Below are 57264 nucleotides of genomic sequence, written 5' to 3'. Positions count from 1 at the left end.
CGCGAGGTCCGCGACCGTGTGCAGCCCGAGCTCCTGCAGGTTGCGTTCCATCCGGCTGCCGATGCCCCACAGTTCGCGGACTGATCGGTGGTCCATCACCTCGCGCCAGTTCTCGGCGGTCAGGCGGTAGACACCCGGAGCCTCAGCGCCGGCACCCTCAAACGCGGTGGCGTGCGAGCGGGGCTGTTTGGCGAAGGTGGTTGCGAGTTTGGCCCTGGTCTTGTTGTCGCCGATCCCGATCGAGCAGGTCAGCCCGGTGCGTTCCGCCACCGCCGCGCGCAGGTCGGCCGCGAGACCCTCGGGATCGTCGGTTGTAGCGCCGACGATGCACTCGTCCCAGCCCCACACCTCGACGACGACCGGGAACGTCCGCAGCGTGTCCATCACCTCGGCCGACGCCGCCTCGTAGGCGGCCGGATCCGACGGCAGAAAGACCGCGTCCGGACACTTCTTGTACGCCGCCCGAATCGGCATCCCCGAGTGCACCCCGAACTCACGCGCCTCGTACGACGCCGTCGCCACCACCTGCCGCGGTTTCGTCGGATCACCCGACCCGCCGACCACGACCGGCAGCCCGCGCAGTTCGGGCCGGCGGCGGATCTCGACGGCCGCGATGAACTGGTCCATGTCCACATGCAGGATCCACCAGCCCATCGCGGCCCTCCCTTCAACGACCCAACGACTCAGCTCGACGCACTCGCGTACGTCCGCAGCCCACGCTGCCACAACAACCGGATCAGCAACACTGCAATCACCGACAGCCCGATCCCGAGCACCGCCGGTCCCCAACCGAGCGAGCCCGCCAGCGCCTGCACCGGGTACGTCGTCGCGAACGCCACCGGGAACACGAACGTCAGGAAGCTCCGCACCGCCACCGGGAAGAACGTCAGCGGATACCGCCCAGCCTCGACGACGTTCAGATAGATGATGCCGACCGGCCCCACAGACTGCAGCCAGAACGCCAGATATACGAGCGCCGACCACACCACCGTGAGCAGCACCAACCCACACACCGCGAGTACGACGGCCTGCAGCACCTGACCCACATTCGGCGTGAGCCCCGACTGCACCAGCCCGAATGCCAGCACAACGATGCCGCTGGCAACATTGCTCAACTCCGCAACGTTGATCCACCGAAACGTCAAGTAGAACTGGCTCGACACCGGTCGCAGCAGTACGGCGTCCAGCTCACCCTCGGTCAGGTACGTCGTCATCCGGTTCAGGTTCGGCGCGATGAATGTCGCCATCAACCCCGTGATCACCTGATACATGCCAACCAGCGCGATCACTTCCGAGCGCGTCCAGCCGTGCACCTCCGAGGTGAACCCGAACAGCAGCAGCGTCGGCACGATCCCGAGCCCCAGTTGCACCAGCCCGACCAGCAACGTGGTCAGGAAGTGCGCCCGATAATGCGTCTCCCGTACGACGGCCTGTGCGAAGAACCGCCGCCACAACCGTAGGTGCCTCATCATGCGCCCACCGCCGAGTACGCGCGGATCCCGGCCGCCCAGACGACACGGGCGAGCAGGCCGACAGCGACGACGTACCCGAGCTGAACGCCGAGCGCGGTCAGCAGTTCTGACCCGGACAGGTTCCCCGCGACGATCTCGACCGGGAACGACACCGTGTACCGATACGGCTGGTAGTCGACGAACGTGCGCGACCACTCCGGCATCAGCGCCAGCGGTACAACGGATCCTGACAGCACCGAGCCGATGATCACCCGTGCTTGGACCAGCGCGCTCACATCGTCCATCCAGAACGCGAAAGCCGCGATCAGGATGTCGATCGTGAACAGCAGGATCGCGCCGAGCACCAGGGTGACGAAGAACAGCGCCCACCGGCCGGCACCCGACGGCACATGCATCGAGTCGCGGAAGATCCACCAGACCAGGCCGATCATCGGGACCAGCGCGAACAGCTTCAGGAACTTCTCCGACAGGTTGTTCGCGACGAACCCGACCAGCAGCGACGCCGGCCGGATCATCCAGCTGGACAGCTTGCCGAGCCGGATGTCGTTCGCGAGGAAACCGGCCATCCACGACGACGTGGCCATCGTGGCGAAGCCGAGCAGCACGAAGTACGTCGTGAGGTACCGCTGATCCACGGGGAGTTGGGCGCCACTCGCGAGCGCGGTCCGCCAGATCAGCAGCGAGATGAGCGGCGTACAGATGTTGGCCAGCATGAAGATGACCCACGCACCGCGGTAGACGGACTGCTGCGCGATCTCGGCCGCGACCATCCGCCGCAGTACTCGCAGGTTGCGGACGAACCCCTTCATGACGCCTCCCCGCGGCGCTCGAAGAGGTCGCGCATGATGTCCTCGACATCGGCGTCCGCGACGTCCAGGTCGACCAGCGGGCCGAGCCGGGTGAGCTGCTCCAGTACGTCGCCCGTCCGCTCCCGATCGGCCTCCAGACGGAGAGTCAGGCCGGACACCTCAACTCCGCTGACCCCGGTGAGCCCACGGCCGTCCACAGGCGTCGCGTACGTCGCTCGCACCAGCTTGCGCGGTTGCGCGGTCCGGACGAGTTCGTCGAGAGCGCCGTCGAACTGCAGGCGGCCGTGGTCGATGATCATCACCCGCGAGCAGAGCGCCTCGATGTCGTCCATGTCGTGGCTGGTGATCAGGATCGTCGTACCGCGGAGCCGGTTGACGTCGGCCAGGAAGCTCCGGACCCGGGCCTTGGCGACCACGTCGAGCCCGATCGTCGGCTCGTCCAGGAACAGGATCTCCGGACCGTGGACGAGGGCCGCCATCAGCTCCAGCTTCATCCGCTCACCGAGTGAGGTCTTGCGGACCTGGACGTTCAGCAGGTCCTGCACCTCGAGCAGTTCGGCGAGCTCGGCGACGTTGCGCTCGAACACCGGCGTGGACAGGCCGTACATCTCCTTGTGCAGGAGCAGGCTCTCCATCGCCGGCACGTCCCACCAGAGCATCGTCTTCTGCCCCATCACCAGCGCGATCCGGCGCAGGTAATCGGGCTTGCGGGCCGACGGCGTGTGGCCGAGCACCTCCAGCTCGCCGGACGTCTTGTACAGCAGCCCGGACAGCATCTTCAGGGTCGTGGTCTTGCCCGCGCCGTTCGGGCCGAGCAGCCCGACGACCTCACCGGGCTCGATCGCGAACGAGACCCGGTCGACAGCGAGCCGGGTCTCGTACTTGCGCTTCACCAGGCTCTTCAAGGCTCCGCCGAGACCGGCGCGCTGCTGGTGGAAGGTGTACGTCTTGGTCAGATCATGCGCAGAAAGGGCATGGGTGTGCGTCACAGTTGGGGCACCGCTTTCGAAAGAGCTGGACAGGACCGGGCAGCAACCCAAGGCCCATCACGGCACCGCGATCCAGCAGGATGGCGGGAAAATCAACCGTGCGCGCAGCTATCTCGAAACGGGGTAGTCACCTCTCCGACGCTAAGCCGCAGCGGAGCGTGATGTCCAGTGGATTTCAGTCGAAGAGGTTCTCCAGGAAGGACTTCTGCTTCTTCTTGTGCGAGTAACTGCGGTCGTCGTACCGCCGCTGGTCCTCGTACCGACGGTCGTCCGAACGGCGGTCGTCGTAGCGCCGATCGTCGTCGTACCGCTTCTTCTCGTCGTACCGCTTCTCTTCGTAGCGCTTTTCCTCGTGCCGCTGCTGCTGCGGAGCGTTGAAGCGCGCCTCGGCATCCACCAGCCGCTCCAGCTCACCCCGGTCGAGGAAGATCCCGCGGCACTCGCCGCACTGGTCGACCGTGATCCCACTACGTTCGTAGGTCCGCATCCCACCGCGGCATTTCGGGCAAATCAGGCTCTCCATCCAGAAACCCTAAGTGACGAAAAGCCCGGAATGCCGCGTTTTCAGCCAACTCTCAGCAACTTCTGCTCACTTGAAGCGGGCGAGGAAGTTCTTGACGATCGGGCCGGCTGCCTTGCCACCGGACTCGCCGCCTTCGACGATGACCGCGAAGGCGACGTCGCCGCGGTAGCCGACCATCCAGCCGTTGGTGCCGACCTTGCCGTTCGTCACGACCTCCGCCGTACCGGTCTTGGCGCCGACTGTGCCGCTCTGGGCGAGGATGTGCGCCGTACCGCCGGTGACCGTGGTGCGCATGAAGGTGCGGAGTGCGGCGACGGTTGCCGGGGGCAACGGAGAGGCCGCGGTACCGGCGGCGTCCTTGCCGGGGACCAGGACCGGCTTCATCGCGGTGCCGTGGGAGACGGTGGCGCCGACCAACGCGATCGACAGCGGGCTCGCGGTGACAGTGCCCTGACCGATCATCGAGGCGGCCTCCTCGACATCGTCCTTCGGGGCCGGAACCTTACCGCCGTACGCCGGGATGGAGAGCTGGAGGTCGCGGCCGATACCGAACATCGCGGCCGCCTTGGTCATCCCGTCCTTCTGCAGCCGTGCGTGCTGCGAGATGAACGCGGTGTTGCAGGACTGGTTGAATGCCTTCTGCATGGTGCCGGCGCCGTACGCCGCGAGGGCGTCGTAGTTCTTGAACGTCTTGCCGAACACGTTGATCGTGTCCGTGCACGGGAGCGAGCTGTTCGTGGTGAGGCCGTTGCTCAGCAGCGCGGCCGAGGTGACGGTCTTGAACGTCGAGCCCGGGGCGTAGCGGCCCTGGAACGCGCGGTTGTAGCTCGTCACGTCCGGACCGTTCGCCGCGGCCAGGATCTGGCCGGTCGAGGCCTGGACGGCGACCAGCGAGGCGTGCAGCTTCTGGCTGGCCAGCGCGGCCTCGGCGGCCTGCTGCATCTTGGTGTCGATCGTGGTCTTCACCGGCTTCCCGGGGGTGCCCTTCTGGGTGAAGACCTCCTTGATCGTCAGCTTGGTCTTGCCGTCGCGCAGGCTGACCACGCCGCCGGGCGTGCCGGCGAGCTGCTGCTGGAACGCGTACTGCAGGCCGTTGACGCCAACCTGGTCCTGCGCCGACGCGGTCGGGCCCGCGTTCTTCAGGCTGTCCTCGTTGGCCAGCTTCATCGAGCCGAGCAGCGAGCGGGCGAACGTCGGGTTCACCGCCAGCGACTGGGTCCCGCCCATGGTCAGCACGCCGGGCAGCTTGCCCATCGTCGGCCGCAGCTTCTCCCACTGCTCTGCGCGGATCGTGATCGCGTCGACGAACTGACCGGCCGGGGCCGCCTTCGCCCGCTTGGCCAGCTTCGCGCCGTCGACATCGAGGTTCTTGGTGAACGCCGCGTACGTCGCCGCGGTCGCCACGTTGCCGGAGGCGACACCGACGATCACGACCGGCTTGTTCGAGGTCAGCGCGGCGCCGTGCCGGTCCTGGATCGAGGCCCGCGGCGGGAGAGTGCGGACGCGCTTGAGGTAGTTCGTCCCGTCGCCGAGCCCCGGGTAGATCGTGTCGCCGGCCGCCTTGACCTTCCAGACATCGCCGACCTTGACCGCGGTCGCCGTACTGGTCCACTTCATCGCGCCGATCCCGCGCAGCTGCGCCTCGACGGCGAGCTCCTGGGTGCAGGTCGCGTCGTCGGAACACTTCGCGTCACCCTGCGGTACGACGGTCACCGTGCTGGCCGCGAGCGCCGAGTCGACATCGTCCAGCCGCTTGCCGAACGCGGTCGGGTTGTCGGTCAACGCAGCCGCGTCGGTCGGCTTCCCGTCCGGCGCCCAGGCCTTCACCCAGGCGTCCGCGAACTGCTTGACGACCTGCGCGGAGGCCTGCTTCTCGTTGTTCGGATCGGCCTTCCCCCCGTCGCCCGACTTGCTGTCGGAACAACCAGCGGTGATCAGCAGACTACTCAGGCAGACGACAGCAGTGGTTCGCTTCACGGTTCCAACTCTCGCACGACGATTGGCAAACACACGGGCGAAACTACTCAACCCACCCAAGTACGACGCTGGTGGCGGCCCGTTGGTTGGTTCCGGAAGCGCGTATCCTGCACGATTGTGACCCGCCTAGCCCTGCACAGCCGGCTCCTTCCCGGTACCGAAGAGGCCTACGAGCTCGAGCACGCCCGCGTCTGGCCGGAACTCATCACCGTGATGAACGCCGCCGGAATCTCCGACTGGTCGATCTGGCGCAGCGGCCGCGACCTGTTCCATCTCGTGGTCTGCGACGACTACGAGGCCGCCGTCGCCGAACTCCGCCAGAACCCCACGGACCAGCGCTGGCAGCAACACATGTCCCAGTTCGTAGAAGGCTTCGCCGAAGGCGGCAAACCCCTCCCCCACGTCTGGACCATGACCCAACAAACCGACTAACGACACCGCCTCCGGCGGCGACAGCACTTCTGGCGCCTCCGGCGCAGTCGGCCGTCGTTCGGCCCCCACCACATGCGGCAAGTGATTCACGGGGTTGTGGGGATGGGGGGCGTCGCCGGAGTGCCTGTCGGTGGGGCTGGGGTTCGCGGGTGCGGGTGCGGGTGTGCGGAGACGGTCGGGGAGCCTCCTGTGCGCTCGCCGGGCTGACGAGGCGCGCCTCCGACACACCGGTTGCCACGAGCAGAAGAACCGCTAGTACATCTCCCACACGAGTACTTCGGCGCCGGCGGGACCCGCGGTGAGGCGGCGGCCGCCTGAGTCGGTTAGGCGGGCTGTGTCCGCTGTGGCGAGGTCGACGTTTTCGAGGGTTGCTGTTCCGTCGGCTATGAACACGTGGAGGTGTGGGGCTTCCGGCAGTTGGACGTGTTGTGCGGGTGCCAGGCGGGCTACCGAGAGGCCGGCGGATTGTTGGTGTAGGGGGATCGCTGTGCTGGTGGCGTGGTGGGGGAGGCCGGAGACGACTGGGGTTAGTTCGCCGGTGGTTAGGTCGATGGGCGACTGGGCGTAGGACGGGGGGAGGTCTAGCTGGTCGGGGCGGACCCACATCTGGACGTAGTGGACTGAGTCGGGGCCGTCGTTCCATTCGGAGTGTTGGATGCCGGAGCCGGCGGTCATTCGTTGGACCAGGCCTGGGTGGACGACGCCGTGGCGGCCGAGGGAATCTCGGTGGGCCAGGGCTCCTCGTAGTACCCAGGTGACGATCTCGAGGTCCTGGTGGGGGTGGGTGTCGAAGCCGGTGCCGGGCGCGACGATGTCGTCGTTGTGGGCTACCAGGAAGCCGAAGCCGATGTTGGCCGGGTCGTAGAAGGGGCCGAAGGAGAACGAATGTCGTGACTCCAGCCAGTCGGACGAGGTCACGAAGCGATCGTTTGCCCGGCGGATGTCCATGGGTACTAGTAATACCCGGTTCGGCCGTCGGCGAGTTCGCGCATTGCGTCCAGGTGGCCGACGTGGCGGGCGGTCTCTTCGACCATGTGGATGACGATCCAGCGCAGGCTCGGCTGGAACTCCGGGTCCTGCGCGATGTCGTCGAGGCTGTGGGCGGCGACGATCTCGTTCGAGCGGGCCCATTGGGCGTCGTACTGGTCGAGGAGCTCAGAGAGCGGTACGCCGGGGACCAGCATCTCGGCGTTTTCGACATCTTTGCGGAACGCCGGGTTCTGGTCGCGAGGAACGTTCAGATAGATCACCTCGAACCACAGGTGTTCGACCCAGCGCATGTGTGAGACGAGGCCGGCCGGGGTCATCAACGGCGACTCGGGCAGTAGTGCGCGGTGCTCGTCCGAAGGGCGTAGGCCTTCGAGTTTGTGGCGGACCAGGACGCGCTGCAGGTCGAGCCAGCCGATCAGCTGGGTTCGTTCGTCGGCCACGATCGGCGGGCGGGCCTCGTAGAGATTCATGGCAGGAACCCAACCACAGAACCCGACCACACCAACGGACTCCGGCCGCTCGGTGGGCGGCCGGAGTCCTGACGTGGGGTGTGTCAGCCGGTCGGCTTGCCGTCGTCGGAGCCGAGGGTGGCGGTGACGTCCTGGGATTTGCCGGCCCGGGTGATGGTGACCTTGACCTGATCGCCGGGGCGGTGCGAGCGAACTGCGGCGACCAACGCGTCCCCTGACGCGATCGCCTTACCGTCCACAGCGGTCACCACATCGCCCGCTTGCAGACCGGCTTTGTTCCCCGCACCGCCCGGCGTGACCTCGCGGAGGGTTGCTCCGTTCACGAGCCCGTCGGAAGACTGCGCGTCGCCGACCGACACTCCGAGCCGCGCATGCGTGGCCTTGCCCTTGGCCACCAGCTCGTCGATGATCGGCTTGGCCTGGTCGATCGGGATTGCGAACCCCAGGCCGATGTTCCCGCCGGCGGATTGTCCCGATCCGCCCGCGGTTTTGATCGCGCTGTTGATACCGACCACCTGGCCCGCGAGGTCGATCAGAGCGCCGCCGGAGTTGCCCGGATTGATGGCGGCGTCCGTCTGGATGGCTGGGAAGACCGTGGTACTGCTCTGCTCCTCGTCGCCCGAGGTGACCGGGCGGTTGAGCGCCGAGACGATCCCACTCGTCACGGTGGACTGGAGGCCGAACGGCGAACCGATCGCGACCACGCCCTGGCCGACGGCGAGTTTGCCGCTGGAGCCGAGAGTCGCGGGCGTCAGATCGGTGGCGTCGGCGTGGATCACGGCGAGGTCGGTCAGGGGGTCGAGACCCTTGACCGTGGCCGGGACCGTGCGGCCGTCGTTCAGGATCACGGTGAGCTTGGCGCCCTGCCCGGCGGCGCCGGCCACCACGTGGTTGTTGGTGACGATCAGGCCGTCCTTGCTGATCACGATGCCCGAACCGGTCGCCGCGCCCTGCTGGGTGGCGACCGCGATCTTCACCACGCTGCCGAGCACCTTGGCCGCCGCGTTCTGCACCGAGCCGTCCGGTGCCGAGGCCGGTGCGGCCTGGTTACCGTTCAGCGGTGCGGTCACCGAGGGGCTTGCGTTGGTGTCGTTCGTGGCCGAATACACCGCGGCGGCGCCCACGCCACCGGCCGCCCCGACCAGTAGCGCGGTCGCGGCCACGATTGCCAGGCCCATCCGCTTCGGCTTGCCCGGTGTGGGAGCCACCGGCTGCTGCTGCGGACCGAAGGGCCAGTTCGGGCCGGGAGACGCCCCCTGATGCGTCCCCGGCGCGGCGAACTGCGGGTAAGCACTCCCACCTGAGGGGTGCTGCCCCGGCTGACCCAGCTGCTGCTGTCCACCCTGCGGAGCGAAATGCTGTTGCTGATGTTGCCCAAGGCTCGAATACCCAGGCATCGGCAACTGCTGCATACGCTCCGGCGGGTTGGAGCCGAAGGGGGCGGGCCCACTCTGCGGCTCGGGCGGCTGGTTGTCGGTCATGACGAGTACTTTGGCTGCCGGACCTGAGAACCCCCTGAAGATCCCGTCAGAGCTCCCGAAGAACTCTGTGAAGATCCTCTGAAGGCACCCAGCAAACTCCCAGCTTCAGCGCGTCTGGGTGGCGGCGTGGGGGAGCCAGAGGGTGAATTGGGCGCCGGCGCCTGGGGCGTTGCGGGCGTAGATCATGCCGCCGTGTTGTTCGGCAGCGTGTTTGACGATGGCCAGGCCTAGGCCGGAGCCTGGGCGGCTGCGGGCTTCGCTTGAGCGGTAGAAACGCTCGAATACATGCGGTAGGTCCGCGTCTGCGATTCCTGGGCCGGAGTCTGTGACAGTCAGTACGCCGTCCTGCAGGCGCACGGTGACCAGGCCGACGATGCGGCCGTCGGTGGGTGCGTCCTCGGGGACGGAGTACTTCGCGGCGTTGTCCAGCAGGTTGGTGACCGCTCGACCTAGTAGCCGCTCGTCGCCCCACACCGGGAACGGCTCGATGCTGACATCCCACTCCAGGTTCGGAGCACGTCGCCGTACCTTGATGAGGGCGTCTTCGACGACGTTGGACAGCTCGATGAGCTCGGCGTTGCGGATCTGCGGGGTGTCGCGGGCGAGCTCGGTCAGGTCGCCGATCAGGTTGGTCAGCTCGTCCATCTGAGCCCGTACGTCGTCCAGCAGTTGCTGGCGGTCTTCCGGGCGCAGCCCGCCGCGCTTGTCGGCCTGAGCGAGCAGATCGAGGTTCGTCCGGATGCTCGTCAGCGGGGTCCGCAGTTCGTGTCCAGCATCACCGATCAGCCGGCGTTGGCGATCCTGAGAGCGCGCCAACGCGGCCAGCATGGAGTTGAACGACACCGCCAGCCGGGAGATCTCGTCCGACCCGTCGACGGGGATTGGCCGCAGCTCCGCCGTCCGCGCAACGTGCTCCGCCGCACCCGACAACCGCGCCAGCGGCCGGAGGCCGGAGACGGCGATCGCGTTGCCTGCGATGGCTGCGCCGATGACGCCGAGCAGCCCGACCGCCCACAACACGATGCCCATGTTGTGCAGCGTGTGGTCGATCGGCTTCAGCGACTGCGCTACCACCAGCGCAGCGGGCTCCCAGACCCCCGGCCCGTCGGGTTCACACTCGTCCCGGATGGTCTCCTGCGGGCAGAACTGCGCTGGTACGGCGACGACGCGGTAATGCTGGCCCGTCGCCGCGTCCCCGACAGTCCGCTGCGTGATCTGGTTCTGGCTCTGAGCCACCTCGAGCTCCGGCTCCTCCATCGGAGGAAGCGGGCTCTTCGTGCTGCCGATCCGCTGGCCGTCGGCGGTGTAGACCCCGAGCAGTGTGTCGCTGAGACCGAGCGCCTCGGGTGGGATCCCCTCCAAGGCGACCTGCTGGGTGAGGACGCGCCGCTTGGCGACCTGGCTGGCGCGATCGGTAAGGCTGTCGTCGAGGTTCTGGTACATCTGCTGCCGGACCGTCAGGTACGCAGCGACACTCACGAAAGCGACCGCCAGACCCACCGCGACCGCGGCGAGTAGCGTCACTCGCGAGTGCAGGCTCAGCTTGTGCAGCTTCTCCTGCCACCAGCTCTGGGTGTTCGCGACCATCCGCCGCCCGTTGCCGTTGGCAACAGGTCGTGGCTGGGCTTCCGGCCGTGGTTGGGGTTGCGGTGCGCGGCGGGCGTACGAGGGGAAGTTGTCGGGACCGCTCACGGTGGCGTGTCCCGCAGTACGTAGCCGATGCCGCGGACGGTGTGGATCAGTCGCGGCAGATCGTTGACCTCGGTCTTGCGGCGCAGGTAGCCGATGTAGACCTCGAGCGAGTTCGCGGTGGTCGGGAAGTCGTAGCCCCAGACCGCGTCCAGGATGACGGCGCGTTCGAGCACCCGGCGCGGGTTTCGGATCAGCAGCTCGAGCAGCGAGAACTCGGTGCGCGTCAACTGGATCGGTACGTCGCCACGGTGCACCTCGTGCGCGTCCACATCGACCACGAGGTCGGCGTACTGCAGGACCTCCCCGCGCGGGCCGCCCTCGCCAGGGGTGCTGCTGCGGCGCAGCAGGGCGCGCAGGCGGGCCAGGAGCTCCTCGAGCGCGAAGGGCTTGGTGAGGTAGTCGTCGCCGCCGGCGTCCAGGCCGTCCACCCGGTCTGCAACCGCGTCCCGCGCGGTCAGCACCAGGATCGGCACGTTGTTGCCGGCGGCCCGCAGCGCCTTGGTGGTCTCCAGACCGTCCAGCCGCGGCATCATCACGTCCATCACCACGACGTCGGGATCGACATTCCCGATCACGGCCAGCGCCTCGGCGCCGTCGGCGGCGGTGACGACCTCGAAGTCGTTGAACTCCAGCGAACGGCGCAGCGAGTCCCGGACCGCCCGGTCGTCGTCCACCACCAGTACCCGCATATCGCTCCCCGCTCGAGGTCAAGTGGGCGGTCCAGCGCAGACCACCGCGGATCCGAGCGTAGGCGGTCCGCTTGAGAAACGCCTGAGAACCCGCTGATCACTCGCTCAAGAGTAGGTTTGGGCGGGTGGATGTCCTCGAGTTCAGCCCCGAGCCCAACGACTACACCTGGACCTTCGGCGGTGCCGCGCCGCTGCATCGGGTCAAACCCGGTACGGCGTTGCGGTTGTGGACCGAGGATGCGTTCTGCGGGCGCCTGCGGAGTACTGCGGATCTGGCTAGCGCGAGTCTGACCATGCCGTTCGTGAATCCGCAGACCGGACCGTTCTACGTCGAAGGCGCCGAGCCGGGCGACACCCTGGTACTCCACTTCGTCGAGCTGACCCCGGCCCGCAGTTGGGGCGCCTCCGCGACCATCCCGTTCTTCGGTGGGCTGACCAGTACCGACCGGACCGCGACGCTGCAGGACCCGCTGCCGGAGCGCACCTGGATCTACGAGGTGGACACCGCTCGACAGACGGTCGGGTTCCAGGCGCAGGGCAGCGAGCTGGAGCTGGCGCTGCCGATCAACACGATGCTCGGCACGGTCGGCGTCGCCCCGGCCGCTGGCGAGGTCCGGTCATCGCTGGTCCCGGATGTGTTCGGCGGCAACATGGACACCCCCGAGATGAAGGCTGGCGCGACCTGCTTTCTCCGGGTCAACGTCGAGGGCGCGCTGTTTTCGGTCGGTGACGGCCATTACCGCCAGGGCGAGGGCGAGTCCTGCGGTACGGCGGTCGAGGGCGCGATGAACGTCGTACTGATCGTGGAACTCCTCAAGACGCCCGGACCGGCCTGGCCGCGGATCGAGAATGACGACTACCTGGCCGTGGTCGGATCCAGCCGCCCGCTCGAGGATGCGTGGCGGGCTGGTCAGGTCGACATGGTCGGCTGGCTCAGCGAGCTGCACGGGCTCGACAAACTCGACGCGTACCAGTTGCTGAGCCAGATCAGCGAGGTCCCGTTGGCCAATGTGGTGGACGCCAACTACAGCGTGGTCACCAAGGTCCCGAAGCGGCTTCTTCCGCAAGTCGATGCCTACAGCAACATTCACGCTCACCTGCGTGAGCTCGCCGCAACTCTCTAGCCGAAGGCCGGTACGACGTCTGCTGCGAATCGCTCGAGTGGTTCGTGGTCGTACGCGACGCCGGGGATGTAGACGACGACGTACTGGATCCCGGCCTCCTGCAGTTGCTCGAGCTGAGCCCGGATCTGCGCTGGGGAAGCGATCGTGGCCGGTCCGGCGGAGCCGCCGCCTCCGCCGTTCGCCAGGAACTCGTCGACGGTGTAGCGACCGCGGGCCTTCGCGCTCGCGGTGACCGGATCGGCTCCAGCGGCGAGCGGGAACAGGTTCAGGCTGGTCGACTTCACGATCTCGTCGTAGTCGCGGCCGACGGTTTCGCAATGCGCTCGCAGGATGGAGAGTTTGCGTTTGATGATGTCGACCTGGCCGGTGCCGAAGTTGCAGGCGTGGCCGTACTGCGCGACCAGGCGGAGCGTGACCTGCTCGCCACCGCCGCCGATCCACAGCGGTGGTTTGCGGCGCGGTTCGACGATCGGCTTGTCGACCGAGTGGTACTTGCCCTGGAAGACGACGTCATTCTCGGTCCACAGCCTGTGGATGAGTTCGACGGATTCGGCGAACGAACCCATCCGGTCCTTGAGCGAGGTCCACGGGTAGCCGTAGGCCTTCCACTCGTGTTCCGACCAGCCTGCGCCGAGGCCGGCGTACAGGCGTCCGTGGCTGGCGACGTCCACGGTGGAGGCGATCTTGGCGTACAGGGCGGGGTTGCGGTAACCGTTGCAGCCGACCATTTGGCCGATGTTCACCCGGGTGGTGTCGCGAGCGAGGGCGGCGGTGGCTGTCCAGGCCTCGAAGACTGTCTCGCGGGCTGGTTCGGGGACGGTGTGGAGGTGGTCGAACAGCCAGATCGAGTCCCAGGGGCCGGCGTCGGCGGCTCGGGCGACGGCGGTCATCGCCTCCCACTGCTCGACCGGGTCATCGAAATCGACCAGATCCATCCGCCAGCCTTGGGGAACGAATACTCCGAACTTCATCGGCCACTCCTTCGGGAGATTGCTACTCCGGTGAGGCAGAGGGCGCCGCCGGCCAGGGTGAGGAGGGCCGGGGTCTCGCCGAGGAAGAGCCAGCCGAGCGCGATGGCGACGACGGGGACGGCGTAGACGGTGACGCCCATCTTTCCGGCGGTGGTACGGCGGAGTGCGAACGCCCAGGTGGTGAAGCCGAGGGCGGTGGGGAAGGCGGCGAGGTAGACGGCCCACCAGATCGCGCCTGCGCTCGCGGTGCGGAGTTCGTCGATCAGGGTGGGGGCGAACGGGAGGCACGCGACTGCGCCGACAGTGCAGGCGAGCCAGGTCACTTCGGCGGCGGGGAGCCTGCTCAGCAACGGCTTCTGGGTGACGACACCGACGGCGTACGCGATGGCGGCGACGATGCACAGGACCACGCCCCAGGTTTCCGCGTGGCCGGTCGAGGTCGACGTACCGATCACGATGATGCCGGCGAACGCGACCAGGCCGCCGATGACGAGTCGGCGCGGGAACCCTTCGCCGAGGGTGAGGCCGGCGAGTACGGCGATCAGGAGCGGCGCGATGTGGACGAGCATGGCCGCGGTACCGGCGTCGAGACGGCGCTCGGCTTCGTTGAGGGCGATGTTGTAGACGCCGAACCAGAGCAGACCGCAGGCGAGGAGTTGCGGCCAATCACGCTTGGCCGGCCAGCGGCGTACCGAGGGCTCTTGGCGGGGGCGCGCGAAGAGCATGACGCCGAGCAGGAGACTGCCGAGGCCGAGGCGGGCCAGTGACAAGGCGCCGGCGGAGAACTCGGTGCCGAGGTGGCGGATCGCGACGAACGACGAGGCCCAGAGGACCACGGTGATGGCTGCTGCGGTGGTTGCTTGCTTACTCACCCGATTACCCTAGGAAGGTCGCTCGTGGTTTCCCATGGCGATCTGAAACCTGGAAGGTGCTGATGGTTGCCGGAACGAATGTCGAAGGCGGGCAATACCTTCAAACCGAAAAGCCGGTGCTGGATGAGCTGAATCTGCGGCTGCTGCGGGAGCTCTCGGCGGATCCTCGGTTGCGGACGACCGAGCTGGCGCGGCGGCTCGGGGTCTCGGCGCCGACGGTGCGCGAGCGGGTCACCCGGCTGGAGGAGTCGGGGGTGATCCGCGGGTATCGGCTCGAGGTGGATCCCGGTGCGTTCGGTCTGCCGGTGGCGGCGTGGGTGCGGCTGGCGCCCGGACCGGGGCAGATCCCGAAGATCATCGACCTGGCCGCGCGGACGCCGGAGGTGGTCGAGTGCCATCGGATCTCGGGTGAGGACTGCTTCCTGATGCGGGTTCAGGTGGCCGCGATCGCGGGGCTCGAGGATGTGCTGGACAAGTTCCTGGTGCATGGGCGGACGACGAGCTCGTTCGTCGTGTCCACGCCGGTGCCGCCGCGGTCGGTGCCACTCGGCTGACTTTCGTCGGCGCGCCGGATGCTTTGGAACGACGTACCGGTCCGGTCGCGCTCGGTAGCGTCCTTTCATGAGACGCGTTGCACCGGCGATCGGGTTGTTCCTGCTGGCGCCGTTCGTCGGGGAGTTCCTGCTCGGGAACCTGCGGCTGGATGAGCTGGGGATCGGTCTGATCCTTGCCCCGATGTACGGCGCTGGTGCGCTGCTGATCCGCGAGGTCGCGCGCCGTACCGGGCGTGGCTGGCCGACCATGGTGCTGCTGGCGATCGCCTACGCGATGATGGAGGAAGGCCCGATCGACCAGCTCCTCTGGAACGACTCGTACGCCGGGCACGACCTTCTGCACGGTGATTCGTACATTCCTGCGTTGGGCATGAGCGTCGAGTTGACGGTCGCGATCATCGCGCTGCACACGGTGTGGAGCATCTGCGTGCCGATCGCGTTGGTCGAAACCATCACCAGCCGCCGTACGACGCCGTGGCTCCACACACCGGGTTTCGTCGTCGTGGCGCTCGTGTACGTGGTTGGCGCCGTACTGGTCTTCCTGGGCAACTACTCCGAAGAACACTTCCTAGCCAGCCCGTGGCAGATAGGTGGTGTCGCCCTGGTGATCGCCGCCCTGGTCGTCGCAGCCTTCCGCCCAGGCCCAGCGGGTCCGGCTGCGCCGGCCAACAGGATGGGAGAGAGCGAGTCGCGAGCGGGTGCGGGTGGGGTGGTGGGGGAGGAGTTGGCTGAGCGCACAGGGCTGGCGGGGCCGGCTGGCTCCACGGGACGTGCGCCTGCGCCTTGGGTGGTGGGGGCCTTTGGGCTGGTGGCTACTAGTGCTTATTGGGGGCCGTCGACGTTGGTGACTGCTGGCTGGTACGAGTGGGTGAACGTGGTGACCTTTTGTGTGGTTGCAGGGGTGGGGGTTTTGGTGGTTCGGCGGTGGGCTGGGTTGGTGGGGTGGGGGCAGGGGCAGGTGTTCGGGTTGGCGGCGGGGGCGACGCTTACTTATGTGTGGACGGCGTTTCCCACGGTGCCGGAGAGTGGGGGATCGGCGGTGGGGGATCTGGTGGGGAACGTGGTGTTCGGGGGGATTGCGTTGGTGGTTCTGGGGGTGGGTGTCCGGAAGGTGGGCACCGACCACCGCTGAAGGTGGTCTGCATCACTACGCTGTTGGTGACTTCAGCGACCTTCGGAAGGACCCTGACCCATGGCTGCCGACAAGTCTGTCCGCAGAGTTGCCCTGCTCACGGCCGGTGGCCTTGCGCCGTGCCTGTCGTCCGCCGTCGGCGGGCTGATCGAGCGCTACACGGAAGTGGCGCCCGACGTGGAGATCATCGGGTACCTGAACGGGTACCACGGCCTGCTCAGCGGGCGGCATGTCGTCGTCACGCCTGAGGTGCGGGAGAAGGCGGGGTTGCTGCACAAGTTCGGTGGTAGCCCGATCGGGAACAGCCGGGTGAAGCTGACCAACACCGCGGACCTGGTGAAGCGTGGGTTGATCGCCGAAGGCCAGAACGCGCTGCAGGTGGCTGCGGAACGCCTGGTGGCGGACGGTGTCGACGTACTGCACACCATCGGTGGTGACGACACCAACACGACCGCTGCGGACCTGGCGGCGTACCTGCAGGAGCACGACTACGACCTGACCGTGGTCGGGCTGCCGAAGACGATCGACAACGACGTGATCCCGATCCGGCAGAGCCTGGGTGCGTGGACCGCGGCCGAGCAGGGCGCGCTGTTCGCCCGGAACATCGTCGCCGAGCACAGCTCGAACCCGCGGATGCTGATCGTCCACGAGGTCATGGGCCGCAACTGTGGCTGGCTGACCGCGGCGACCGCGAAGGCCTACCGCGACTGGCTCGACCAGCAGGAGTGGAACCCGGGCATCGGTCTCGACGAGTCGAGCTGGGACGTGCACGCGGTATACGTGCCGGAGGCAACGATCGACCTGGACGCCGAGGCCGAGCGCCTGCGCAAGGTGATGGACGAGAACGACTGCGTGACGATCTTCCTGTCCGAAGGCGCCGGCGTCCCGTCGATCGTGGCCGAGATGGAGGCCCGCGGCGAGGAGGTCGGCCGCGACCCCTTCGGTCACGTCAAGCTGGACACGATCAACCCCGGCGCCTGGTTCGCCAAGCAGTTCGCCGAGCGCATCGGCGCCGAGAAGACGATGGTCCAGAAGAGCGGCTACTTCAGCCGCTCAGCCGCCGCCAACGACGCCGACCTCGCCCTGATCAAGCAGTGCACCGACTACGCAGTCGACGCCGCCCTCCGCGGCGAGAGCGGCGTAGTAGGCCACGATGAGGATCGCAACGACGAACTCCGCGCCATCGAGTTCCCCCGCATCGCCGGCGGCAAAGAATTCGACGCGGACGTCGAGTGGTTCACCACCCTGAAATCCACCATCGGCCAGTCCTAACCGCCCCGCCGCCACCCCTCCGCCATCTGATGGGTTGACCCACGCCGTTGTGGGTTCTGCACCCGCATGAGAGTGCAGAACCCACAATCTGCTGGGGGAACCCATGAGGTGCCGGTCGATGGGGCGCGGGCATCTGCCTTCAGTTGCTGCGGGCGTGGTCCGCGGCGAGCTGGAGGAACGCTGCCGGTGGTCAGGGGCGGAGGTAGGTGATCCAGTGGTCGGCTGCGGTTTCGATCTGGGTCAGGACTTCGTCGAAGCCGGCGTCGCTGCCGTAGTACGGGTCCGGTACGTCGGTGTCCGCGAAGAGGGAGATCGGTACGTCGACGCTCCCGCGCGCCTGGCGGGTGAGGGCGTCGAGGTGGCCGGTGTCCATGGCGAGGACGAGGTCGCGGGAGTCGAACCACGCGCGGTCGAATTCGCGGGCTCGGTGGGAGTGGCCGTCGTACCCGCGGCGGTGGAGGGCGGCGGCCGCGCGGGAGTCCATCGGGTCACCGGAGTGCCAGCCGCCGGTGCCGGAGCTGGTGACGACGACATCGTCGATGCCGGCTTCGGCGAGTTTGGCGCGCAGCACGACTTCGCCGATCGGTGACCGGCAGATGTTGCCGGTGCACACGACCTCTACGTATCTCAGCGCAGTTCCGCTTTGTCGGGCAGCACGGCGTTGATGATCATGCCGACGACGCTGATGATCAGGGCGCCGAAGAGGGCGGACCAGAAGCCGTCGACGTGGAACTGGACGTCGAGCTTGCCGGTGATCCAGGAGGTCAGCAGCAGCATCGCGGCGTTGATGACGAAGGTCAGCAGCCCGAGCGTCAGGATCAGCAACGGCAGTGACACCAGCTTCACCACCGGCTTCACGATCGCGTTCACGATGCCGAAGATCGCGGCGACGATCAGCAGTGTGAGGATCTGCTTGCCCCGGGTCGCGCCTTCCAGGGTGATCCCGCTGACGAGCCAGGCGGCGATCGCGAGGGCCACCGCGTTGGCGAGCAGCCTGATGATCATGTTCTTCATACCTCGATCCTTCCACTCCGGTCCCAGTCACACGCTCCGTACACGCCCTGACTCACCCCTGAACTCTTGACAGGCAAATGACCAAGTGATCAGATCAATTTCATGTCACGACGAAGTCTGGCCGGAGTTGTCGCGCTGTCCTTGGCAGCCGCGAGTGTCACAGCGATTGGAACAGGGCCCGCCGCAGCGACCCGGGCGGACTGCAATGCCGTGCGGACGAACTGGACTGCCCAAGCCCAGCCGCACGCGGCCCCAGAGAGCCTGCTGAACGCCTACAGCGACACGGGCAAGGGCTGGACGGGTGCCGACAGCACCTACTCAGTCGCGCTCCCGGGCGGCCGGACGGCGTGGATCTTCTCCGACACCTTCCTCGGTCCGGTCAATCCGGACGGCAGCCGCCCGCGCACGACGCCGTTCCTGAACAACTCGTTTGTGATCCAGCAGGGTCAGACGCTGAAGACAGTGACCGGCGGTACGGCGTCCAACCCGACAGCCTTGGTTCCGCCGCCGGCCAACGGGTGGTACTGGTTCGGTGCCGCACAGACGAGTGATGCGGGCCGCAAGCTCGATGTGGTCGCACTGCGGTTCGAGAAGACCGGTTCGGGCCAGTGGGACTGGCGCTGGGCCGCGAACTACCTCGCTCGCTTCGACAGCCGCACGTACAAGCTGTTGAGCCTCACTCCGCTCCCGTCCACGGCCAACGTGCAGTGGTCCGGCTGGCTGCAGCGGGACGGCGGATTCACCTACGTCTACGGCGTTGAGGACCTGGGTGCGTCGAAGTACCAGCACGTCGCCCGAGTGCGCGGCGATGACCTGACCAAGCCGTGGGAGTACTGGACCGGCAGTGGCTGGTCGGCCGACGAGACTGCGTCGGTCAGAACGCTGGAGGGCGTGGCCAACGAGCACAGCGTGACCAGATGGAGCGATGGCTACCTCCTGGTCACGCATGACACCAAGGAGCTGTTCAGCCGCCGAGTTGTCGGGTACTTCGGCTGCTCGCCGACCGGTCCGTTCGTCAAGCCGGTCGAGCTCTACCAGACCCCGGAGACGGGCGGGAACCGCATCACCTACAACTCCCACGACCATCCGGACCTGCGCTCGGGTTCCCAGCTGCTGGTGAGCTACAACGTCAACAGCCTGGTCAGTGACGAGCTGTACGACGACGTGAGCATCTACCGACCGCGGTTCGTCGGTGTGACTCTGCAGGCGGCCCGATGACTGCCGTCGTACGGCGGAGTCTCCTCGATGACCTGGCTGCGTCGATGCTGGGCCTCATCGCGGACCGGAAGCTCGCGGTCGGCGACCAGTTCGAGTCGGTGCGGTCGTTGGCCGAGCGCTTCAGAGTCGCCGTACCGACTGTGCGAGAGGCGTTGCGCCGACTGGAGGCGATCGGCGCACTCGAGCTCCGGCACGGCTCCGGCGTGTACGTCGGTCCGAACGTCGGCCGGCTCGTCCTAGCGAACCCACTGGCGCTCACACCGTCAGCTGACCGACTCGTCGAGCTCCTGCAGGCACGTGCCCTGATCGAACCGCCAGTCGCTGCACTGGCTGCCAAAGCGCGCAGTGAGGCCGCACTGGTTCAGATGGAGCAGGACCTGGAGCAGGCGGCCGAGCTGATCGCTTCTGGTGACCATGACCGGCTGGCCGAGATCAACATGGACTTCCATCGTGCACTGGCGCAGGCGTCCGGGAACGCGACTCTGGCCGAGGTGGTCGAGTCGGTGACCGTGGTGAACGTCCGCGAGCAGCTGGAGATCCTGCACATCCACGGGGACCGTGAGACCGACCTGGCCGAGCACCACGCCATCCTGGCCGCGGTCCGGGCCGGCGACGACGTACTGGCCGAGCAGTTGACCCGTGCGCATCTGGACGGCGTTCTCGCCGTCATCAACGACCGCGTGAACCCCTGACTTCTTCGGAGGACGCACCACCATGCAACGCATCAGCCATTGGAAGGCGCTCACCGCCCTCACCATGACCGGAGCCCTCGCGCTCACCGCCTGTGGGGGTGCCGGTGGCGCCAAGCCCGCGGCCGACAAGCCGGTCGAGTCGCTGAAGTTCTACAACGACAAGGGCGGCTGGAAGGACGCGTTCATCCAGGTCGGTGCCGCGAGCAAGCAGGACATCGGCGTCGGGATGGAGCCGGTCGGCTACTCGGACTCGAACAGCTACACCGCCTTCATCCGTTCGTCGTTCCGGACCAAGGAGAAGGCGGACCTGTTCACCTGGCATACCGGTAAGGAGCTGGAGGACCTCGTCGACCAGAAGCTGGTCGCCGAGACCACCGAGCAGTGGACCAAGGCGATTGCCGACGGCAACGTACCCGAGGCGCTGAAGCCGTACTTCACCTACGACGACAAGCAGTACTGCGTCCCGCTGAACGCGGGCTACTGGGTGATGTACTACAACAAGGCCGTCTTCAAGAAGGCCGGGATCACCGCGAACCCGAAGACCTGGCCGGAGCTGCTCGCCGTTGCGGACAAGGTGAAAGCCGCCGGGGTGAAGCCGTTCTACCAGACCAGCATCCTGTTCAGCTTCGTCTGGTTCGAGACGCTGCTGGCCGGCAAGGACCCGGACCTGTACGACGCTCTCGCCGCGGGCAAGGCGAAGTACACCGACCCCGGTGTGGTCGAAGTGATGAACGACTGGAAGAAGCTGATCGACGCCGGCTACTTCAGCGACCCGGGAGCGAAGACCGAACCGCAGGCGCAGCTGAAGAGCGGCGATGTCGCGATGGTCAACTTCGGTACCTGGTTCAGTGGCTCGCTGAACACACTGAAGATGAAGGCCGGTACCGACTACGACTTCTTCGTCATTCCGAACGTCAACCCGGCGCTGACGAAGACCTCGATGATCTTCGAGACCGGTCCGGTCTGTTCGGCTGCAGCGAGTGAGCACAGCTCGACCGTCAAGAAGTGGACGGACTGGTGGGTCACTCCGCAGGCTCAGACCGCGTGGGCGAACTCCCGCGGCGACCTGTCCTTCAATCCGAAGGCGGAGGTCAAGGACACCGGACTGGCTGCACTGAACAAGGACGTGAGTGGGGACGGCTACCGGCTGATCAACCGCTGGTTCGAGGCGACTCCGGTCCCGGTGGCGAACAAGGCGCTCGAGGTGTTCGGTGCGTTCGTCACCAAGCCGGGTGACCCGATGCCGGGCCTGCAGAAGATCCAGGCCGAGGCGGACGCGTACTGGGCCAAGCAGAAGTGAGCCGGAAGGGGTTGAGCAGCCGAACAGGGGCGCGGGCGGCGCCGCTGTTCGGCCTCCCGGCCGCCGGGGTCGTCGCTCTGCTGCTCTACCTGCCGTTCCTGTGGACGACGTACGTCAGCTTCACCTCGTACGACGGTCTGGCGTTGCCGGTGTGGGCCGGGCTGGCCAACTACCAGGCGATGTTCAGCGACCCCGATCTGATCGGTGCACTGGTCAATACGCTGCTGTGGGTCGTCGGGATGGTGACTCTGCCGGTGGTACTCGGGCTACTGGTCGCCGTACTGACTTATGGGCATCGGTGGGGGAGCTGGCTGCGGCTGCCGTTTCTGTTGCCCTATGCGATCTCTGGTGTGGCTGTTGGGGTCATCTGGGGCTTTGTGCTGCAGCCGGATGGCGCACTGGGGCAGGCGCTCGGGTTCTTTGGCCTGCCTGGTGCGCATACCGGGTGGCTGCAGTCCGGGCCCGGGAACACGCTGATGATGATCGTGGCGGTCACGTGGCAGGCGGCGGGCGTGAATGCACTGCTGTTTGTGGTTGGGCTGCAGTCGATTCCTGGTGAGCCGTTGGAGGCTGCGCGGTTGGACGGTGCGGACGGGTTCCGGCTGTTCCGGCACCAGTTGTGGCCGCAGTTGCGTCCGATCACCACTGTGGTGGTTGGGCTGTCGATCGTGGGCAGTCTGAAGACGTTCGATGTGGTGTGGGTGATGACGCAGGGCGGGCCCGGTACGTCGTCCGAGACGCTGGCGCTGTCGATGTACAAGGAGACGTTCGTTCTGAACGACTACGGGCAGGGTGCGGCGATCGCGTTGTTCCTCAGCCTGGTGACGTTCGCCGCGTCGATTCTCTACCTGCGCTACCAGTTGGGGGACGCCCGTGAGCAGGCTTAGAACCGGACTCCTCGTCGTACTCGGGCTGCTGTGGCTCGCGCCGATCTACCTGCTGGTGGTGAACGCGGCCAAGCCGGTCGACGGGTACGACGCTGACTCGGTATGGCGCCCTGCCGGGTTCGCGTTGTTCGCGAACTTCGGGGACGCGTGGTCGAAGGCGGCTCTCGGGGACACGCTGGTGGCTACGACGCTGTACAGCGTGGTGGCGCCGGTGCTGGCGGTGTTGATCGGCGCGGCGGCCGGGTACGCGATCGTCGTACTGCGGTTGCGGCGTGGGTTCTTGTGGTTCGTGTTCATCTTCGGCGGGACGATCTTTCCGTTGCAGATGGTGCTGATGCCGCTGTTCTCCGGGTATGCGTCGTCGGGTCTGTACGACACGCGGGTCGGGATGATCATCGTGTACACGGCGATCAGTGTGCCGTTCTCGGCGTTCGTGATGCGGAACTTCTTCACCGGGATCGCGCGGAGCGTCTTCGAGGCTGCTGTCGTTGACGGTGGTGGGTTGTTCCGGATCTTTCGGAGCATCTACCTGCCGATGGCCGGGTCCGCGCTGGCCGCGATCTTCATCCTGCAGGCGACGTTTGTCTGGAACGACCTGCTGCTGGGGTTGACGCTGAGCCAGTCCGAGTCCGTGCGACCGATCATGCCGGCGCTGACTGGGCTGCAGTCGACGTACGGCGGTGCTGCGTTGCCGACTGTCCTGGCCGGCGGGCTGCTGGTGTCGCTGCCCACGGTCGTGCTGTTCCTGGCCGCCCAACGTTTCTTCTCGCGCGGACTGGCACTCGGCCAGTTCTGAAAGGACCTCCATGTCTCGCACCGTTGTCGTCACCGGTGGTGCCGCCGGAATCGGCCGAGCCGCCGTCGAGCGTTTTCTTGCTGCTGGGGACTCTGTCGTTGCTCTCGACCGTGATGCTGCCGCTCTGGCGACTCTCCCTTCTTCTGTGCGCGGGATGGTCGTTGACGTGGCTGATCGTGCTGCCTTAGCAGGAGCTGCAGAACAGGTCGGTGGGGTGGATGTGCTGGTTTGTGCGGCGGGGGTGCAGCGGTACGGGACGGTGGTTGATACGCCGGGCGATGTGTATGACGAGGTGATGGGGGTGAACGTGGGCGGGGTGTTCTTTGCGTGTCAGGCGTTTGTGCCTTTGTTGCCTCGGGGCGGGAGTGTGGTGGTGGTTGCTTCTGTGCAGGCTTATGCGGCTCAGCAGGGGGTGGCTGCTTACTCGATGGGGAAGGGGGCGTTGCTGAGTTTGGTGCGGGCTATGGCGGTTGACCATGCGGCGGACGGGATTCGGGTTAACGCTGTTTGTCCGGGGTCGGTGGATACGCCGATGTTGCGGAGTTCGGCGGAGTTGTTCGGGGCTTCGGTGGAGGAGTGGGGGCGGTCGCATCCGTTGGGGCGGGTGGCTGAGGCGAGTGAGGTGGCTGAGGTCATTCACTTTCTGAGTTCGCCGGCGGCCTCGTTTGTGACGGGGGCTGATGTGAAGGTTGATGGTGGGCTTACTGCTCAGATTCCTGTGGTGTTGCCGTGAAGATCGTCGATATCCGGGCTACCACGGTGACTGTGCCGTTGGAGGCACCGCTCAGGCATAGCAATGGGGCGCACTGGGGGCGGTTTGTCCGCACGGTGGTTGAGGTTGAGGCTGACAACGGGCTGATTGGGCTGGGTGAGCTGGGTGGTGGCGGACAGAGTGCTGAGGACGCTATTGCTGGGCTGAAGCCGTATCTGGTTGGGCATGACCCCGCACGGACGGAGGCACTGCGGTGGATGATCGCCAACCCGACTGCGAGTCTCTACAACAACCGCACCCAGTTGCTGGCGGCTATTGAGTTTGCGTGTCTCGACCTGCAGGGGCGGGCGCTCGGCGTACCGGTGCATGAGCTGCTGGGTGGCAAAGTGCGCGACCGGGTGCCGTTTGCGAGCTACCTGTTCTTCCGGCATCCGAATGAGGACGGTACGGGTGAGATCCGGACTGCCGACCAACTGGTGGCGCATGCGCGTGAGCTGGTTGATCAGCACGGGTTCAGCGTGCACAAGCTCAAGGGTGGTGTCTTTCCGCCGGACTACGAGCGGGACTGCTTCCGGGCGCTGGCTGAGGCCTTCCCAGGGCACCGCGTGCGTTTCGACCCGAACGGCGCGTTCGGGGTCGAGGAGGCGATCCGGTTCGCGCACGGGATCGAGGACCTCGACAACGACTATCTCGAAGACCCCACCTGGGGGCTGAACGGGATGCGCCGGGTCCGCGAGAACACACGAATTCCCCTTGCTACCAACACGGTTGTGGTGAACTTCGAACAACTGGCCGCCAACGTCCGAGACCCGGCGGTCGACGTCATCCTGCTGGACACCACGTTCTGGGGCGGGATCCGCGCGTGTGTGAAGGCGGCCGGCGTCTGCGAGACCTTCCAGCTCGGCGTCGCCGTTCACTCCTCCGGCGAACTCGGCATTCAGTTGGCGACGATGCTGCAGCTGGGCGCCGTCGTACCGAACCTGTCGTTCGCCGCGGACGCGCACTACCACCACCTGCGTGACGACATCATTGCCGGCGGCAAGCTTCCGTACGCCGACGGCGCGATCGCGGTCCCGGACGGACCAGGGCTCGGGGTCGACCTCGACCGCGACAAGCTCGCCGAGTACGCCGAGCTGTACCGCGAGCTCGGCAACTACCCCTACGACCGCGACCCTGCACGCCCGGACTGGTACCCCCTGCTCCCGAACACCGATTGGGCCGACCCCTCATGACCATCCCGCGCAGCCGCGACTTGGCCAGCGACGTCCTCACTCATACGTACGACGACATGTTCAACCCGCCTGGGCTGACGAACTTCCTCGGTACCGCGCAGGTCGACCTGGACGTGTTCGCGATCCGCAGTGTGAACTTCCCGCCGTACTCACACGGCGACTGCATCACCGGCCAGCTGTACGTCGACGGTCGACTGGTCCGCTCGTACGGCGGCACGGTCGAAGTGGTGTGGCGCCCTGACCACGTGGTGCGGTCCACCACCGTCGACGGGCTCACCCTGCGCACGACAACCGCCTGTGCACCCGGTCGCCCGGCAGTCGTCGTACAACTGGAGGTCACCGGCGCCCCAGGACGTGAGGTCGAGCTGGGACTCACCCTGGCCAGTACGGCGACCGGTGCGGCCGGAGGCTGGTCGAACTACCTGCCGCCGTCGGAGCCGAACACCCTGCACGAGGTGGACGGCAGACTGCTCGGTGTCGGGGAGTCCGGAACCGCAGTGAGCCTGCAGGGTCTCGACGTACCGGCTGTGGTCGACAGGAGCATGCTGAAGGCCACCATCACCCTGGACGCCAACGGCACTGCACGTCTGGGCTACGTGCACGTGCTGGCGAAGGACCTGACCGAGGCGGAGGACCACTTCGAGGTCTGCGTCTCCGATATCCCCGCAGTGATCACGGTGTCGGAGGGCGTGTGGGACGTGGCGTTGTCCGACGCGTTCGACCCGGACAGCGACGGCTTCAGCGGATCGCTCCCCGTCCTCGAGACCACCAACGAAGCGCTGCAGAAGCTGTACTGGTGGGGTGTGCTGGGCGTGATCTGGTTCCGCCGCGACAACCCGGCCAGTGTGCTCGGACGTGCCTACGACACCCTGATGCCGCGGCACTGGGCGACGACCACGTTCATCTGGGACTACAGCCTCTCGTCGCTTACGCACGCGCTCCTCGACCCGGTGCCGATGCGGCGACACATCGAGCACTGGATCGACCTGGACATCCACAAGCACTTCGGTACCGAGTGGCTGACCGGTGGTCCCGTCGGACAGTGGTACTCGGTCAACGACTTCGCTATGACTCGCCTCGTCCGCGACTACGTCCGCTTCACCGGCGACTCCAGCTTGCTCAGCCCCGCAGTCACCGATCACATGGTCGAGTGGGCGACCGCGTGGCGCGGTCTGCGTGGGACGCACGCCCTGGCCGACTACGGCGGTATCGACAACCTGCTGGAGTGCGTGAGCAGCTACGTCCACGAGGTGGCCAGCTTCAACGCGGCCAACGTCTGGTGCATGCGGGTGGCGGCCGAGATCACGGGCAACCAGGACCTGCTGAAAGAGGCCGACGAGCTAGCCGGCCACGTCAAGGAGCTGTATGTCGAGGGCGCCGGCCACTGGACGGCACGTCAGCCCGACGGCGAGCTGGTCCCCGTCCGACACTGCTACGACTTCAACATCATCGGTACGACGATCGCCGACGACCTCTCCGAGTCGGAGCAAGCGGAGATGGTCGCGTTCTTCCAGCGCGAGCTCCAGACACCCACGTGGATGCGCGCACTGTCGCCGTACGACGCGGATGCGTCTTTCAGCCTGCGCCCGGATCACCAGTGGAACGGCGCCTACCCGGCCTGGCCGGCTGATGCGGCTCGCGCACTGATCGCCTTCGGCCGCACCGACGTCGTACTGGACTGGCTGCCCGGTCTGGCGCGGTCGGCGAACCAGGGCCCTTGTGGACAAGCGCACTTCGTCGAGGAGGGCGCACCGCTGATGGCAGGCGGCGCCCGGAAGGCTCCGCCGCAGGACCCGTACCTGATCGACTGGGCGTGCTCCTCGTCCGGCGCCTGGGTCTCACTCGTCCTGGAAGGCCTCTTCGGTGTTGAGGTCAGTCTGGACGGCACGGTCACCGCAAACCCGCGGGTCGCGGCACTGGATCCGTCAGCACGGCTCCGCGGTCTCAAAGTCGGCAGTACGACGTACGACGTCGGTGCCGACGGACTGCACCAGGTCTAGGCCGGCGGAGTGGCGATTGCTTCGAGGAGGGACTCCTCGGCGCCGGCCAGGTGACGCCGGAGCTCCTCGACGCACTCGTCCAGCTCGCCACGCTCCAGCAGCCGGATCAGCTTGCGGTGCGAGGCGACCTGCTGGCGGGCGTCTTGGCGCAGGGCGTCCACCCGGGCCAGGGCGAGCCGGGCCTCGCCGGTGATCGAGTCCTGGGTGGCGATCAGTCGCTCACTGCCGGTCAGGGCGACCAGACTGCGGTGGATGGCCAGGTGGGTCTCGGTCATCGCCTCCGGGTCAGCGCCGTCCTGGGCGGTCGCGGCGAAGGTCCGCATCGCCTTCCGGACCTCCTCCCGGGCGTCCTCGTCGGCGTCGAACCAGGCCCGGATCCCGGCCGACTCCAGCACGAACCGGGCGTTGCAGATGTCGGCCACCGCGGCCGGATGCAGGATCGCGACGCTGACACCCTTGTTCGGCTCGCGGATCGCCAGCCCCTCGGTGACCAGCATCGTCATCGCCTCGCGGACGGTACTGCGGGCGACGCCGAGCGCCTCGGCCAGCGGCTGCTCACGGAGCGGCGTACCGGGTTCGAGGTCGCCGGCGAACAGCGCGGAGCGCAGCGCGTCGACCACCCGGTCCACGGTGGTCGAGCGGTCCACCCGCAGCTGTTCGTACATAGAAAGATTCTCTTCCAATTGGCCGTCGTTGTCGCGTGCGGCACGGTACCCGGGCCGACCTGTGGATAACTCACGACACAATGACCTCGATCTGCGAGAAGATCTGCTGAGCAGTTGCCGCCCCGACGCGCCGAGGAGAGCAGGATGGACAACAAGGGTCCGCTGATCCTCGGTGGCGTGCTGACGGTCTTCTTCCTGCCGCTGATCATCGCGATCGCGCTGATCATCGGCAGTCTGATGAGCCTGCCGGACGCCGAGGCCTCCGGCTGCGGTGGACCGAGCGGCGCCGAGGTGAAGCCGTTCTCCTGGCCGACCGACGAGAAGGAGATCGACGAGGAGTGGTCCGACGACCACAAGGGCGTCGACTTCGATGTCGACGAGAAGAGCCCGGTCTACGCGGTCGACTCCGGCGAGGTCATCAAGAACGCCGACAACGAGATCTGGATCCGGCACGAGAAGGCCGTCGAGTTCCACTACAAGTTCTTCCACGACATGCCGGTCAAGGTCGGCGACAAGGTCGCCCGCGGCCAGCAGATCGGCACCTCCGGCTCGGGTGAGGAGGAGGAGGGTGCGAGTGGCGAGCACCTGCACTTCGAGCTCTGGGTCGACGAGAAGGGTGACGGCAAGCTCGTCAACACCGACCCCAAGGAGGAGTCGTTCGGCGACACCCCGCCGCCCGCCGGCGGTGGCGGCTGCGGCTGTGGTTCCGGCCCGCTGATCGGCACCGACAACCAGCAGAAGGCCTTCAACTTCCTGGTCAGCAACGGCTACTCCAAGGAGCAGGCCGCCGGTGCGGTCGGCAACATGGTCGTCGAGTCCTACGGCGTGCGGCCGCTCCAGTTGCAGGACACCAAAGAGGGCGCCGAGACGACCGCGCAGCAGGCCGAGGGCAGTTCGGCCGGCTGGGGCATCGTCCAGTGGACGCCGGCCAGCAAGATCATCAGCGCCTCGCGCCGCGACGGCGTCCCGTACGAGACGATCGGCACCCTCGAGCACCAGCTCAACTTCCTGCTGAAGCAGCTTCAGACCAACGAGAAGCCCGCCAGCGACCAGCTGAAGAAGACCACCACGCCGGAGGATGCGGCGTACGCGTTCGGGCACTACTACGAGCGGTTCGCCGGTCACGAGGGGGACCCGAACAGCCAGAACTACCGCGAGCGCAAGACCGCGGCCCGCCTGGTCTTCACCACCTTCTCCGGCGCCAGCCCCGGCGCGAATCCGGGCGCCACGGCGGCCACCGCCTGCGCCCAGGGCAGCGGCGACATCGCGGCCGTCGCCAAGAACCTCGCCTGGCCGAACCAGCGCCCGGAGTACAACCACCAGGGGTCGAACGCCGCGGATGCCAAGGTCGCCAAGCCGGAGTTCGTCCAGGCGATGAAGGACTTCAACGATCCCAACGGTGACCGTGCCTACACCGACTGCGGCCGGTTCGTCGCGACCGTCATGCACATGAGCGGGGCCGACAAGAGCTTCCCCAAGGTGTCGACCGGCGACCAGAACACCTACATGAGGTCGTCGGGCAAGTACGACTTCTGGCACGGCGAGCCGCCCGGCGGGATGAAGCCGGGCGACATCCTGAACGGCCCGGGCCACACGTACCTCTACACCGGACCGTGGGGTGAGGAGGGCAAGGGGTACAACTCGGCCTCCGGATCGCTCGGCGACCACGTTCCGTACGCCACTTACCTCTACAAGGTGGGCACGCAGTTCACCGTGTTCCGGTTGAAGGTCGCCCCGGCCGGTCCGGACAAGAAGTCCTGAGGAGGGACGCCAGATGGAGAGCGAAGGCCAGCACCGGATGCTGATCGGCGGTGTCGTGCTCGTGGTCGTCGTCGTGGTGCTCGGCAGCTTCCTGATCTTCCGGGACAAGGGCGCCACGATGCAGGTCACCGCGATCCCGAACGACCTGACCCTGACCCTCGACGGTCGGCAGGTCGACGCATCGGGGGAGATCAAGGTCAGCTCCGGCCGGCACACGATGGTCGGCGAGCGCCGCGGCTTCCAGTCGTACTCCACCACCTTCACCGCCGAGAGCGGCGACGAGATGAAGCTCAAGATGTACCTGTACGCCAACAGCGCCGAGGGCCGGGACTGGACGCGGAAGAACCCCGAGGCCGAGCGGGAGCTGGAGGCCGAGGCGGGCCGGAACTTCGACGAGGGGCAGCGGCGGATCGTGGCCCGCTACCCGATCATCCAGCAGCTGCCGCACCTCGGCCGCGGGTACAAGGTCGACTACACGACGTCGAAGAGCGACCCGCAGAACCCGGAGGCGCTGTCGATCCGGATCGCGACGTACACCGCGGACGGGAAGGACAACGCGCTCTACTGGATCACGTCGAACGGCTGGAATCCGGACGCGCTCGACATCATCTACACCACGATCAAATAGCGGTCAGAGCGGCAGGTGGAGCTCGCCGCCCGGGGTGCTGATCGCGGTCAGCGGGAAGTCGAGTGGGTTCGTCATGCAGCGGGCCGAGCCGCCGCCCTTGTGGAACTCGCTCAGGTCGACCAGTACGACGCGCAGGCCCAGACCGGTGAGGATCTCGTGCAGCCGCGGTGAGCAGGCCGGCATGATGATCGTCTCGTTCACGACCAGCGAGTTACCGCTGAAGGCGAAGGCCTCCTCGTCGGTCAGCACGATCGGGTCCGGGACGATCCCGGCCAGTTCGGCCTGGCTCGCGGCGTCGAAGGCCGGCGGGTAGATCATCGCGTGCGTGCTGTCGACCGGGCAGAACGGCAGGTCGAGGTGGTACATCCCCTCGTGCGCGATCCGCAGTCCGCGGACCCGGATGTCCCACTCGGTGGCCAGGTGCTTGAGCGCCTCGGCCTCGGTGCGCGGGCCGTAGCCGACGACCAGGCTGTCACCGAAGACGAACGCGTCGCCCGACTCGAAGTGCGGCCCGACACCCTCGGTGCCGGTCCGGCCGAGGTCGAAGCCGTGGCCGACGAACCAGTCGGCGGCGGTCAGGGACTCCTTGCGCCGGGGCTCGAAGCGCATGTGCGAGAGCATCGCCCGGCCGTCCGCGGCCGCCAGCCCGAGGTTCATCGCGTAGACCATGTCGGGGGAGTCCGGCCGCTGGGCCAGCACCTCGACCTCGCCGCCGGCGTCGACGATCGCCTGCCGCAACGCGTCCCACTGCTTCAGCGCGAGCTCGGCGTCGGGCTGGTCCTGCGTCGACATGTACGGGTTGATCACGTAGTCGATCCGGAAGTGGTCCGGGCGGACCATCAAGTAGCGACGACCCCACTCCAGCGACTGACCCATGACCCCTCCAGAAATGACTGATTGTCCGACAATCAGTCATTGTGCAGCCCGGTTCCTCTGCGCGCAACACAGCTCGGCAGGGCGCTCGTCACACAGCTCGGCAGGGTCTGGCCGGAGCGGGGTGTCAGGACTAACCTGCGGCTATGACTCCGGACAATGGCGTTCGCTTCCGCGGTTGCCTGGACGACGTGGCGGCTTACAAGCCCGGTCGTCCGCCCGCGACCTCAGACGGCAGGCCGTCGTACAAGCTGTCGAGCAACGAGAACCCGTATCCGCCGTTGCCAGGCGTGCTGGCGGCCGCGACCGACGCTGCCCAGCACATGAACCGCTACCCGGATATGGGTGCGGTCGACCTGCTGGAGGCGCTGTCGGAGCGGCTCGAGGTGCCCACCGACGACATCGCGGTCGCGACTGGGTCGGTGGCGCTGCTCTACCACCTGCTCCAGGCCGCGGTCACCCATGGTGACGAGGTCGTCTACGCATGGCGATCGTTCGAGGCGTACCCGATCGCGGTCCAGTTGACCGGCGCCACGTCCGTCCAGGTCCCGCTGACCGAGGACCACCGGCACGACTTCAAGGCCATGGAGGCGGCGATCACCGACCGGACAAAGGTCGTCCTGGTCTGTACGCCGAACAACCCGACCGGCCCCGTGGTTCACCGCGACGAACTGCTCGCCTTTGTCGAGGCAGTCCCGTCCAACGTGCTGATCGTGCTCGACGAGGCGTACCGCGAGTTCGTCCGCGACCCGGAGGTCGTCGACGGGGTCGAGGTCTACCGCGACCACCCGAACGTCGTCGTACTGCGGACGTTCTCGAAGGCCTACGGCCTGGCCGGCTTCCGGGTCGGGTACGCGGTCGGCCACCCACCCGTGGTCGGCGCGATCCGCAAGTGCGCGCTGCCGTTCGGGGTCAGCTTCGTCGCGCAGGCTGCGGCGATCGCTTCGTTGCGGGCCGAGGACGAGCTGCTCGCCCGCGTCGAGGACCTGGTGACCGAGCGGACCCGGGTCGTCGAAACACTGCAGGCGTCGGGCTGGCGGGTGCCGGACACCCAGACGAACTTCGTCTGGCTGGACCTGGGCGAGGCCACCGTGGAGTTCACCGCCGCGGTGCAGGCCGTGGGAGTGTCGATCCGCCCGTTCCCCGGAGATGGCGTGCGCGTCAGCATCGGTGAGCGCGAGGCGAACGATCTGTTCCTCGAGGTCGCCTGCGCCTGGAAAAAGGCATAAAAAAGTCCGGCCCGCGCTGGGACGAGGGCCGGAATGAGTGCGGCGCCGGGAGGAGTGAGGCTTTCTCCCGGCGCCGCCGGTAGTGCTTCCGAATCAGTCACCCCACCGAGGTGGCTCTTTCGGGTCCTGCATCACTGACCAGGGAGAAGGTCAGTTGTTCTGCGACGTGGCCTGCTCGCAGGTCTTCAGCGAGTCGATGGCGTTGTCGTCGTTGTCCAGACCCAGGACACCGGCGATCGTGTTGATCGGCACAGCCGCGCCGATGCCCGATCCGGCGATGTCGTTGTGGCAGGCCTGGAACGGGCCGACGCGGTTGTCGCTCACCGAGACCAGGTCGTCGTTGCCGACGCGGTACCACTTGCTGTTGTCCTGCTTGGTGCCCTGCTCGCAGGTCTTGACGGCGGTGACCGAGTTGCGGTCGTTGCCCAGGCCCACGATGCCGATGATATCCTGAACGCTCACGGCGCCGCCGATGCCGGTGCCGGACGCCTGGTTGTGGCACGCCTGGAACGGGCCGACGCGGTTGCCGTCGACGCCAACCAGGCCGCCGCCCTTGGTGATCCAGTACCACTGCTTGCCGCCACCGTGGCCGTAGCCCTTCGAGGCGACCGACGCCGCGTCGGCCAGACCGCCGACCTCAGCCTTCTTCTGGGTGTCGTCGAGAACGTTGGCGCTCACGACGGTGGCCAGGCCGAGGGTGGCGACAGTCGCCACAGCCGCGGCAGCGGCGATCTTACGAGTTACCTGCATTGTGCCAGGTTTCCTTTCGGGTTTGACGGGATCGTCTTAGTGGTAACGACACCTGGCAAGGCCGGTTACAAACTTTTTTGTCAGCTATTCGAGTCATAATCCAGCTGTAATGAGATGCCTGACGCGGCATACAAACTGCCGGAAAGTTGTGTCGGGGTGGGCCGTAACCGGTCGATGGGTCCGTCGTTGAGTCAGCGCGGGTGACGGAAAAGTCCGGTGATTCGGAAGATTGTCGTCGATGGGCTCGGTGGCCGTCGAAACAGGCGATACCACGATGAATCCGGAAATCGTCGGAACTATTGCCGGGGTTTCGCGCCGTGTTTTTTCGGGGCAGGGCGCGCCGCCTGGCAACTCATGCCCGCTGCCGCGCGCATCGGCAGCGGTGGGAGACCCGGGTCCCCTAGGGGCCCGGGTTTTTCCGTTCCGCCGACACCACCAGGGCGACCCCGGAGATGATCACCGCGCCGCCGGCGACGATCTGCCAGGTCAGCGGTTCGCTCAGGATCAACCACCCGAGCAGTACGGCGACCGCCGGGTTCACGTACGCGTAAGTACTGATCAGCGAGATCGGCGCGTTCGCCAGTAGATAGGAATAGGCCGAGTAGGCCAGGAGTGATCCGAACAGGATCAGGTAGCCGAGCGCGAACCAGCCGCTGCCGTGGATCCGGTCGAGGTGCAACCGCCCGGGCTCGCCGCGGATCACGCCGAGCAGGACCATCGCCGTACCGCCGAAGAGCATCTCGTAGAGAGCAGTCACCAGCGGGTCGCGCGGCAGGCCGAGGCGCGGCGAGAAGCGCGATCCGGTCGCCCAGGAGATCGTGCCGAAGATGATCAGTGCGATCGAGAACGGCTTCGCGCTGGTGTCGCCGCCGGACAGAGCCAGTACCGCGACGCCGCCGAACCCGATCAGTACGCCGAGCCAGGTCAGCGCGCGCGGGCGTTCGCCACCGCCGACCCGCAGGGCCATCAGCCACAGCGGGGTCGCGGCCACCAGGAGTGCGGCCAGCCCGGACGGCACCGTTTGCTCCGCGACCGCGACCGCACCGTTGCCGAAGGCAAGTAGCAGCAGGCCGACCGTGGCGGCGCCGAGCGCCTCGCGGCGGGTGATCCGCAGTCGCTGCCAGCCGGACTTCAGAGCCAGTACGGCGGCCAGCAGGGCACCCGCGATCAGGAACCGGCTCGCCATCCCGAGCATCGGCGGGATCTCGGCCTCCACGACCACCCGGATGGCCAGGTAGGTGGAGCCCCAGACGACGTACACGACCGCGAGCGCGGACCAGATCATCGCGGCGGACGCGGTCCGGCCGGTACCGACGACTGGTGCAGCCTGGGCGGGAGCGGCCATCCGAGCCTCCTGAGTTCGCCATCCCGAGGCAGCCGGCGGCCGTCAGGAGTGTCATTGCATGATGATGCTTACGCTATGGCCTCCCGGGGTGGGGTGCAAGGGTTTTCCTGCCAGGGGCAAATGGTGGGGTGGCGCATGTCACATCGCTCGAGTTCCCGCTCGGCGGCGGGCGGTGGAGGCGAAAAACCTGACCAGTGGGTGGACTGGTGTCTCGTGTCGAGACCGATTTCGGTACCGCCGTACCCGCGAGCGTCCAGACTGTTAGCGGATCAGGCAACTGCTCGGTACGGTGTGCCGCAAGTGGTGTGCATCAACCCCTGGATCCATGTGGTCCTGCCTGCGAAGCCTCATCCGGCACAACGGCCGGGCCCGTGCAACGTTGCGGTCGCGGCGATCCCGCGCTCGAACCCGAGGAGTGCATGTGAGTGAGTCGGTGCCGGGGACTCCCCCGGAAGTGTTCGCACCCGTCGAGGTGCCGGTCAGCCCATCCCAGCCTCCCGAAGAGGTCGAGTTCGTCCAGCTCCTGACGCCCGAAGGTGAGCGCGTCGAGAACCCGGACTACTCCTTCGACCTCGGCGACGACGTCATCAAGGGTTTCTACCGGGACATGACCCTGGTCCGCCGGATCGACTCCGAGGCGACCGCCCTGCAGCGTCAGGGTGAGCTCGGCCTGTGGGCGTCGCTGCTCGGCCAGGAGGCCGCGCAGATCGGCTCCGGGCGCGCGCTGAACAAGAAGGACATGGTCTTCCCGACCTACCGCGAGCACGGCGTGGCCTTCTGCCAGGGCGTCAACCCGCTGAACCTGCTCGGCCTGTTCCGCGGTGTCGACCAGGGCGCCTGGGACCCGAAGGACAACAACTTCGCGCTGTACACGATCGTCATCGGCGCCCAGACGCTGCACGCGACCGGGTATGCGATGGGTCAGCAGCGCGACCACGCCGTCGGCGACGCTGACAACGGCGAGGCGACGATCGCGTACTTCGGCGACGGCGCCAGCAGCCAGGGCGACGTGAACGAGGCCTTCATCTACGCCTCCGTCTTCAACGCCCCGGTCGTCTTCTTCTGCCAGAACAACCAGTGGGCCATCTCGGAGCCGATCGACCGGCAGACCCGGATCCCGCTGTACCAGCGCGCGGCCGGCTTCGGTTTCCCCGGTATCCGCGTCGACGGCAACGACGTTCTTGCGACGTACGCCGTCACTCAGCAAGCGCTGAAGCGCGCCCGTGAGGGCAGTGGCCCGACACTGATCGAGGCCTACACCTACCGGATGGGTGCGCACACCACCTCCGACGACCCAACGAAGTACCGGCTGTCCGAGGATCTCGAGCACTGGAAGCTCAAGGACCCGATCGAGCGGGTGCACGCGTATCTGACCCGGCATGCTGGAGTGGACAGCGACTTCTTCGAGGAGGTCGAGGCCGAGGCGGACAAGGTCGCGGCTGAGCTGCGGGCCGGCTGCCTGGCGCTGCCGGACCCGACGATGACCGACTTCTTCCAGCACGTGTACGTCGAGGAGACGCCGCAGCTCGCGGAGCAGCGCGACCAGTACGCCGCCTACGCGGCATCGTTCGAAGGCGAGGGCTGAGCGATGGCGAAGATCACTCTCGGCAAGGCCATCAACGCCGGGCTGCGGGCCTCGATGGAGGCCGACCCCAAGGTCGTCGTGATGGGTGAGGACATCGGCAAACTCGGCGGGGTCTTCCGGATTACCGAAGGTCTCCAGAAGGACTTCGGCGAGGACCGGGTGATCGACACCCCGCTGGCCGAGTCCGGGATCATCGGGACCGCCGTCGGGCTCGCCCTGCGCGGGTACCGGCCGGTCTGCGAGATCCAGTTCGACGGGTTCGTCTTCCCGGCGTACGACCAGATCATCAACCAGGTCGCGAAGATGCACTACCGGTCGATGGGCAAGATCAAGATGCCCGTCGTGATCCGGATCCCGTACGGCGGTGGCATCGGCGCGGTCGAGCACCACTCGGAGTCGCCGGAGACGCTGTTCGCGCACGTCAACGGCCTCAAGGTGGTGACCTGCGGCGACCCGGTCGACGCGTACTGGATGATCCAGCAGGCGATCGCCTCCGACGACCCGGTCGTCTTCTTCGAGCCGAAGCGCCGCTACCACGAGAAGGCCGAGCTGGACGAGTCCGTCCCGCCGGCGTTGCCGCTGCACAAGGCGAAGGTGGCTCGCGAAGGTACTGACGCCACGCTGTTCTGCTACGGCCCGATGGTGAAGACCTGCCTGCAGGCCGCCGAAGCCGCGGCCGAGGACGGGCGCAACCTGGAGGTCGTGGACCTGCGTTCGATCTCGCCGTTCGACCTGGAGACCATCTTCGCCTCGGTGAAGAAGACCCGGCGCGCGGTCGTGGTGCACGAGGCCACGCTGTCCTTCGGGCCTGGTTCGGAGATCGCCGCGCGGGTGACCGAGGAGTGCTTCTACCACCTCGAGGCGCCGGTCCTGCGTGTCACCGGGTACGACACCCCCTACCCGCCGTCGCGGATGGAGGAGGAGTACCTCCCCGACCTGGACCGGGTCCTGGACGGTATCGACCGGGTGATGGGGTACTGATGGCCATCCAACGCTTCAACCTCCCCGACGTCGGCGAAGGCCTCGTCGAGGCCGAGATCGTCAGCTGGAAGGTCAAGGTCGGCGACACGGTCAAACTCAACGACACCATCGTCGAGATCGAAACCGCCAAGTCCCTCGTAGAACTCCCCGTCCCCTTCGCCGGCACCGTCCACGAACTCCTGGTCCCCGAAGGCGAAACGGTCGACGTCGGTACGCCGATCATCGCCGTACTGACGGATGCCCCCGACGAACCGGTCGCCGACGAACCCACCGACGGCGGCCGCACCGCCGTACTGGTCGGCTACGGCCCCCGAACCACCGAAGCCAAACGCCGCCCCCGCAAGGGCGGTGCCGCCGCGGCATCCGCCGGCTCGGCGCCGGCTCCTGCCGCTCCCGTAGCAGCCACACCTCCGGCCCAGCCGACGCCTGCCACGGCCCCGGCCTACGCGGCCGCCCAGGCTTCGACCGCGGCGCCAGCGCCGACCACCCCCTCCGCCGGACCGGCACAGGCTGCGGGCTCAGCCCAGGCTGCGAGCTCGGCCCAGGTTGCGGGGCTTGGTGCGGCCGTCCCCTCCTCGACATCACCAGTTGCCGTGGGCAACGGGGTGGGGGCGCATGTGCTGGCCAAGCCGCCGGTGCGGAAGCTCGCCAAGGACTTGGGGATCGACCTTGGCACGGTGACGGCTACCGGACCTGGTGGAATCGTCACCCGCACCGACGTGGAGAACCACGTGGCTGCTCCGGCAGCGCCGGCGTACGAGGCTGCTCCTGTGGTTAGTGGGCGTGGGGACACTCGGGTGCCGGTCAAGGGTGTGCAGAAGGTGATGGCGCAGGCGATGGTGGCCAGTGCTTTCAGTGCGCCGCATGTGACTGAGTGGATCACCGTTGACGTCAGCGCCACGATGGAGTTGGTTGAGCGGCTCAAGGGTGACAAGGCGTTCCGCGACCTTCGGGTCTCGCCGTTGCTGATTGTGGCGAAGGCGGTCACGTTGGCTGCGCGGCGGACGCCGATCATCAACGCGGCGTGGGACGAGCAGGCTCAGGAGATCGTCTACAAGGGTGCAGTCAACCTCGGCATCGCCGCGGCCACCCCGCGCGGACTGATCGTCCCGAACATCAAGAACGCCGACACGCTCACTCTGCCGGAGCTCTGCGCGGCCCTGGGTGAGCTCGTCGCCACGGCCCGCGAAGGCAAGACCTCACCGGCTGACCAGGCCGGCGGTTCGTTCACGATCACCAACGTCGGCGTCTTCGGTGTCGACGCGGGGACCCCGATCATCAACCCCGGCGAAGCCGCGATCCTCGCCTTCGGTGCGGTTCGCAAGATGCCCTGGGTCGTCAACGACGAGATCGTCCCCCGCTGGATCACCACCCTGGCGCTGTCCTTCGACCACCGCCTCATCGACGGCGAAAAGGGTTCCACCTTCCTCGCCGACGTAGCCAGCATCCTCGAAGACCCCGCCCGAGCCCTGATGTTCTAACGGACACCCCCTCCGGCAACTCCATCGTCGACACCTTCGGCGCGATCGCCCCGTGCGATCGCGCCGATCGCACGTCCGCGTCCACACAACGCCCCCAAAGAGCCGCCCCCCGTTCCCCAACACGTCCGCTGTTCTTTGTGCACCAACTTCATCTTTGGGAACCCACCAACCACTTCGAGCTCACGAAAATGGTTGATGGGTGCACAAAGTGGGATCTCGTGCACAAAGAGAAGGCGACCCACCTTTGGGGGGTGAGGGGGAGGGGGTGGGCGGTAGACCATTCGAGCCTGGCGGAATGTGTTGGTTTGTGGGGCTTCATGTCTTGTCGGGGAGGTGACGTCGCGTGTAGCTTCCCTCGCAGTGAGTGCCGCCCCACCCACGGATGGAGTCCGCCATGCGCCGATGTCTGCTCGCTTCCGTTCTGAGCTTGGTCTTGTGTGCTGTCGTCGTGCCGGCGACTGCGCAGGCCGCGCCACAGGCGAAGCCGGATCTTGCGCCCACGCCACCAATGGGGTGGAACAGCTGGAACACGTTCGGCTGTGACATCAACGAGGCGCTGATCCGCGATACCGCTGATGCGATGGTGTCGTCGGGGATGGCGGCGGCTGGGTACAAGTACGTGAATATCGACGACTGCTGGATGGCGCCGCAGCGTGACGGCAGCGGTCGCCTGCAGGCTGACCCGACGCGCTTCCCGAGCGGGATCAAGGCGATTGCCGACTATGTGCACGCGCGTGGTCTCAAGCTCGGCATCTACTCGTCCGCTGGTTCGCACACCTGCCAAGGCCTACCGGCCAGCCTCGGGCACGAGACCGTCGACGCGCAGTCCTGGGCGAGTTGGGGTGTTGACCTGCTCAAGTACGACAACTGCGGTCAGCAGAATGGCATCCCGGCCACGACGCGGTACAAGACCATGGCCGACGCACTGCAGGCCACCGGGCGCCCGATCCTCTACAGCATCTGCGAATGGGGTCAGAACCAGCCATGGCTCTGGGCCGCCGGCGCGGGCGGTCACATGTGGCGCACCACGGGCGACATCGCCAACAACTGGTCCAGTGTGATGTCGCTGCTCGACCAACAGGTCGGGCTTGAGCAGTACTCCGGCCCGAACGCCTGGAACGACCCCGACATGCTCGAGGTGGGCAACAGCGGTCTCACGTACGCCGAGAGCCGGGCGCACATGAGCCTCTGGTCGATCATCAACTCACCGCTCATCGCCGGCAACGACCTGCGCTCGATGCCTGCGTCGACGCGCGACCTGCTCACCGATCCCGACGTGGTCGCGGTCAACCAGGACTGGGCCGGCCGACAAGGCGCCAAGCTTCGGGACGACGGTGACATCGAGGTGTGGTCGAAGAAGCTCTCCGACGGCTCAGCCGCGGTCGTCCTGCTCAACCGCTCGCCCAACGCCGCAACGATCAGTACGACGGCATCCGCGCTCGGGCTCCCCGCATCATCGGCGTACACGGTGAAAGAGCTGTGGAGCAACGCCGTACGGGCGTCTGCGGGGACTGTGCGTGCGGCGGTCGGTGCACATGATGCGGCGATGTTCCGGGTGACTCCGGGGGCCGGGGCCGACGTTGCTCCGATGGTGGTGCCGGAGGCTGTGCCGGTGAAGCCGTACGTCACCTCGGCTGCCGGACGGGCCGATGTGCAGACGAAGCTGTACAACGACGGACCGACCGCAGTGACCGGTGCCCAGCTCTCCCTGAGCGTTCCGGCCACGTGGGCAGCCACTCCGGAGGGTTCGACCCAGGTGGGCACGGTGGGAGCCGGACAGGCCGGCTCAGTGACCTGGCACCTCACGACGAACCAGTCCGCCCTTGGAGCGGTCGCCCTGACCACAAGTGCCAGCTGGTCATGGAACGGGACCTCCCAGACCGGTACGGGCGCAGGTCGCTTCACAGTGGCCGATCCGCCACCTCTCGGCCGTACGACGCTGTCCGACCAGCCATGGGCCTTTGCTGACAACGGCTGGGGACCTGTCGAGACCAACACGAGTGTCGGCGAGCAGCCGGCCGGTGACGGCAAGCCGCTGACCATCGCCGGCACGGTCTACCCGAAGGGCCTGGGTACACACTCGCCGGCCCGGGTCGGCTACTTCCTGGACGCGCAGTGCACCCAGCTGACCGTGAAGGCCGGTATCGACGACGAGGTCGGCGACAGGGGCGACGTACGGTTCGAGGTCTGGGGTGACGGCACCCGCCGTGCCCAGGCCGACGCAACCGGGGCGGGCGGCGCAGTGACGCTCAGCGCTGACCTCACCGGCGTACAGGTGCTGGAGTTGCGGGTGGACCCGAAGGACACGCCTGACTTCGACCACGCCGACTGGGTGACGCCGGAGATCGCCTGCCTCGGTGCGCCGCCGCCTGCGGGCAAGTCCCGGTTGGGTGACCGCCCGTGGGTGTCGATGACCAACAGCTGGGGACCGATGGAGCGCAACCGCAGCGTCGGCGAGCAGGCCGCGGGTGACGGTCGCCCGCTCACCGTGGCCGGCATCGTCTACGGGTCCGGTCTGGGCGGCCACGCCAACAGTTCGGTCACCTTCCACCTCGCCAAGCGCTGTACGACGCTCACGACCGGGATCGGTATCGACGACGAGGTCGGCGATCGCGGCCAGGTGCACTTCGAAGTCTGGGGCGACAGCACCCGCCTCGCGCAGGGCGATGCAGTCGGCACCAGTGGCATCACCCAGCTGACGGCCAACCTCACCGGTGTCACCATGCTCGAGCTCCGGATGGACATTGCGGGCGATCAGAACTACGACCACGCCGACTGGCTGACGCCCGAAATCACCTGCACCTGAGTTGCTGTGTCATGAGGCCGAGGAATCGTATCCTCGGCCTTATGACCTGGTTGCTGGCTTTGCTGGGTGGGGGCGGACTGGCCGTCGCCGGCCGCTACCTGTGGGACCGGCGGGCCGCCCGGCAGGGAGACGCTGCCGAGCTGGAGCAGGTGAAGAAGCTGGCGGACGAGGACGTGACGCTGCTCGGTGAGGAGCTCACGAGGCTGGGCGCGGTGGTGGAGGGCCGGGAGCTTGATGCGGAGACTCGGCTTGACTACCAGCGCGGGCTGGATGCTTATGAGGCTGCGCAGCGTGCGGTGGGTGGGGTCAAGCGGGCTGATGGCATCAGTGCAGTGACCGATGCGTTGGCCACCGGGCGGTACGCCATCGTGTGTGTCCGCGCGCGAGTCGCGGGTGAGCCCGTTCCGGAGCGGCGGGTGCCGTGTTTCTTCAATCCACAGCACGGACCGTCCACCACCGATGTGGTGTGGAACCAGCCGAGGCGTGGCACGCGCACAGTGCCGGCGTGTGCGCAGGATGCGGCCCGGTTGAAGGCAGGCGACGAGCCCGAGGTCCGGTACGTCGTACTCGGCCAGCGGCGAGTTCCCTATTGGGAGGCCGGTGCGGCGGTCGCGCCGTACGGGCAGGGGTACTTCGCAGCCGGTGCCGGCGCCAGCTACTTCGCGCTGGGTTCGTTCGACACCCAGGTCGATCCCGGCGGCGCCTGGGGTGGGGGGTGGCACGGTGGTGGTCACGACGGTGGCGGATTCGGCGGTGGGTACGACGGTGGCGGTTATGACGGTGGCGGTGGTGGCGACGGTGGCTGAGGCTTCTGACCTGCAGCTGAGAAATCGTTGGCTGAGGGCCGTGGTTGTCGGAGAGACTCGGCGGCGTGGCCGTCGATCTGCAAGCACTGCTGAGGAAATGGGGTCTCGGTACGCCGAGTGAGATCGCGGCACCGTCGAATGGGACGAACAACTGGGTGCGGCTACTGCGCTTCGGAGCCGACGGCTATGTCCTTCGAGTGCAGCACCATGCCGATCCGAGCAAGGTGGACGCCGAGCATCGCTTGCTGGCGGAGCTCACCCGGTGCGGACTGTCCTTCGACGTACCGGCTCCGATTCCAGCGACGGATGGGACGACTGCGGTCGTGACGCCGGTCGGTCTGGCGACCCTCAGCCGTCAGCTGCCCGGTGCGCACCCGGCACGTTCGGAACGCGAGCTGGAGCTGGCAGGACGGGCTGCGGGCGAGCTGTGTGCCGCACTGGCGGAATTGCCGCTGGAGCTCGCCCCATCGGACTGGCGGCGACCATTGGACACGATCCGCCCGGAGCTCACCGAGGTGTACGCAGTACTGCGGCGTGAGCTGCCGGGTGCCGCGAGTGAGTGGCTCGCGAAGCGTGCGCCTGAGATCGACCTGGCCATGCAGGAGTTGCGGCAACGCCTCCCGGTTCAGATCGTCCATGGCGACTTCGGCCTCAGCAATCTGCTGATCGCCGACGGCCGTGTGAGCGCCGTACTGGACTTCGAGATCGCGGGACTCGACCTGCGGTTCGCCGACCTGGTGACCGGATTCGCCCACTCCACTCCTGAGCAGCTGACGGCTTTCCGGCGCGGGTATGCCGCGTTCACCATCCTGTCGGCGGATGAGGAGGCGGCGCTGCCGACGATGGTTCGGCACCGTGCGATCGGGTCGGCGATCTGGCGGGCTGGAGTCTGGAAGGCCGGCCACGCGACGCTCGACGACATCCGGGTTCGCCTGGAAGCTGCTCGCGAACTGGATAGGTCCGGACCAATCACCGCGCTATGAGAGGGTGGAGCCGTGCTGGTTCTGGTGGTGGTCCTGGCTGCTGCGGTCTTGCATGCGACGTGGAATGCGATGGCGCATGGGGCCGTGGATCGGGTGGCTGGGCTGGCGTTGTTCGAGCTGGCGGCGGGTGTCATCGGGCTGGTGCTCGTGCTGGTGCAGGGGTTGCCGCCGGCTGACACCTGGGGCTACATCGCCGCCTCGGCCGTCCTGCACCTGGCGTACCTGGGTGGGCTGCTGGCGTCGTACGAGCTGGGGCAGTTCAGCCAGATGTACCCGTTGGCCCGCGGTACGTCGCCTTGGGTCGTGGCAGTGGTGTCTGTCGTGGTGCTGCAGCAGACGCTGGCCCCCGGCGTACTGGTCGGCGTACTGCTGGTGTCGGCCGGGCTGATCGGGCTGGTGTTCATCGGACGGCCCGGGCGGCGGCAAGTGCCCGCTCTAGCCGCGGCAATGGGGACCGGTCTGACCATCGCGGCGTACACGGTGGTGGACGGGCTCGCGGTGCGTCAGATGCCCGTGCTGACCTACATGGGCTGGGTCTTCATGCTGCAGGGGTTCGCCATGCCACTGCTGGTGATCGCCTGGCGAGGACCGTCTGTACTGCGTCTGCCGCGTGGAGCCGTACTGTCCGCGCTGGGCGGCAGTCTGGTGTCGATGGTGGCCTACGGGCTGGTGCTGTGGGCGCAGACCCGGGGCACGCTGGCTGCGGTCGCTGCGCTGCGCGAGACCAGCATCATCTTCGGGGCGGTCATCGGCGCGGTGTTCTTCGGCGAGCGCTTCGGGCCGCGGCGGGCGATCGCGGCCGCGGTGGTCGTCGCCGGCATCGTGCTGATCAGTCTGGAATGAGAAGCGAGTGGGGGTCCCGGGCGGGAGACCCCCACTCCGATCAGGGGGTTAGTAGCCGCGCTTGACCGCGTCCAGTGCGTCCACGTTGCCTTCACCGAAGAAGGCGTTGTTCGCCGTGGTGCCGGTGCAGCGGGCGTCCGGGGTGGTCGGGCAGGCGGTGTCGTCGGCCTGCTTGCGCAGTGCGGCCTCCAGCTGCAGCGGGCCCCACCACGGGTGCGCCGACTTCATCAGCGCGGCAACGCCGGCCACGTGCGGCGAGGCCATCGACGTACCGCTCATCGTCTGGTAGCCGCCGCCGGGCACGGTGGACAGGATCGAGCGGCCAGGAGCCGCGACGTCGATCTTGTTCAGGCCGAAGTTCGAGAAGGAGCTCTTGGCGCCGCCCTTGTCGGTCGAGGCCACCGTGATCACGTGCGGCAGCTCGGTCGGCATGTCCAGGCAGTTGTTGTCGATCGTCCGCGGTACGGCGGTCGAGTCGTTCGGGCTGCTGTTGTCGACGGTCTTGTTGGCCAGGTCGTAGTTCGAGTTCCCGGAGGCCGCGACCGCGAGCACGCCGCGACCGGTCGAGTACGCGACGGCCCGTCGTACTGCTTCCTGGACCGCGCCCTGGTCGCCGTTGTCCTTGCACCAGAACATGTACGGGTCGATGAAGTAGCTGTGGTTCGTGACGTCCATGTGGTGCTCGGCCGACCAGACGAAGCCGCAGATCGCGTACTCCGGGTAGATGTAGCCGGCGTCGTTCACAACCTTCACCGACGCGATCCGTACGCCGGGCGCCACGCCGACGATGCCGACGCCGTTGCGCGCTGCAGCCACCGTGCCGGCCACGTGCGTCCCGTGCGAGCTGGTGGTCTGGCGCCAGGCACCTGCAGTGGTGTCCGGTACGCCGTTGTTGACGCAGCTGACCGAGTTCTTCGCGTCGAAGTTCGGCGCGAGGTCGGGGTGGGTGTCGTCCACGCCGCTGTCGTTGATGCCGACCAGGACGCTGCGGGAACCGTCGGTGATCGCGTGGGCCTGGTCAGCCTTGATCTGGGTCAGGTCCCACTGCTCGTTCTCGCGCGGGTCGGCGACCGGGGCGCCCACAATCGCGCGCTCGGACGCCGCCCCGGCCGCAGCCGGTGCCGCCGCAGCCGCGGTCCCGTCGGTCACTGCCGCCGTACGGGTGGCGCCGACGGACTGGACCTCTCGGCCGTCACGGCCGGACTTGAGCGCGGTCTTGAAGTCCGGGTTGGTCGACTGCGCGACCACGACGCCGAGCTGCCGGTACGAGACCAGGACGGTGCCACCGGCGGCCTTGACCGCATTCTCCACCTTCCGGATGTGACCGGGGGAGGGCTTGGTGTTCACCACGTAGTTCATCAGCGGGCCGGCCTCGGCGGCGGCTGCGAGCGGAGCCGGTACGGCGCTCGCGGCGGTGGCGCCGAGCGCGGTCAACGCCAGGGCGGTGGCGGCCAGGCCGGCGGACAACCGGCGCGGGCGGGACAGAGGGGACACGCTGCCTCCAGAAGGGCGGGGCCTGGATCGGACGGGACCAGGCTCGATCACTCGTGACTCTAAATCTCATCGTCGGTGAGTGGTCTGGTTTGTCCACAAGACAGGGGAAACCCTGCGTTTGTCACTACCGATAGTTCGGCAGTTCACGCTCAGTTACCCACATCATGTGGATCACCCTGTGGATAACTCGTGGAGAAGTTGGGGACAGCCAGTGGATTGCCTGTGGGTGTAGGATAGATACAACAGAGATACCAAGTGCGTTTTAGGGTGAGGTTGTGCAGTTCGAGCTGGGGGAAGAAACCGCCGAGATCGCTCGGGTGGTCGTCGAGGCAGCGCCGGGAGTGGAGAAGATCCCGGCCGCTGAGCGGGTGTACGCGTATGTGAAGGCAGCGATCCTGGACCGGGTCTACCCCGGCGGGGAGCTGCTGACGGAGGGCGAGCTGGCCACCGCGGTCGGCGTCTCGCGCACTCCGGTCCGGGAGGCATTGCTGCGGCTGGAGGAGTCCGGCCTGGTCAAGCTGTACCCGAAGAAGGGCGCGCTGGTGCTGCCAGTGCTGCCGCAGGAGATCAACGACGTCCTCGAGGCTCGCGAGCTGATCGAGTCGCACGCGGCCGCCAAGGTCTGGCCGCGGCGCAAGCAGCTGATCGAGAGCCTGTCGCAGCGCGTTGACGAGATGCGCGCGCATCGCAAGGCCAATGACGCGAAGAGCTTCCTGGAGGCCGACCGCGCCTTCCACGAGGCGATTGTCGGTGCCGCCGGCAACGAGATTCTCGCCAAGCTCTACAACAGTCTGCGCGACCGCCAGGTGCGGATGGGTGTGCCCGGTATCGAGGTGCAGCCGGCCCGGATGGACAGGTCGATCGCGGACCACCAGGAGATGATCGACGCGCTCGGCGGCAACAGCGTGAAGCGGTTCCGCGAGCTGGTCGTCGCCCACATCGATTCCGCCGCGGCGGATCTGCGGGGCATTCGGTGACCGAACTCCTCTTCCCCCTGGGCGGACGGCGTGCCTGGGCGGTTTGGGCCACTGCTGTCTTCACGTACCTGGTGACGGTGCTGCACCGCGGTTCCATGAGTGTGGCCGGGCTGCAGGCCGCCGAGCGGTTCGACATCTCCGCATCCGCGCTGGCCAGCTTCACCGTCGTACAGCTGACTGTGTACGCCGCCATGCAGGTACCAGTCGGCGTACTGCTCGATCGGTATGGCTCCAAGCGGCTGCTGATCGCTGCGTCCGGACTGCTGTTCGTGGCGCAGTCCGCGTTCAGCATGGTCGATTCGTACCCGGCCGCGCTCGCTGCGCGCGCCGTACTGGGTGTTGGTGACGCACTGGTCTTCATCAGCGTGCTGCGCGTTGTCATGGCGTGGTTCCCTGCACTGCGGCAGCCGGTGATGTCTCAGGCGACCGGAATGCTTGGTGGTATCGGTGCGATCGTTTCGACCGCTCCGATGGCCGCTGCGTTCCATGCGTTCGGTTGGACACCGACGTTCGCCGGGGCCAGTGTGCTGAGCCTGGTCGCGGGCATCGCCGTACTGCTGCTGCTCAAGAACACCCCGTACGACGAGCCGCTGCGTAACGCCAAGCAGTCGGTCACCGAGGTTCGCAAGAACCTCCGGCGGGCCTGGAATGAGCCGGGTACCCGGCTGGGTCTGTGGACACACTTCACGACCAGCTTCTCCGGCAGCACGTTCGGTCTGCTCTGGGGCTACCCGTTCCTCGTGCAGGGCCAGGGTGTCGCGCCAGGGACCGCGGCGGCGATGCTCATCCTGCCTGTGCTCGCAGGGCTCTGCTACGGACCGCTGGTCGGCCGGTACGCCGCCAAATTCCCGTTCTACCGGTCGTGGATCGTGCTGGCCGTCATCGCCGGCTCGGTGCTGATGTGGACCGTCGTACTGGTGTGGCCGGGGCAGGCCCCGATGCCGGTGCTTCTGCTGCTGATCGTCGTACAGGCTGCTGGTGGACCTGGTTCGATGCTCGGACTGGACTACGCGCGGACCTTCAACCCGAGCACCCGGTTCGGTGCGGCCAACGGGATGGTCAACACCGGCGGCTTCATCGCCACGCTGATCTGCATCGGCATGGTCGGCATCCTGCTGGACGCCTCGTCCGGTGGCGCTCCGCAGACGATCGGTGACTTCAAGTACGCACTGGCCTTCCAGTACGTGCTGTGGGCGATCGGTATCCGGCAGATCCTCAAGTACCGCCGCCGGGCGCGTGGCCACCTGGCCCGCTACAACCCGGAGGCCTACCAGGCGCTACTCGCCAACAAGGTGGTCCCGCTCAAGGGCTGAGGCCCCCTGCCAGAGCGATGCCAGCCCCGTGCCAGCGCCGCCGTGCACGGTAATCCCAGTGAAGTGAGTCCACTGGGAGGAAATCGATGAGTACATCGAACCAGGTCGCCATCGAGGCGGTCGGCTTGGTCAAGAAGTACGGAACCACGACTGCGCTGGCCGGGGTCGACCTGACTGTCCCGACCGGGACAGTGCTCGGAGTGCTCGGGCCGAACGGCGCGGGCAAGACGACAGCGGTCCGGATCCTCGGCACGCTGCTGCGTCCCGACGCCGGGCACGCCACGGTCGGCGGGTACGACGTCGTACGGGATGCCGCCAAGGTCCGCGGGATCATCGGCCTGACCGGGCAGTACGCCTCGGTCGACGAGGACATGTCCGGCCGCCGCAACTTGGTCATGATCGGCCGGCTGCTGGGCATGTCCCGGCCGAATGCCCGTAGTCGTGCGGAGCAGTTGCTCGAACGCTTCGAGCTGATCGACGCCGGCGACCGGATCGCGAAGACCTACTCCGGCGGTATGCGGCGCCGGCTCGACCTGGCCGCGAGCCTGGTCGGCAACCCCCGCATCCTGTACCTCGACGAGCCGACGACCGGTCTGGATCCGCATGCCCGCAACGGCGTGTGGGAGACGATCCGCGACCTCGTCCTGGACGGGACCACGGTGCTGCTGACCACGCAGTACCTCGAGGAGGCCGACGCACTGGCCGACTCGTTGATGGTGTTCGACAAGGGCCGCGTGGTCGCATCCGGCCGACCGGCCGAGCTCAAGGCGCAGGCCGGTAAGCAGACGCTCGACGTACGGCCGTCTGAGCCCGCACACCTCGAGCGCGTCGCCGCCATCGTGGCCGAAGCAGTCGGCGTCCGACCGAGCGTCGACGTCGTCAACGCCTTGGTCAGTGCACCGGTCACCGACGGTACGGCGATGCCCGTGGTGGTCCGCCGTCTCGACGAAGCCGGTATCGCGGTCACCGAACTGGCGCTGCGACTGCCCAGCCTGGACGAGGTCTTCCTCGCCCTGACCGGTCACGCCGCCGAAGAGCGTCCCGCCGACATCCTGGAAGGAGCAAGCCGATGACCACGGCAACCCTTGAGCATGCACCCGCCGTACAGAGGTCCCGGCCGTTCGCCTGGGTGCAGCAGAGCCTGACCCTGGCTTGGCGCAACATCGTCCGGATCCGCCAGAACCCCGAAGCCCTCGCAGACGTGACGTTCCAGCCGATCATCTTCCTGACGCTGTTCCTGTTCGTCTTCGGTGGCGCGATGAACCGGGGCGAGGGCTGGCAGGGCTATCTGCCCTGGCTGCTCCCCGGCCTGCTCGTCCAGACCGTCGTGTTCTCCACCATGGGCACCGGCGTCGGCCTGAACGACGACTTCGCCAAAGGCGTCTTCGACCGCTTCCGCAGCCTCCCGATCGCGCGCATCTCCCCGCTGATCGGCGCCGTCCTCGGCGACGCCGTCCGCTACATGCTCTCGATCGTGATCCTGATGACGACCGGTTTCGCCCTCGGCTTCCGCTTCGAGAACGGCGTCGGCTACGGCCTGCTCGGCCTCGTCATCGTCCTCGGCTTCGCCCTGTCGATGTGCTGGATCTGGGTCTGGCTCGGCCTGACCATGAAGACCGCCCAAGGCGTCCAGGGCATCGCCTTCCTGGTGATGTTCCCGCTCACCTTCGGCAGCAACATCTTCGCCCCCACCAGCACCATGCCCGCCTTCCTCCAGGAGTTCGCCAAGTACAGCCCCATCCCCTACCTGGTAGACCTCGAACGCGCCCTGATGGGCGGCGGCGCCATCCAGAAGCCCCTCCTGGTCACCCTGGCCTGGATGATCGGCCTGGTAGCCGTCTTCGCCCCCCTCGCCATCCGCGCCTACCGCCGCCGCACCTAACACCCCCCCAAAGGTGGGTCCCCTTCTCTTTGTGCACGAGATCCAACTTTGAGAACCCACCAACCGTTTTTCTGGGCTCCAGACGGTTGGTGGGTTCTCAAAGATGAGCGGAGCGCCCAAAGAGAAGGCGGCTGGTTGGGGGACGGCGGGCGGCTCTTTGGGGGGAAGGGGGGAGGGGGAGGGAGGAGTCAGTGGGGGATGTCGGCGAAGGCGAGGGGTTCGCGGGTGCAGAGGTAGGTTGCCCAGTGCAACTTCACCGGGGTGCCGGTGGCGTCTCGGGTGATGGTGAGGAGTTCGCCGGTTTCGCGGCCGGAGGTGGTGCGGTAGGTGTCTTCGGCGATGCGGTCGAAGACGGCGGGGGCCTGCCAGTCGGCGGCTGCGGGGGACTTGGCTTGGAGGACGCCGGCCTTGACGGTGAAGGTGAAGGGGGAGCCCTCGGTCCACCAGGTGCCCAGTACGCCGGTCAGTTCGGCGGGGACCGGGGTTCCGGGGAGCCAGGGGTCGGCGGGGAGTGGGTCCAGGTCGAGGACCTTGGTGATCAGGTCGGTGGCGAGGAGCGATGGGGCGGGCGCCGAGGTGGAGGACTGTAGGCAGATGCCGGCGGTTCCGGACTCGCGGTGGACGAAGGTCGAGGTGATGTGGCCGGGCATGCCGCCGTCGTGGCCGACGAAGAGGCTGTCGCCGCGGCGGAAGAGCATGAAGCCGAGGCCGAAGGCGAGTTGCCAGCGGGCGGTGTCGGCCATGATCTGGACCTGGCACATCTCGTCCAGGGTCTCCTTGGACAGCACCTCCGAGACCGGGTTCGCGATGAACATCGCCCACTTCGCGAGGTCTTCCGCCGTACTGGCCAGACCGCCGCAGGCTGCCATCGCCTTGATGTCGAGCAGCGGTTCCTGCACCGGTACGTCGGTGAACGGCGGCACGTAGTAGCCGGTCGCGGCCGGGCCGCCGTCCATCCCGACTGTCGTCCGGCGCATCTCCAGCGGATCGAGGATGCGGGCCTTGATCGCGTCGTACCAGGGCTTGCCGTCGAGCCGGGCGACGACCTCGCCGAGCAGTGAGTAGACCAGGTTCGAATAGTGGAACCGGTGGTGCGGCTTGCCGACGCGCTCGGCGTCGTTCCAGCCGGCGACCAGTTCGTCACGGTCGGGGAACCTCATCAGGTCCCACACGTCGCCGACCGGTTCGCGCTGCATGCCGCTGGCGTGGCTGAGCATCTGCCGCAGGGTGACGCCGCCGTGCTTGCTCTCCGGAACGTGCGTCTCCAGAGGGTCGTCCAGGCTGAGCTTGCCCTCGTCGCGCAGCGCCAGTACGGCGACCGCCGTCAGCGTCTTGCTCTGCGAGGCGATCAGGAACTGCGAGTCCGCCGTCGGCGGTACTCCCGGGGTGTCCAGATCGGCGGAGCCTGCGCCGTGCGACCAGACCAGCGATCCGGCGCGGGCGACAGCGCCCACCACTCCGGGAACGCGGCCGGTGGCCTGGCGATCAGCGACGAGTCGAGTGAGGGCGGTTTGCGTCTGCGCGGCGAGTTCGGTCACGACAGTCGACAATAAGCGAGGGTGATGACAAAAGGCAGAGGCCCCGGGGCACCTGGATGTGCAAGGCTGGGTAGGTGCGCATAGCGGTGCTCGGTCCTCTCGCGATGTGGGCGGCCGACGGGACTCCGCTCGACGTCCGCGGGGTTCGCCTGCGCGGACTGCTCGCCCGGCTCGCGCTGAGTGCCGGGAAGCCGGTCAGTGTCGAGACCCTGGTCGACGGCCTGTGGGGGACCGCGGCACCCAGTGCCAACGCGCTGCAGTCGCTCGTGTCCCGGTTGCGTGCGAGTCTCCCGGCGACGGAGTCGAGCATCGCGATCCAGTCCGGCCCGGCCGGCTACACACTGACCATCGGTGCGGACTGTGTCGATGCACAGCAGTTCGAAGACCTGGTACGCCGGGGGCGCGCGCTCCTCGGGGCAGATCCGGAGCAGGCGTACACACTGCTCGCCCAAGCCGAGAAGCTCTGGCGTGGTGAGGCCCTCGCGGACCTGCGCGACCTGCCGTTCGCAGCGATCGAGGCGGACCGGCTGACCGAGCTCCGGCTTGGTGCGGCCGAGGACCTCGCCGAAGCCGCGGTCAGCTGCGGCCGAGCCCGCGACCTGATCACCGAGCTCGAGCACCTCGCCGTCACGCATCCACTGCGCGAACGCCTCCACGAGCTGCTGATCCGCGCTCTGTACGCCGACGGCCGCCAAGCCGAGGCCCTGACGGCGTACGAGCGAGTCCGTACGACGCTCGCCGACGAACTCGGCGCGGATCCGGGCACACGGCTGCGTGACGTACATGTCGCGGTCCTGCGCGGAGACGCGGTCGATCCGGTCGCGGTGTCCACGCCCGCGCCGATGCCGGCCGTGCCGCGGAGCAATCTGCGCGCACCGGTCACCAGCTTCGTCGGCCGTCATGAGGATGTCGCCGAGCTCAGCCGGCTGCTCAGCAACGGCACCAGACTCGTCACCATGGTCGGCCCCGGCGGTGCCGGGAAGACCCGGTTGGCGACCGAGACCGGTCGGACCTTGGTGGAGCAGAGCGGTGACGGCATCTGGTTCGTCGAGCTCGCGCCACTCGGTGACGCGGCCGACGTGGCCCCCGCCGTACTGTCGGCGCTGGGAGCCAGCGAGTACGTCGACCTCACGCCACCGTCGAGTCTCGTGCCCAAGCAGCTGCGGGCGAGCCGCGCCGCGACCGACCGTCTGGTCGAGGTGATCGCGGACCGCCGGATCCTGCTCGTGCTCGACAACTGTGAGCACCTGGTCCAGGAGGTCGCCGGACTGGTCGATTCGCTGCTCGCGGCCTGCCCGCGGCTGCGGGTGCTGACCACGAGCCGGGAGCCCCTGAGCATCCTCGGAGAGCACCTCCACCCGGTCGGACCGCTCGGACTCCCACCCGACGCGATGCCGGCGGGAGAGGCGCCGTACGACTATCCGGCGGTACAACTCTTCGTCGACCGGGCTCGCGCGGTGCGGCCGGACTTCGCGTTGACGCCCACCAACTGGGCCGCGGTCGCCGAGATCTGCCGCCGGCTCGACGGGATGCCGCTGGCGATCGAGCTCGCCGCGGCCCGGTTGCGCGCGCTCACTCCGGAGCTGATCGTGGATCGGCTCGCGGACCGATTCCGCTTGCTGACCAGCGGTTCGCGGACGGCGTTGCCCCGGCACCAGACGTTGCGCGCGGTCGTCGAGTGGAGCTGGGATCTCCTCGATGCCGACGAGCAGGCGGTCGCTCGCCGACTCTCGCTGTTCTCCGGTGGGGCCACATTAGAGGCCGCCGAGCAGGTCTGCAGCGACGACGATCTACCGCCCGAGGCGGTCCTCGGCGTACTGGCTTCACTTGTCGACAAATCGCTTGTCGAGGCGGTCGCCGGTGAGCGGTCGGTGCGCTACCGGATGCTCGAGACAGTTCGCGCGTACGGCGCCGAGCAGCTCGCGGCGGCTGGTGAGCGGGATCGGTTCCGGCAGGCGCACACCGAATACTTCCAGCGGTTGCTGCGGAAGGCCTCGCCGAAGCTTCGGACCGGTGCGCAGGTCGAGTGGATCGCCCGGTTGAAGGCGGACCACGACAACCTGACCGACGCCCTCCGTACGGCGATCGATTCCGGTTCGGCGCGGGCTTCCGTGCAGATGGTGTCGGTGCTCGCCGAGCTCTGGAACATGAGCGGCCGTCCGACCGAGGCGGTCGGCTGGATGCGCGCAGCGCTCGCCGTACCGGGGCCGAGCGTGCCGGTCGAGCGGGCGATCACGTTGATGATGCTTGCCTTCGGCACCATGTCCACCGAAGAGGACTCGGAGTCGATGGTCCCCAAGGCGCTGCGTTCGCTGGCCGAGGTCAGGCTGCTGTCGCGGCGGTACCCGACCGTCTGCGACTCGGCCGTCGGCCGGTTCACCAACGCGATGTGGGCAGCGCTCCGGCGGGACACGTCGGCGTCGTTCCTCGAGCTCGAGGCGGCGCGTGATCATCAGGATCCGTGGACGCGGAACATGGCCTCACTGCTGCTCGCGATGTTCCGCGACAACGAGGGCGAGCCCGTCCAGATGGACGCCGATCTGGGTGTCGCACTCGAGGGGTTCCGTGGTCTCGGTGACCGCTGGGGTACGTCGATGGCGTTGCGTGGACTGGCCAGTCTGCAAGCTGCTCGCGGTGAGCACGAGGCTGCGTTGGTCTCGCTCGAGGAGTCGATGAGCCTGTTCGAGGAGCTCGGCACCACCGAAGGGATGGGGCAGCTGCTCGGTTCGGCGGCGATCAGCCGGCTCGAGCTCGGTGATGTCGAGGGTGCCCGGGCAGTTCAGCAGCAGGCACTTCGGATCGCCGAGGAGAACGGCTCCCGCGAAGGCGAGGCGATGTCGCTGTTCGGCTTCTCCCGGATCGAACTGCGGGCCGGCCGGCTCGACGAGGCGAAGGAGCTGGCCGAACGCGCGCGCTCGATGCTCGGCCCAGCGTTCGACCGGGCTCCGCAGGCGATGGCGATGCTGCTGGCCCAAACCGGCCGGATCGATCTGCGGCGCGGCGACCTGGAGTCGGCCAGGACCTTGAGCCGGGAGGCGGTCGAGCTCGCCCTGACCAGTTCGGACATGCCGATCACCGCGGTGGTCGTCGATACCGCAGCCGAGGTCGATCTCGCGTCGGGCGACCACGAGGCGGCCGCACGGACCCTCGGTTTGGGCGCCGCGCTGCGTGGGATGCGGAGCGTGCCGGATGCCGACGTTCGCGCCCTCACCGAGCAGCTCCACGAGCTGCTGGGTGACGACGCGTTCGAGACGGCGTACGGCGCTGGTGCGGCGATGAGGCGCGATGACGCCCTCGCCGAACTGCGCAAGCGGTTCAGCTCGTCATGAGCTGAATCGCCAACTCCTGCAGGGATTTCTGCACCTTCTGCTCGGGCGGCCGCGGGTCGGCGAGCATCCAGTCGTAGATGACTGCGTTGACGGCCCCGAAGAAACTCAGACCGACGAATCGGAAGTCGCGTCGTTCGATCTCGCCCTTGGCTGCGGCACTGTCGCCGAGGTCGCGTACTCCCGCGATCAACAGATCCCGGAACGCGATCCGCTGCTCCTCGACGGCCGGGCTGGTGCCGACCACCTCGACGAACGAAATCCGCGCCCGGCGCAAATCGGCCATGATCGTTTTCAGATAGCTGTCGACCGCAGCAGTGATCCGCTCCTTGACCGGTCGACCGACGGTCTGCCGGATCGCGTCGCCGGTGTTCCGCACGGTCAACTCGATGACTTGCGCGTGCACCGCGAGCAGCACGGCTTCCTTGTTCTGGAACTCGTGGTAGAAGTGCCGCGTGGACACTTTCGCCTGTGTGCACAGGCGTTCCACCGATGTCGCCGGGTACCCTTCGGTCCCGAACAACTCCACCGCGGCGGCCAGTAGTCGCTCTCGGCGCGCTGCCTTCCACTCCTCGACCGATCGCCCGGAATAACGGCGTACGGAGGGTTCCCTCATCACACCTCTTGTCGCTACCCCGTGCCAGATCCCGGACATCCTATCCACCCTTCGGCGCAACAGGAACCGGCACGGGGTCCGACATCAGTTCATCGACTCGTACCCGGTCCCGCCGTCGAGCAGTTCACGGACGATGTCGAGGTGCCCGAGGTGCCGCGCGGTCTCCTCGATGAGGTGACACAGCACGTACCGCACCGAGGCCTGCCCGCTGTCCCGCACGACTGCGCGCTCGACGTCACCAAGGTCCATCGACGCGACCACGGCGTTGGATCGTGCGTTCTCCGCCTCGTACTCGTCAAGCAACTGCGCCAGCGGTACGTGGTCCACCAGCATCTCGGCATCGGGATGCCCATCCGGTGTCCACGGCGTCTGCCCGGTGTCCGGAATCCCAGCAAGATTCTGCTGGAACCACGAGTACTCAACCCACCGCAGATGCGCCACCAGCCCGGCCACATTGGTCAGCGGCGAAGTAGGCAGCACCACGCGATGCGCATCGGCTTCACTCAAGCCTTCACACTTCACCCGCACCAACGAGCGAAGGTGGTCAAGCCAACCAACAAGCTGGGTCCGCTCGTCACCGGTCAGGGGTGGTCTCATGCAATCTCCTCAAGTTTGGTGTAGCCGGTTCGGCCATCGATCAGTTCACGAATGATGTCGAGGTGCCCGACATGGCGGGCGGTCTCCTCGATCATGTGACAAAGCACGTACCGCAACGACGCGGCTTCGCCCTTCGTGGCGTACGGGCCTTGTTCGAGAGTGTCGAGCGAGAGGGCGGCGATCGTCTCGTTGGATCGCCGGCATTCCGCGTCGTACTCGTCGAGGAGCTGGGCGATCGGTACGTCGTCGACCAGCATCTCGGCGTCGGGATGGCCGCCCTCGGTCCACGGGGTCTGGCCGGTGTCGGGGACACCGAGCAGGTTGAGCTGGAACCAGGCGTACTCGTTCCAGCGCAGGTGGGCGACGAGGCCGGCCGGGGTCATCAAGGGCGACGTCGGCACGACGTTGCGGTGGGCATCTTCTTCGGACAGTCCGGTGCACTTCATCCGGACGAAGGAACGCTGGTGATCGAGCCATCCGATCAACTGCTCGCGCTCAGGTGCGGTCAGGGGTGGACGCGGTACGTCGGTCATGCGAAAGCTCCTGTGATGGGGAGCCGCCCGACCTCAGCCGTGGGTACGGCGGACGGGCGGCGCGACGGTTCGGTACGACATCGCACTCACCTCCTTCCGCGTAGGGCAGCACGGTACAACGAGGGGGTGTCGGCGGGCGAAGGATTATTGGAAGCGGATCTGTGCCACTCACCAAGTGCCGTGAACGGGCGATCGCGGCCGAGGGCTGAGCGTGGCGGCGGAGGTGTTGCGCGAGTTGGTGAGTGGGGGCGGTCCGCGCAATGGCAAGCTTGGGGGACAGCGCCCGCCCGCGTGAAGGGGTTCGACGTGGATTCACGGTTTGACCGGCCGTTGTACACGCGTGCCGAGGTGGCGTTGCATCTCGGGTTGCCGGCTACGACGCTTGGGGACTGGTTGCGGTCGGGGGCGTTGGCGGCTGGGGCGGGTGGGCGTGGGGAGCCGACGATCACGTTCGCGGGGCTGGTCGAGACCCACATGTTGCGGCAGCTTCGTCGTACTGGGTTGTCCTTGCAGGCGATCGGCGAGGCCGCGGTGGCATTGCGGTCGCGGGCTGGGCGGCAGTACCCGCTGGCCTGGTCGGGGCTTGCGCATGACGGGCGCGACCTGCTGATCGAGATCGCCGCCGAGGGGCGCGAAGCCGGGTGGGAACGCATCCGCGACAGCCAAGGGGGTCTGCCGGGTGTGCTGCGCCGGGGCTCGGCCGCGATCGGGTGGTCCGATGACGGGTACGCCGCGACGCTGCGACTCGTGATCTACCAGGACATCGACGTCATCGTGGACCCGTCGCAGTCGCGCGGTCAGCCGGTTATCGCCGGCTCCGGCGTTCGCGTCGAGGATGTTCTCGACCGGATTCGCACGGGGGCGTCGTACCGGGAGATCGCCGGAAAGTTCGACCTCGAGGACTTCGAGGTCGAGGCCCTCGTCCGTCCGCACATCCGGCCGCCGGCCTTCC

Annotated in this window: 53 protein-coding genes (2 of these 53 cut by a window edge); 29 read left to right on the top strand and 24 right to left on the bottom strand. The window is 67.3% G+C overall.

The annotated features are described in order from the left end of the window. The 6 genes from ABD231_RS36840 to ABD231_RS36815 all read right to left on the bottom strand — a co-directional run. On the bottom strand, window positions 1-654 hold the 5' portion of the coding sequence (locus ABD231_RS36840; RefSeq protein WP_344163180.1) for a DNA polymerase IV. The gene continues 429 nt to the left of window position 1, outside the view; 654 of the gene's 1083 nt are visible here — the first part of the coding sequence; the start codon lies at window positions 652-654; its stop codon lies beyond the left edge, outside the window. Window positions 655-683: 29 nt separating this feature from the next. Continuing rightward, entirely contained in the window at window positions 684-1472 is a 789-nt protein-coding gene (locus ABD231_RS36835) for an ABC transporter permease (RefSeq protein ID WP_344163177.1), read from the bottom strand. Continuing rightward, on the bottom strand, window positions 1469-2281 hold the full coding sequence (locus ABD231_RS36830) for an ABC transporter permease (protein ID WP_344163174.1): 813 nt from the start codon (window positions 2279-2281) through the stop codon (window positions 1469-1471). Before ABD231_RS36830 ends, ABD231_RS36835 begins: the two co-directional genes overlap by 4 nt. Beyond that, window positions 2278-3270 (bottom strand): ABC transporter ATP-binding protein, encoded by a 993-nt coding sequence (locus tag ABD231_RS36825; RefSeq protein ID WP_344163171.1) that lies wholly within the window; start codon window positions 3268-3270, stop codon window positions 2278-2280. The genes ABD231_RS36830 and ABD231_RS36825 overlap by 4 nt, the downstream gene beginning before the upstream one ends. A 175-nt stretch (window positions 3271-3445) precedes the next feature. Further along, on the bottom strand, window positions 3446-3793 hold the full coding sequence (locus ABD231_RS36820) for a TFIIB-type zinc ribbon-containing protein (protein WP_344163168.1): 348 nt from the start codon (window positions 3791-3793) through the stop codon (window positions 3446-3448). Window positions 3794-3859: 66 nt separating this feature from the next. Then, complete coding sequence (locus tag ABD231_RS36815) at window positions 3860-5770, bottom strand: penicillin-binding transpeptidase domain-containing protein (protein ID WP_344163165.1); 1911 nt, start codon at window positions 5768-5770, stop codon at window positions 3860-3862. A gap of 117 nt (window positions 5771-5887) precedes the next feature. Between ABD231_RS36815 and ABD231_RS36810 the strand changes: the two genes are divergently transcribed. Continuing rightward, window positions 5888-6202, top strand: coding sequence for an L-rhamnose mutarotase (locus tag ABD231_RS36810; protein ID WP_344163161.1), 315 nt, complete (start codon window positions 5888-5890; stop codon window positions 6200-6202). A 252-nt stretch (window positions 6203-6454) separates the two neighbouring features. Here ABD231_RS36810 and ABD231_RS36805 read toward each other — a convergent pair whose 3' ends face one another. The 5 genes from ABD231_RS36805 to ABD231_RS36785 all read right to left on the bottom strand — a co-directional run bounded on the left by ABD231_RS36805 (window position 6455) and on the right by ABD231_RS36785 (window position 11524). Continuing rightward, window positions 6455-7120: a pirin family protein gene (locus ABD231_RS36805; RefSeq protein ID WP_344163158.1), complete on the bottom strand. Its 666-nt coding sequence runs from the start codon at window positions 7118-7120 to the stop codon at window positions 6455-6457. 35 nt (window positions 7121-7155) lie between these two features. Further along, a complete protein-coding gene (locus ABD231_RS36800; RefSeq protein WP_344163155.1) occupies window positions 7156-7662 on the bottom strand; it encodes a DinB family protein in 507 nt (168 codons plus the stop codon). An 83-nt stretch (window positions 7663-7745) separates the two neighbouring features. Then, complete coding sequence (locus ABD231_RS36795) at window positions 7746-9143, bottom strand: S1C family serine protease (RefSeq protein WP_344163153.1); 1398 nt, start codon at window positions 9141-9143, stop codon at window positions 7746-7748. A 105-nt stretch (window positions 9144-9248) separates the two neighbouring features. Next, window positions 9249-10835, bottom strand: coding sequence for a sensor histidine kinase (locus ABD231_RS36790; protein WP_344163150.1), 1587 nt, complete (start codon window positions 10833-10835; stop codon window positions 9249-9251). Further along, entirely contained in the window at window positions 10832-11524 is a 693-nt protein-coding gene (locus ABD231_RS36785) for a response regulator transcription factor (protein WP_344163147.1), read from the bottom strand. The genes ABD231_RS36790 and ABD231_RS36785 overlap by 4 nt, the downstream gene beginning before the upstream one ends. Window positions 11525-11649: 125 nt before the next feature. On the opposite strand from ABD231_RS36785, the gene ABD231_RS36780 reads away from it, so the two are divergent. After that, window positions 11650-12648 (top strand): acetamidase/formamidase family protein, encoded by a 999-nt coding sequence (locus ABD231_RS36780; RefSeq protein ID WP_344163144.1) that lies wholly within the window; start codon window positions 11650-11652, stop codon window positions 12646-12648. Here ABD231_RS36780 and ABD231_RS36775 read toward each other — a convergent pair. After that, the gene (locus ABD231_RS36775) at window positions 12645-13619 is read right to left on the bottom strand and encodes a TIGR03560 family F420-dependent LLM class oxidoreductase (protein ID WP_344163141.1); all 975 of its coding nucleotides are present in this window, start codon (window positions 13617-13619) and stop codon (window positions 12645-12647) included. The two genes, ABD231_RS36780 and ABD231_RS36775, sit on opposite strands and share 4 nt — an antisense overlap. After that, on the bottom strand, window positions 13616-14491 hold the full coding sequence (locus tag ABD231_RS36770) for a DMT family transporter (RefSeq protein ID WP_344163138.1): 876 nt from the start codon (window positions 14489-14491) through the stop codon (window positions 13616-13618). Before ABD231_RS36770 ends, ABD231_RS36775 begins: the two co-directional genes overlap by 4 nt. Before the next feature lie 62 nt (window positions 14492-14553). On the opposite strand from ABD231_RS36770, the gene ABD231_RS36765 reads away from it, so the two are divergent. The 3 genes from ABD231_RS36765 (at window position 14554) to ABD231_RS36755 (ending at window position 17449) form a co-directional block, all read left to right on the top strand. Further along, window positions 14554-15045 (top strand): Lrp/AsnC family transcriptional regulator, encoded by a 492-nt coding sequence (locus tag ABD231_RS36765; RefSeq protein ID WP_344163134.1) that lies wholly within the window; start codon window positions 14554-14556, stop codon window positions 15043-15045. Between the two features lie 67 nt (window positions 15046-15112). After that, complete coding sequence (locus ABD231_RS36760; RefSeq protein WP_344163131.1) at window positions 15113-16177, top strand: hypothetical protein; 1065 nt, start codon at window positions 15113-15115, stop codon at window positions 16175-16177. A 60-nt stretch (window positions 16178-16237) separates the two neighbouring features. Beyond that, window positions 16238-17449: a pyrophosphate--fructose-6-phosphate 1-phosphotransferase gene (locus ABD231_RS36755; protein WP_344163128.1), complete on the top strand. Its 1212-nt coding sequence runs from the start codon at window positions 16238-16240 to the stop codon at window positions 17447-17449. Between the two features lie 190 nt (window positions 17450-17639). Here the strand turns inward: ABD231_RS36755 and ABD231_RS36750 are convergent, their stop codons facing one another. Both ABD231_RS36750 and ABD231_RS36745 read right to left on the bottom strand, forming a co-directional pair. Next, window positions 17640-18062 (bottom strand): low molecular weight protein-tyrosine-phosphatase, encoded by a 423-nt coding sequence (locus ABD231_RS36750; protein ID WP_344163125.1) that lies wholly within the window; start codon window positions 18060-18062, stop codon window positions 17640-17642. 14 nt (window positions 18063-18076) lie between these two features. Further along, window positions 18077-18463, bottom strand: a complete 387-nt coding sequence (locus tag ABD231_RS36745) for a phage holin family protein (RefSeq protein ID WP_344163122.1) — start codon at window positions 18461-18463, stop codon at window positions 18077-18079. Window positions 18464-18565: 102 nt separating this feature from the next. Here ABD231_RS36745 and ABD231_RS36740 point away from each other — a divergent pair, with 102 nt between their 5' ends. From ABD231_RS36740 to ABD231_RS36705, 8 genes are read left to right on the top strand one after another with little or no spacing between them, the layout of a single operon-like run. After that, window positions 18566-19681: a glycoside hydrolase family 183 protein gene (locus ABD231_RS36740; protein ID WP_344163119.1), complete on the top strand. Its 1116-nt coding sequence runs from the start codon at window positions 18566-18568 to the stop codon at window positions 19679-19681. Then, window positions 19678-20373: a FadR/GntR family transcriptional regulator gene (locus tag ABD231_RS36735; protein WP_344163116.1), complete on the top strand. Its 696-nt coding sequence runs from the start codon at window positions 19678-19680 to the stop codon at window positions 20371-20373. Before ABD231_RS36740 ends, ABD231_RS36735 begins: the two co-directional genes overlap by 4 nt. 22 nt (window positions 20374-20395) lie before the next feature. Further along, the gene (locus ABD231_RS36730; protein WP_344163113.1) at window positions 20396-21673 is read left to right on the top strand and encodes an ABC transporter substrate-binding protein; all 1278 of its coding nucleotides are present in this window, start codon (window positions 20396-20398) and stop codon (window positions 21671-21673) included. A gap of 11 nt (window positions 21674-21684) precedes the next feature. Further along, complete coding sequence (locus ABD231_RS36725) at window positions 21685-22560, top strand: carbohydrate ABC transporter permease (RefSeq protein WP_344163110.1); 876 nt, start codon at window positions 21685-21687, stop codon at window positions 22558-22560. Continuing rightward, window positions 22547-23356, top strand: coding sequence for a carbohydrate ABC transporter permease (locus tag ABD231_RS36720; protein ID WP_344163107.1), 810 nt, complete (start codon window positions 22547-22549; stop codon window positions 23354-23356). The genes ABD231_RS36725 and ABD231_RS36720 overlap by 14 nt, the downstream gene beginning before the upstream one ends. A gap of 10 nt (window positions 23357-23366) precedes the next feature. Continuing rightward, complete coding sequence (locus tag ABD231_RS36715; RefSeq protein WP_344163104.1) at window positions 23367-24089, top strand: SDR family NAD(P)-dependent oxidoreductase; 723 nt, start codon at window positions 23367-23369, stop codon at window positions 24087-24089. Beyond that, on the top strand, window positions 24086-25300 hold the full coding sequence (locus tag ABD231_RS36710; RefSeq protein ID WP_344163101.1) for an enolase C-terminal domain-like protein: 1215 nt from the start codon (window positions 24086-24088) through the stop codon (window positions 25298-25300). The genes ABD231_RS36715 and ABD231_RS36710 overlap by 4 nt, the downstream gene beginning before the upstream one ends. Beyond that, on the top strand, window positions 25297-27300 hold the full coding sequence (locus ABD231_RS36705; RefSeq protein ID WP_344163098.1) for a glucosidase family protein: 2004 nt from the start codon (window positions 25297-25299) through the stop codon (window positions 27298-27300). Before ABD231_RS36710 ends, ABD231_RS36705 begins: the two co-directional genes overlap by 4 nt. On the opposite strand, the gene ABD231_RS36700 is transcribed toward ABD231_RS36705, so the two are convergent. Then, window positions 27297-27965, bottom strand: a complete 669-nt coding sequence (locus tag ABD231_RS36700; protein ID WP_344163095.1) for a GntR family transcriptional regulator — start codon at window positions 27963-27965, stop codon at window positions 27297-27299. The two genes, ABD231_RS36705 and ABD231_RS36700, sit on opposite strands and share 4 nt — an antisense overlap. A 144-nt stretch (window positions 27966-28109) precedes the next feature. Here ABD231_RS36700 and ABD231_RS36695 point away from each other — a divergent pair, with 144 nt between their 5' ends. Next, entirely contained in the window at window positions 28110-29726 is a 1617-nt protein-coding gene (locus tag ABD231_RS36695; protein ID WP_344163092.1) for a phage tail tip lysozyme, read from the top strand. 13 nt (window positions 29727-29739) lie between these two features. Continuing rightward, complete coding sequence (locus tag ABD231_RS36690; RefSeq protein WP_344163089.1) at window positions 29740-30354, top strand: S-layer protein; 615 nt, start codon at window positions 29740-29742, stop codon at window positions 30352-30354. A gap of 3 nt (window positions 30355-30357) precedes the next feature. Here ABD231_RS36690 and ABD231_RS36685 read toward each other — a convergent pair whose 3' ends face one another. Next, window positions 30358-31230 carry a dimethylarginine dimethylaminohydrolase family protein gene (locus ABD231_RS36685; protein ID WP_344163086.1) on the bottom strand — a complete coding sequence of 291 codons (873 nt, stop codon included), beginning with the start codon at window positions 31228-31230 and terminating at the stop codon, window positions 30358-30360. A 143-nt stretch (window positions 31231-31373) separates the two neighbouring features. On the opposite strand from ABD231_RS36685, the gene hisC reads away from it, so the two are divergent. Then, window positions 31374-32456, top strand: a complete 1083-nt coding sequence (gene hisC / locus ABD231_RS36680) for a histidinol-phosphate transaminase (protein ID WP_344163083.1) — start codon at window positions 31374-31376, stop codon at window positions 32454-32456. Window positions 32457-32606: 150 nt separating this feature from the next. Here hisC and ABD231_RS36675 read toward each other — a convergent pair whose 3' ends face one another. Further along, window positions 32607-33206 (bottom strand): hypothetical protein, encoded by a 600-nt coding sequence (locus ABD231_RS36675; protein WP_344163080.1) that lies wholly within the window; start codon window positions 33204-33206, stop codon window positions 32607-32609. A gap of 400 nt (window positions 33207-33606) precedes the next feature. Further along, the gene (locus ABD231_RS36670; RefSeq protein WP_344163077.1) at window positions 33607-34551 is read right to left on the bottom strand and encodes an EamA family transporter; all 945 of its coding nucleotides are present in this window, start codon (window positions 34549-34551) and stop codon (window positions 33607-33609) included. A 421-nt stretch (window positions 34552-34972) separates the two neighbouring features. Here ABD231_RS36670 and pdhA point away from each other — a divergent pair, with 421 nt between their 5' ends. The 7 genes from pdhA to ABD231_RS36635 all read left to right on the top strand — a co-directional run bounded on the left by pdhA (window position 34973) and on the right by ABD231_RS36635 (window position 44036). Continuing rightward, window positions 34973-36136 carry a pyruvate dehydrogenase (acetyl-transferring) E1 component subunit alpha gene (gene pdhA / locus ABD231_RS36665; protein ID WP_425554243.1) on the top strand — a complete coding sequence of 388 codons (1164 nt, stop codon included), beginning with the start codon at window positions 34973-34975 and terminating at the stop codon, window positions 36134-36136. A gap of 3 nt (window positions 36137-36139) precedes the next feature. Beyond that, complete coding sequence (locus ABD231_RS36660; protein ID WP_344163074.1) at window positions 36140-37117, top strand: alpha-ketoacid dehydrogenase subunit beta; 978 nt, start codon at window positions 36140-36142, stop codon at window positions 37115-37117. Then, the gene (locus ABD231_RS36655; protein WP_344163071.1) at window positions 37117-38598 is read left to right on the top strand and encodes a dihydrolipoamide acetyltransferase family protein; all 1482 of its coding nucleotides are present in this window, start codon (window positions 37117-37119) and stop codon (window positions 38596-38598) included. Before ABD231_RS36660 ends, ABD231_RS36655 begins: the two co-directional genes overlap by 1 nt. 394 nt (window positions 38599-38992) lie before the next feature. Next, window positions 38993-41404, top strand: coding sequence for an NPCBM/NEW2 domain-containing protein (locus tag ABD231_RS36650; protein WP_344163068.1), 2412 nt, complete (start codon window positions 38993-38995; stop codon window positions 41402-41404). A 41-nt stretch (window positions 41405-41445) separates the two neighbouring features. Further along, complete coding sequence (locus ABD231_RS36645) at window positions 41446-42210, top strand: hypothetical protein (RefSeq protein ID WP_344163065.1); 765 nt, start codon at window positions 41446-41448, stop codon at window positions 42208-42210. 65 nt (window positions 42211-42275) lie between these two features. Next, on the top strand, window positions 42276-43193 hold the full coding sequence (locus tag ABD231_RS36640) for a phosphotransferase enzyme family protein (RefSeq protein ID WP_344163061.1): 918 nt from the start codon (window positions 42276-42278) through the stop codon (window positions 43191-43193). Window positions 43194-43205: 12 nt separating this feature from the next. Next, a complete protein-coding gene (locus ABD231_RS36635; protein WP_344163057.1) occupies window positions 43206-44036 on the top strand; it encodes an EamA family transporter in 831 nt (276 codons plus the stop codon). Window positions 44037-44084: 48 nt separating this feature from the next. Here the strand turns inward: ABD231_RS36635 and ABD231_RS36630 are convergent, their stop codons facing one another. After that, on the bottom strand, window positions 44085-45530 hold the full coding sequence (locus ABD231_RS36630) for a S8 family peptidase (RefSeq protein ID WP_344163054.1): 1446 nt from the start codon (window positions 45528-45530) through the stop codon (window positions 44085-44087). A 275-nt stretch (window positions 45531-45805) separates the two neighbouring features. Here ABD231_RS36630 and ABD231_RS36625 point away from each other — a divergent pair, with 275 nt between their 5' ends. The 4 genes from ABD231_RS36625 (at window position 45806) to ABD231_RS36610 (ending at window position 49702) form a co-directional block, all read left to right on the top strand. Then, a complete protein-coding gene (locus ABD231_RS36625) occupies window positions 45806-46507 on the top strand; it encodes a GntR family transcriptional regulator (RefSeq protein WP_344163051.1) in 702 nt (233 codons plus the stop codon). Then, window positions 46504-47820, top strand: a complete 1317-nt coding sequence (locus ABD231_RS36620; RefSeq protein ID WP_344163048.1) for an MFS transporter — start codon at window positions 46504-46506, stop codon at window positions 47818-47820. Before ABD231_RS36625 ends, ABD231_RS36620 begins: the two co-directional genes overlap by 4 nt. A gap of 86 nt (window positions 47821-47906) precedes the next feature. Continuing rightward, window positions 47907-48893, top strand: coding sequence for an ATP-binding cassette domain-containing protein (locus tag ABD231_RS36615; protein ID WP_344163045.1), 987 nt, complete (start codon window positions 47907-47909; stop codon window positions 48891-48893). Then, window positions 48890-49702 carry an ABC transporter permease gene (locus tag ABD231_RS36610; RefSeq protein ID WP_344163042.1) on the top strand — a complete coding sequence of 271 codons (813 nt, stop codon included), beginning with the start codon at window positions 48890-48892 and terminating at the stop codon, window positions 49700-49702. Before ABD231_RS36615 ends, ABD231_RS36610 begins: the two co-directional genes overlap by 4 nt. Before the next feature lie 188 nt (window positions 49703-49890). Here the strand turns inward: ABD231_RS36610 and ABD231_RS36605 are convergent, their stop codons facing one another. Next, entirely contained in the window at window positions 49891-51240 is a 1350-nt protein-coding gene (locus tag ABD231_RS36605; RefSeq protein WP_344163039.1) for a serine hydrolase domain-containing protein, read from the bottom strand. Window positions 51241-51326: 86 nt separating this feature from the next. Between ABD231_RS36605 and ABD231_RS36600 the strand changes: the two genes are divergently transcribed. Further along, on the top strand, window positions 51327-54569 hold the full coding sequence (locus tag ABD231_RS36600) for an AfsR/SARP family transcriptional regulator (RefSeq protein ID WP_344163036.1): 3243 nt from the start codon (window positions 51327-51329) through the stop codon (window positions 54567-54569). Here the strand turns inward: ABD231_RS36600 and ABD231_RS36595 are convergent. The 3 genes from ABD231_RS36595 to ABD231_RS36585 form a co-directional block, all read right to left on the bottom strand. Continuing rightward, complete coding sequence (locus tag ABD231_RS36595) at window positions 54556-55182, bottom strand: TetR/AcrR family transcriptional regulator (RefSeq protein WP_344163033.1); 627 nt, start codon at window positions 55180-55182, stop codon at window positions 54556-54558. The genes ABD231_RS36600 and ABD231_RS36595 overlap by 14 nt on opposite strands. A gap of 84 nt (window positions 55183-55266) precedes the next feature. Next, window positions 55267-55779, bottom strand: a complete 513-nt coding sequence (locus ABD231_RS36590; protein WP_344163031.1) for a DinB family protein — start codon at window positions 55777-55779, stop codon at window positions 55267-55269. Further along, window positions 55776-56312 (bottom strand): DinB family protein, encoded by a 537-nt coding sequence (locus ABD231_RS36585; protein ID WP_344163028.1) that lies wholly within the window; start codon window positions 56310-56312, stop codon window positions 55776-55778. The genes ABD231_RS36590 and ABD231_RS36585 overlap by 4 nt, the downstream gene beginning before the upstream one ends. A gap of 306 nt (window positions 56313-56618) precedes the next feature. Between ABD231_RS36585 and ABD231_RS36580 the strand changes: the two genes are divergently transcribed. Beyond that, window positions 56619-57264 carry the 5' portion of a DUF433 domain-containing protein gene (locus tag ABD231_RS36580; RefSeq protein ID WP_344163025.1) on the top strand. 41 nt of this gene lie beyond the right edge of the window, so 646 of the gene's 687 nt are visible here — the first part of the coding sequence; the start codon lies at window positions 56619-56621; its stop codon lies off the right edge, out of view.

Origin of the sequence: Kribbella yunnanensis (assembly GCF_039529655.1) — a bacterium.
In the GTDB taxonomy this organism is placed as follows: Bacteria; Actinomycetota; Actinomycetes; order Propionibacteriales; family Kribbellaceae; genus Kribbella; species Kribbella yunnanensis.
This window is presented reverse-complemented; position numbering and strand designations above follow the sequence as displayed.

Bases quoted from the DNA above. Each gene is read 5' to 3' on its own strand.
- ABD231_RS36835 (WP_344163177.1), bottom strand. From the start codon at position 1,472: ATGATGAGGCACCTACGGTTGTGGCGGCGGTTCTTCGCACAGGCCGTC.
- ABD231_RS36830 (WP_344163174.1), bottom strand. From the start codon at position 2,281: ATGAAGGGGTTCGTCCGCAACCTGCGAGTACTGCGGCGGATGGTCGCG.
- ABD231_RS36820 (WP_344163168.1), bottom strand. From the start codon at position 3,793: ATGGAGAGCCTGATTTGCCCGAAATGCCGCGGTGGGATGCGGACCTAC.
- ABD231_RS36800 (WP_344163155.1), bottom strand. From the start codon at position 7,662: ATGAATCTCTACGAGGCCCGCCCGCCGATCGTGGCCGACGAACGAACC.
- ABD231_RS36795 (WP_344163153.1), bottom strand. From the start codon at position 9,143: ATGACCGACAACCAGCCGCCCGAGCCGCAGAGTGGGCCCGCCCCCTTC.
- ABD231_RS36785 (WP_344163147.1), bottom strand. From the start codon at position 11,524: ATGCGGGTACTGGTGGTGGACGACGACCGGGCGGTCCGGGACTCGCTG.
- ABD231_RS36775 (WP_344163141.1), bottom strand. From the start codon at position 13,619: ATGAAGTTCGGAGTATTCGTTCCCCAAGGCTGGCGGATGGATCTGGTC.
- ABD231_RS36765 (WP_344163134.1), top strand. From the start codon at position 14,554: ATGGTTGCCGGAACGAATGTCGAAGGCGGGCAATACCTTCAAACCGAA.
- ABD231_RS36760 (WP_344163131.1), top strand. From the start codon at position 15,113: ATGAGACGCGTTGCACCGGCGATCGGGTTGTTCCTGCTGGCGCCGTTC.
- ABD231_RS36755 (WP_344163128.1), top strand. From the start codon at position 16,238: ATGGCTGCCGACAAGTCTGTCCGCAGAGTTGCCCTGCTCACGGCCGGT.
- ABD231_RS36745 (WP_344163122.1), bottom strand. From the start codon at position 18,463: ATGAAGAACATGATCATCAGGCTGCTCGCCAACGCGGTGGCCCTCGCG.
- ABD231_RS36740 (WP_344163119.1), top strand. From the start codon at position 18,566: ATGTCACGACGAAGTCTGGCCGGAGTTGTCGCGCTGTCCTTGGCAGCC.
- ABD231_RS36735 (WP_344163116.1), top strand. From the start codon at position 19,678: ATGACTGCCGTCGTACGGCGGAGTCTCCTCGATGACCTGGCTGCGTCG.
- ABD231_RS36730 (WP_344163113.1), top strand. From the start codon at position 20,396: ATGCAACGCATCAGCCATTGGAAGGCGCTCACCGCCCTCACCATGACC.
- ABD231_RS36715 (WP_344163104.1), top strand. From the start codon at position 23,367: ATGTCTCGCACCGTTGTCGTCACCGGTGGTGCCGCCGGAATCGGCCGA.
- ABD231_RS36705 (WP_344163098.1), top strand. From the start codon at position 25,297: ATGACCATCCCGCGCAGCCGCGACTTGGCCAGCGACGTCCTCACTCAT.
- ABD231_RS36700 (WP_344163095.1), bottom strand. From the start codon at position 27,965: ATGTACGAACAGCTGCGGGTGGACCGCTCGACCACCGTGGACCGGGTG.
- ABD231_RS36695 (WP_344163092.1), top strand. From the start codon at position 28,110: ATGGACAACAAGGGTCCGCTGATCCTCGGTGGCGTGCTGACGGTCTTC.
- ABD231_RS36690 (WP_344163089.1), top strand. From the start codon at position 29,740: ATGGAGAGCGAAGGCCAGCACCGGATGCTGATCGGCGGTGTCGTGCTC.
- ABD231_RS36685 (WP_344163086.1), bottom strand. From the start codon at position 31,230: ATGGGTCAGTCGCTGGAGTGGGGTCGTCGCTACTTGATGGTCCGCCCG.
- hisC (WP_344163083.1), top strand. From the start codon at position 31,374: ATGACTCCGGACAATGGCGTTCGCTTCCGCGGTTGCCTGGACGACGTG.
- ABD231_RS36675 (WP_344163080.1), bottom strand. From the start codon at position 33,206: ATGCAGGTAACTCGTAAGATCGCCGCTGCCGCGGCTGTGGCGACTGTC.
- ABD231_RS36670 (WP_344163077.1), bottom strand. From the start codon at position 34,551: ATGGCCGCTCCCGCCCAGGCTGCACCAGTCGTCGGTACCGGCCGGACC.
- ABD231_RS36660 (WP_344163074.1), top strand. From the start codon at position 36,140: ATGGCGAAGATCACTCTCGGCAAGGCCATCAACGCCGGGCTGCGGGCC.
- ABD231_RS36655 (WP_344163071.1), top strand. From the start codon at position 37,117: ATGGCCATCCAACGCTTCAACCTCCCCGACGTCGGCGAAGGCCTCGTC.
- ABD231_RS36650 (WP_344163068.1), top strand. From the start codon at position 38,993: ATGCGCCGATGTCTGCTCGCTTCCGTTCTGAGCTTGGTCTTGTGTGCT.
- ABD231_RS36645 (WP_344163065.1), top strand. From the start codon at position 41,446: ATGACCTGGTTGCTGGCTTTGCTGGGTGGGGGCGGACTGGCCGTCGCC.
- ABD231_RS36615 (WP_344163045.1), top strand. From the start codon at position 47,907: ATGAGTACATCGAACCAGGTCGCCATCGAGGCGGTCGGCTTGGTCAAG.
- ABD231_RS36610 (WP_344163042.1), top strand. From the start codon at position 48,890: ATGACCACGGCAACCCTTGAGCATGCACCCGCCGTACAGAGGTCCCGG.
- ABD231_RS36595 (WP_344163033.1), bottom strand. From the start codon at position 55,182: ATGAGGGAACCCTCCGTACGCCGTTATTCCGGGCGATCGGTCGAGGAG.
- ABD231_RS36590 (WP_344163031.1), bottom strand. From the start codon at position 55,779: ATGAGACCACCCCTGACCGGTGACGAGCGGACCCAGCTTGTTGGTTGG.
- ABD231_RS36585 (WP_344163028.1), bottom strand. From the start codon at position 56,312: ATGACCGACGTACCGCGTCCACCCCTGACCGCACCTGAGCGCGAGCAG.